This window comes from Dyella lutea, from assembly GCF_024158035.1.
Taxonomy (GTDB): Bacteria; Pseudomonadota; Gammaproteobacteria; order Xanthomonadales; family Rhodanobacteraceae; genus Dyella_A; species Dyella_A lutea.
Window position 1 is genome coordinate 165,158 of sequence record NZ_JAMZEK010000004.1, and the last position, 55,484, is coordinate 220,641.

The 55,484-nt window shown below is 69.8% G+C and carries 53 protein-coding genes (2 of these 53 running past the window's edge); 32 read left to right on the forward strand and 21 right to left on the reverse strand.

Annotated elements, in window-relative coordinates; translation table 11 throughout:
* Nucleotides 1-541, reverse strand: the 5' portion of a protein-coding gene (locus NC595_RS17400) for a LysR family transcriptional regulator (RefSeq protein ID WP_425493168.1). 368 nt of this gene lie to the left of the window's left edge; only the first 541 of its 909 coding nucleotides appear in the window; the start codon lies at nt 539-541; its stop codon lies beyond the left edge, outside the window.
* 115 nt (nt 542-656) lie between these two features.
* Here NC595_RS17400 and NC595_RS17405 point away from each other — a divergent pair, with 115 nt between their 5' ends.
* A complete protein-coding gene (locus tag NC595_RS17405; RefSeq protein WP_253568588.1) occupies nt 657-1,541 on the forward strand; it encodes an aldo/keto reductase family oxidoreductase in 885 nt (294 codons plus the stop codon).
* 524 nt (nt 1,542-2,065) lie between these two features.
* On the opposite strand, the gene NC595_RS17410 is transcribed toward NC595_RS17405, so the two are convergent.
* The gene (locus NC595_RS17410) at nt 2,066-2,812 is read right to left on the reverse strand and encodes a glucose 1-dehydrogenase (RefSeq protein ID WP_253568589.1); all 747 of its coding nucleotides are present in this window, start codon (nt 2,810-2,812) and stop codon (nt 2,066-2,068) included.
* Nucleotides 2,813-2,919: 107 nt separating this feature from the next.
* On the opposite strand from NC595_RS17410, the gene NC595_RS17415 reads away from it, so the two are divergent.
* Both NC595_RS17415 and NC595_RS17420 read left to right on the forward strand, forming a co-directional pair.
* Complete coding sequence (locus tag NC595_RS17415; RefSeq protein WP_253568590.1) at nt 2,920-3,288, forward strand: ArsR/SmtB family transcription factor; 369 nt, start codon at nt 2,920-2,922, stop codon at nt 3,286-3,288.
* Nucleotides 3,289-3,352: 64 nt separating this feature from the next.
* On the forward strand, nt 3,353-3,820 hold the full coding sequence (locus NC595_RS17420; RefSeq protein ID WP_253568591.1) for a YybH family protein: 468 nt from the start codon (nt 3,353-3,355) through the stop codon (nt 3,818-3,820).
* A 543-nt stretch (nt 3,821-4,363) separates the two neighbouring features.
* On the opposite strand, the gene msrA is transcribed toward NC595_RS17420, so the two are convergent.
* From msrA to NC595_RS17440, 4 genes are all read right to left on the reverse strand, one after another.
* Nucleotides 4,364-4,876 carry a peptide-methionine (S)-S-oxide reductase MsrA gene (msrA, locus tag NC595_RS17425; RefSeq protein ID WP_253568592.1) on the reverse strand — a complete coding sequence of 171 codons (513 nt, stop codon included), beginning with the start codon at nt 4,874-4,876 and terminating at the stop codon, nt 4,364-4,366.
* Complete coding sequence (locus tag NC595_RS17430; RefSeq protein ID WP_253568593.1) at nt 4,873-5,310, reverse strand: carboxypeptidase-like regulatory domain-containing protein; 438 nt, start codon at nt 5,308-5,310, stop codon at nt 4,873-4,875. Before NC595_RS17430 ends, msrA begins: the two co-directional genes overlap by 4 nt.
* A 184-nt stretch (nt 5,311-5,494) precedes the next feature.
* A complete protein-coding gene (locus NC595_RS17435; protein WP_253568594.1) occupies nt 5,495-6,442 on the reverse strand; it encodes an alpha/beta hydrolase in 948 nt (315 codons plus the stop codon).
* Between the two features lie 102 nt (nt 6,443-6,544).
* Nucleotides 6,545-7,675 (reverse strand): MBL fold metallo-hydrolase, encoded by a 1,131-nt coding sequence (locus NC595_RS17440; protein ID WP_253568595.1) that lies wholly within the window; start codon nt 7,673-7,675, stop codon nt 6,545-6,547.
* 157 nt (nt 7,676-7,832) lie between these two features.
* Between NC595_RS17440 and NC595_RS17445 the strand changes: the two genes are divergently transcribed.
* Nucleotides 7,833-8,360, forward strand: coding sequence for a nuclear transport factor 2 family protein (locus NC595_RS17445; protein ID WP_253568596.1), 528 nt, complete (start codon nt 7,833-7,835; stop codon nt 8,358-8,360).
* Nucleotides 8,360-8,713, forward strand: coding sequence for a TfoX/Sxy family protein (locus NC595_RS17450; protein WP_253568597.1), 354 nt, complete (start codon nt 8,360-8,362; stop codon nt 8,711-8,713). The genes NC595_RS17445 and NC595_RS17450 overlap by 1 nt, the downstream gene beginning before the upstream one ends.
* A gap of 9 nt (nt 8,714-8,722) precedes the next feature.
* Here NC595_RS17450 and NC595_RS17455 read toward each other — a convergent pair whose 3' ends face one another.
* The 3 genes from NC595_RS17455 to NC595_RS17465 all read right to left on the reverse strand — a co-directional run bounded on the left by NC595_RS17455 (nt 8,723) and on the right by NC595_RS17465 (nt 11,605).
* Entirely contained in the window at nt 8,723-9,790 is a 1,068-nt protein-coding gene (locus tag NC595_RS17455) for an NAD(P)H-dependent flavin oxidoreductase (RefSeq protein ID WP_253568598.1), read from the reverse strand.
* A 63-nt stretch (nt 9,791-9,853) separates the two neighbouring features.
* The gene (locus NC595_RS17460) at nt 9,854-10,435 is read right to left on the reverse strand and encodes a DUF8082 domain-containing protein (protein ID WP_253568599.1); all 582 of its coding nucleotides are present in this window, start codon (nt 10,433-10,435) and stop codon (nt 9,854-9,856) included.
* A 36-nt stretch (nt 10,436-10,471) separates the two neighbouring features.
* The gene (locus NC595_RS17465) at nt 10,472-11,605 is read right to left on the reverse strand and encodes a Cache 3/Cache 2 fusion domain-containing protein (RefSeq protein WP_253568600.1); all 1,134 of its coding nucleotides are present in this window, start codon (nt 11,603-11,605) and stop codon (nt 10,472-10,474) included.
* A 150-nt stretch (nt 11,606-11,755) separates the two neighbouring features.
* Between NC595_RS17465 and NC595_RS17470 the strand changes: the two genes are divergently transcribed.
* The 9 genes from NC595_RS17470 (at nt 11,756) to NC595_RS17510 (ending at nt 23,058) form a co-directional block, all read left to right on the forward strand.
* Entirely contained in the window at nt 11,756-12,394 is a 639-nt protein-coding gene (locus NC595_RS17470; RefSeq protein WP_253568601.1) for a hypothetical protein, read from the forward strand.
* Nucleotides 12,395-12,569: 175 nt separating this feature from the next.
* The gene (locus NC595_RS17475; protein WP_253568602.1) at nt 12,570-15,083 is read left to right on the forward strand and encodes an excinuclease ABC subunit UvrA; all 2,514 of its coding nucleotides are present in this window, start codon (nt 12,570-12,572) and stop codon (nt 15,081-15,083) included.
* 250 nt (nt 15,084-15,333) lie between these two features.
* The gene (locus NC595_RS17480) at nt 15,334-16,002 is read left to right on the forward strand and encodes a hypothetical protein (RefSeq protein ID WP_253568603.1); all 669 of its coding nucleotides are present in this window, start codon (nt 15,334-15,336) and stop codon (nt 16,000-16,002) included.
* 75 nt (nt 16,003-16,077) lie between these two features.
* Nucleotides 16,078-16,773: a glutathione S-transferase N-terminal domain-containing protein gene (locus tag NC595_RS17485; RefSeq protein ID WP_253568604.1), complete on the forward strand. Its 696-nt coding sequence runs from the start codon at nt 16,078-16,080 to the stop codon at nt 16,771-16,773.
* 113 nt (nt 16,774-16,886) lie between these two features.
* A complete protein-coding gene (locus tag NC595_RS17490) occupies nt 16,887-18,302 on the forward strand; it encodes an MBOAT family O-acyltransferase (protein WP_253568606.1) in 1,416 nt (471 codons plus the stop codon).
* A gap of 37 nt (nt 18,303-18,339) precedes the next feature.
* On the forward strand, nt 18,340-19,449 hold the full coding sequence (locus tag NC595_RS17495) for a hypothetical protein (protein WP_253568607.1): 1,110 nt from the start codon (nt 18,340-18,342) through the stop codon (nt 19,447-19,449).
* A 37-nt stretch (nt 19,450-19,486) separates the two neighbouring features.
* Nucleotides 19,487-20,947 (forward strand): amidohydrolase family protein, encoded by a 1,461-nt coding sequence (locus tag NC595_RS17500; RefSeq protein ID WP_253568609.1) that lies wholly within the window; start codon nt 19,487-19,489, stop codon nt 20,945-20,947.
* A gap of 93 nt (nt 20,948-21,040) precedes the next feature.
* Nucleotides 21,041-22,138, forward strand: coding sequence for an acyltransferase family protein (locus NC595_RS17505; RefSeq protein WP_253568610.1), 1,098 nt, complete (start codon nt 21,041-21,043; stop codon nt 22,136-22,138).
* A 113-nt stretch (nt 22,139-22,251) separates the two neighbouring features.
* Nucleotides 22,252-23,058: a hypothetical protein gene (locus NC595_RS17510; RefSeq protein ID WP_253568611.1), complete on the forward strand. Its 807-nt coding sequence runs from the start codon at nt 22,252-22,254 to the stop codon at nt 23,056-23,058.
* Between the two features lie 25 nt (nt 23,059-23,083).
* On the opposite strand, the gene NC595_RS17515 is transcribed toward NC595_RS17510, so the two are convergent.
* A complete protein-coding gene (locus NC595_RS17515) occupies nt 23,084-25,267 on the reverse strand; it encodes a penicillin acylase family protein (protein ID WP_253568612.1) in 2,184 nt (727 codons plus the stop codon).
* 370 nt (nt 25,268-25,637) lie between these two features.
* On the opposite strand from NC595_RS17515, the gene NC595_RS17520 reads away from it, so the two are divergent.
* The 7 genes from NC595_RS17520 (at nt 25,638) to NC595_RS17550 (ending at nt 32,694) form a co-directional block, all read left to right on the forward strand.
* The gene (locus NC595_RS17520; RefSeq protein WP_253568613.1) at nt 25,638-26,558 is read left to right on the forward strand and encodes a ubiquinol oxidase subunit II; all 921 of its coding nucleotides are present in this window, start codon (nt 25,638-25,640) and stop codon (nt 26,556-26,558) included.
* Nucleotides 26,548-28,608, forward strand: a complete 2,061-nt coding sequence (locus NC595_RS17525; protein ID WP_253568614.1) for a cbb3-type cytochrome c oxidase subunit I — start codon at nt 26,548-26,550, stop codon at nt 28,606-28,608. The genes NC595_RS17520 and NC595_RS17525 overlap by 11 nt, the downstream gene beginning before the upstream one ends.
* Nucleotides 28,605-29,231: a cytochrome c oxidase subunit 3 gene (locus NC595_RS17530; protein ID WP_253568615.1), complete on the forward strand. Its 627-nt coding sequence runs from the start codon at nt 28,605-28,607 to the stop codon at nt 29,229-29,231. Before NC595_RS17525 ends, NC595_RS17530 begins: the two co-directional genes overlap by 4 nt.
* Nucleotides 29,231-29,542 carry a cytochrome o ubiquinol oxidase subunit IV gene (locus NC595_RS17535; RefSeq protein WP_253568616.1) on the forward strand — a complete coding sequence of 104 codons (312 nt, stop codon included), beginning with the start codon at nt 29,231-29,233 and terminating at the stop codon, nt 29,540-29,542. The genes NC595_RS17530 and NC595_RS17535 overlap by 1 nt, the downstream gene beginning before the upstream one ends.
* Nucleotides 29,543-29,669: 127 nt before the next feature.
* Entirely contained in the window at nt 29,670-31,949 is a 2,280-nt protein-coding gene (locus NC595_RS17540) for an FdhF/YdeP family oxidoreductase (RefSeq protein ID WP_253568617.1), read from the forward strand.
* Nucleotides 31,950-32,015: 66 nt separating this feature from the next.
* A complete protein-coding gene (locus tag NC595_RS17545) occupies nt 32,016-32,198 on the forward strand; it encodes a hypothetical protein (protein WP_253568618.1) in 183 nt (60 codons plus the stop codon).
* Nucleotides 32,199-32,241: 43 nt separating this feature from the next.
* Complete coding sequence (locus NC595_RS17550; protein ID WP_253568619.1) at nt 32,242-32,694, forward strand: nitroreductase family protein; 453 nt, start codon at nt 32,242-32,244, stop codon at nt 32,692-32,694.
* A 13-nt stretch (nt 32,695-32,707) separates the two neighbouring features.
* Here the strand turns inward: NC595_RS17550 and NC595_RS17555 are convergent, their stop codons facing one another.
* Nucleotides 32,708-33,175, reverse strand: a complete 468-nt coding sequence (locus NC595_RS17555; RefSeq protein ID WP_253568620.1) for a MarR family winged helix-turn-helix transcriptional regulator — start codon at nt 33,173-33,175, stop codon at nt 32,708-32,710.
* A 70-nt stretch (nt 33,176-33,245) separates the two neighbouring features.
* Between NC595_RS17555 and NC595_RS17560 the strand changes: the two genes are divergently transcribed.
* From NC595_RS17560 to NC595_RS17595, 8 genes are all read left to right on the forward strand, one after another.
* On the forward strand, nt 33,246-33,671 hold the full coding sequence (locus NC595_RS17560) for a nuclear transport factor 2 family protein (protein ID WP_253568621.1): 426 nt from the start codon (nt 33,246-33,248) through the stop codon (nt 33,669-33,671).
* Nucleotides 33,672-33,791: 120 nt separating this feature from the next.
* On the forward strand, nt 33,792-34,850 hold the full coding sequence (locus NC595_RS17565; protein ID WP_253568623.1) for a hypothetical protein: 1,059 nt from the start codon (nt 33,792-33,794) through the stop codon (nt 34,848-34,850).
* A gap of 107 nt (nt 34,851-34,957) precedes the next feature.
* Nucleotides 34,958-36,907, forward strand: a complete 1,950-nt coding sequence (gene asnB, locus NC595_RS17570) for an asparagine synthase (glutamine-hydrolyzing) (protein WP_253568625.1) — start codon at nt 34,958-34,960, stop codon at nt 36,905-36,907.
* A 59-nt stretch (nt 36,908-36,966) separates the two neighbouring features.
* The gene (locus tag NC595_RS17575; RefSeq protein WP_253568626.1) at nt 36,967-37,254 is read left to right on the forward strand and encodes a phosphopantetheine-binding protein; all 288 of its coding nucleotides are present in this window, start codon (nt 36,967-36,969) and stop codon (nt 37,252-37,254) included.
* Nucleotides 37,251-38,813, forward strand: coding sequence for a class I adenylate-forming enzyme family protein (locus NC595_RS17580; protein ID WP_253568628.1), 1,563 nt, complete (start codon nt 37,251-37,253; stop codon nt 38,811-38,813). Before NC595_RS17575 ends, NC595_RS17580 begins: the two co-directional genes overlap by 4 nt.
* A gap of 10 nt (nt 38,814-38,823) precedes the next feature.
* Entirely contained in the window at nt 38,824-39,714 is an 891-nt protein-coding gene (locus NC595_RS17585; RefSeq protein ID WP_253568629.1) for a HemK family protein methyltransferase, read from the forward strand.
* A gap of 28 nt (nt 39,715-39,742) precedes the next feature.
* Nucleotides 39,743-40,726 (forward strand): NAD(+) synthase, encoded by a 984-nt coding sequence (nadE, locus tag NC595_RS17590; protein WP_253568630.1) that lies wholly within the window; start codon nt 39,743-39,745, stop codon nt 40,724-40,726.
* Entirely contained in the window at nt 40,723-41,778 is a 1,056-nt protein-coding gene (locus NC595_RS17595; protein WP_253568631.1) for a GNAT family N-acetyltransferase, read from the forward strand. The genes nadE and NC595_RS17595 overlap by 4 nt, the downstream gene beginning before the upstream one ends.
* Before the next feature lie 10 nt (nt 41,779-41,788).
* Here the strand turns inward: NC595_RS17595 and NC595_RS17600 are convergent, their stop codons facing one another.
* Nucleotides 41,789-42,766 (reverse strand): NAD-dependent epimerase/dehydratase family protein, encoded by a 978-nt coding sequence (locus NC595_RS17600; RefSeq protein WP_253568632.1) that lies wholly within the window; start codon nt 42,764-42,766, stop codon nt 41,789-41,791.
* A 166-nt stretch (nt 42,767-42,932) separates the two neighbouring features.
* Here NC595_RS17600 and NC595_RS17605 point away from each other — a divergent pair, with 166 nt between their 5' ends.
* Entirely contained in the window at nt 42,933-44,093 is a 1,161-nt protein-coding gene (locus tag NC595_RS17605) for an AAA family ATPase (RefSeq protein ID WP_253568633.1), read from the forward strand.
* Between the two features lie 137 nt (nt 44,094-44,230).
* On the opposite strand, the gene NC595_RS17610 is transcribed toward NC595_RS17605, so the two are convergent.
* From NC595_RS17610 to yjjG, 4 genes are all read right to left on the reverse strand, one after another.
* Nucleotides 44,231-45,388 carry a hypothetical protein gene (locus NC595_RS17610; RefSeq protein WP_253568634.1) on the reverse strand — a complete coding sequence of 386 codons (1,158 nt, stop codon included), beginning with the start codon at nt 45,386-45,388 and terminating at the stop codon, nt 44,231-44,233.
* A complete protein-coding gene (locus tag NC595_RS17615; protein ID WP_253568635.1) occupies nt 45,385-46,509 on the reverse strand; it encodes a carboxylate-amine ligase in 1,125 nt (374 codons plus the stop codon). Before NC595_RS17615 ends, NC595_RS17610 begins: the two co-directional genes overlap by 4 nt.
* 134 nt (nt 46,510-46,643) lie before the next feature.
* Nucleotides 46,644-48,308 (reverse strand): FAD-dependent oxidoreductase, encoded by a 1,665-nt coding sequence (locus NC595_RS17620; RefSeq protein ID WP_253568636.1) that lies wholly within the window; start codon nt 48,306-48,308, stop codon nt 46,644-46,646.
* An 85-nt stretch (nt 48,309-48,393) separates the two neighbouring features.
* Nucleotides 48,394-49,068, reverse strand: a complete 675-nt coding sequence (yjjG, locus tag NC595_RS17625) for a pyrimidine 5'-nucleotidase (RefSeq protein WP_253568638.1) — start codon at nt 49,066-49,068, stop codon at nt 48,394-48,396.
* Between the two features lie 96 nt (nt 49,069-49,164).
* Between yjjG and NC595_RS17630 the strand changes: the two genes are divergently transcribed.
* Nucleotides 49,165-49,554 (forward strand): MAPEG family protein, encoded by a 390-nt coding sequence (locus NC595_RS17630; RefSeq protein WP_253568639.1) that lies wholly within the window; start codon nt 49,165-49,167, stop codon nt 49,552-49,554.
* Between the two features lie 19 nt (nt 49,555-49,573).
* Here the strand turns inward: NC595_RS17630 and NC595_RS17635 are convergent, their stop codons facing one another.
* The 5 genes from NC595_RS17635 to NC595_RS17655 are packed head-to-tail and all read right to left on the reverse strand — an operon-like array spanning nt 49,574 to nt 53,159.
* Nucleotides 49,574-50,335, reverse strand: a complete 762-nt coding sequence (locus NC595_RS17635) for a hypothetical protein (RefSeq protein ID WP_253568640.1) — start codon at nt 50,333-50,335, stop codon at nt 49,574-49,576.
* A gap of 11 nt (nt 50,336-50,346) precedes the next feature.
* Nucleotides 50,347-51,342, reverse strand: a complete 996-nt coding sequence (locus tag NC595_RS17640; RefSeq protein WP_253568641.1) for a hypothetical protein — start codon at nt 51,340-51,342, stop codon at nt 50,347-50,349.
* A 38-nt stretch (nt 51,343-51,380) separates the two neighbouring features.
* Complete coding sequence (locus NC595_RS17645) at nt 51,381-51,746, reverse strand: zinc ribbon domain-containing protein (protein WP_253568642.1); 366 nt, start codon at nt 51,744-51,746, stop codon at nt 51,381-51,383.
* Nucleotides 51,747-51,787: 41 nt separating this feature from the next.
* Nucleotides 51,788-52,876, reverse strand: coding sequence for a hypothetical protein (locus NC595_RS17650; protein ID WP_253568643.1), 1,089 nt, complete (start codon nt 52,874-52,876; stop codon nt 51,788-51,790).
* A 4-nt stretch (nt 52,877-52,880) separates the two neighbouring features.
* Nucleotides 52,881-53,159 (reverse strand): hypothetical protein, encoded by a 279-nt coding sequence (locus NC595_RS17655; RefSeq protein ID WP_253568645.1) that lies wholly within the window; start codon nt 53,157-53,159, stop codon nt 52,881-52,883.
* A gap of 179 nt (nt 53,160-53,338) precedes the next feature.
* On the opposite strand from NC595_RS17655, the gene NC595_RS17660 reads away from it, so the two are divergent.
* Nucleotides 53,339-55,484, forward strand: the 5' portion of a protein-coding gene (locus NC595_RS17660) for a tetratricopeptide repeat protein (RefSeq protein WP_253568646.1). It continues 596 nt past the right edge of the window; the window shows 2,146 of its 2,742 coding nt (coding positions 1-2,146); its start codon is at nt 53,339-53,341; its stop codon lies beyond the right edge, outside the window.

A 55,484-nucleotide genomic window follows, 5' to 3' on the forward strand; every position in this document is an offset into this window, starting at 1 on the left:
GCAGGCCGCGCCGGTCGAGGTAGGCGGGGGCCGCAGCGGTGGCCATGCGCTGGGTGCGGGGGCCGATCGGGATCGCCACCATGTCCTTTTCCAGCCGCTCGTCGTAGCGCACGCCGGCATCGCAGCCGGCGGCGACCAGGTCGACGAAGCCGTCCTCGACGATCACTTCCAGCCGGATCTCGGGGTAGGTCTGCAGGAACGGCGTCACGATGGAGGGCAGCACCAGCCGCGCCACCGTGGCCGGCACGTTCAGTCGCAGCGTGCCGGCGGGCCGGTCGCGGTAGTGGTTGACCACGTCCAGCGCGGCCTCGACCTCGCCCAGCGCCGGGAACAGCCGTTCGGCCAGCCGTGCGCCGGCCTCGGTCGGCACCACGCTGCGGGTCGTGCGATGCAGCAGCCGGACGCCCATGCGCGACTCCAGCCGCCGCACGCTGTCGCTCAGCCGCGAGGCCGAGTGGCCGCTGGCCCTAGCGCCCTCGCGGAAACCGCCGGCACGTACCACGGCGAGAAAGGCGAACAGATCGCGCAGTTCGGTATCCATTGTCCTGAAATCCGTACGGCCCGTGCCGATTGTGCCGGATTATCGGCACGCTGCCCGGGGCCTAGAGTGTCGGCCCATGCGGCAACCCCGCCGCGATATCCCCAGGAGTCCTCTCATGAGTCTCGCCACGCACGCCGGAACCTTCGCCCTCGGGCATCGCCCCGTCACCCGCATGGGCTACGGCGCCATGCAGCTGGCCGGGCCGGGTGTGTTCGGTCCACCGAAAGATCCCGAGGGCGCCCTCGCCGTACTGCGCGAGGCCGTGGCCAGCGGCGTCGACCACATCGACACCAGCGACTTCTACGGTCCCCATGTCACCAACCGGTTGATCCGCGAAGCGCTGCATCCGTACGTCGATCACCTCACCATCGTCACCAAGGTCGGAGCTTCGCGCGGGGCGGACGCCTCGTGGAACCCGGCGCAGAATCCCGCCGAGCTCGTCTCGGCCGTGCACGACAACCTGCGCAACCTGGGCGTCGACGTGCTGGATGCGGTCAACCTGCGCGTGATGGGCAACGTCCACGCGCCCACCGAGGGCTCGATCGAACCGCAGTTCACGGCGCTGGCCGAACTGCAGCAGCGCGGCCTGATCCGTCACCTGGGCCTGAGCAACGCCACGCTGAACCAGGTGCACGAGGCACGCGGCATCGCCGAGGTGGTGTGCGTGCAGAACCACTACAACCTCGTGCATCGCGCCGACGACGCGCTGATCGACGCACTGGCGGGGCTCGGCATCGCCTACGTGCCGTTCTTCCCGCTGGGCGGTTTCAGCCCGCTGCAATCGGACGCGCTGTCGGCCGTCGCCCGCCGAGTGGATGCCACGCCAATGCAGGTGGCGCTGGCCTGGCTGCTGGCGCGCTCGCCGAACATCCTGCTGATTCCCGGCACCTCGTCGCTCGGCCATCTGCGCGAGAACCTGGCGGCAGCATCGCTTGCACTGGATGCGGCGGTGATGGACGAGCTGGATGCGATCGGTTCTGCCGAGGTGGCGGCGCACTAAAAAAGCATAACGGCCCGCCCGATGAAGGGCGGGCCATCTCCCATACGCGCATTCACGGCAAGGTGCCCGCGACGACGCTTATGGATGCTCTGATTTTGCTCGTCAACCCGGTGGAATCTCGCTGCTGTCCGGCGAGAAAACTACATAGAGCTACCGATCTCTCCAGGCCGTGGGAATGATGGCGGGTAGATCCCTGAGTGTCCGCGAGTGCGACGTGACGGCGGCGAATGCTCCCGCGCGTTGAAGCGCCACGTGCCGTGAAGGCACCGTGCGTCGAGACAGTTGCTCCTTAATAGGGCCACCAAGCGTCCCTTGCTCCAGTACCGGCCGATACTGCCGTCAGGCCGACGATGTCTACAGTCCTCCGCAAACGCCATCTCACCTCGGCGTCATTCCCGCGAAAGCGGAAATCCATTGGCTCTGATGCAAAGATCAAGATGGATTCCCGCTTTCGCGGGAATGACGGCCAGAGGGTTACGGCACTTTTTCCCGCGTGAGCGAAGCGAAGCGGTCGGTCTAGCTCCTTACCGCGCGCCGCCGGCGGCGAACAGGATCTCGCCGTTGAGCCAGTACGAATCGTCCGAGGCCAGGAAAGTGACAATGGACGCGATGTCCTTGGGCTGGCCGATGCGGCCCAGCGGCGTCTTCGCCACGGCGCCCGCCTCGAAGTCCGAACCGATGAAGCCGGCCGAGTGGGTGCCTTCGGTTTCCACCACGCCCGGGTTCACCGCGTTGACGCGGATCTTGCGCGGGCCGAGCTCCTGCGACAGCACGCCGGTGATCGCGTCCACTGCCCCCTTGGTGCCGGTGTAGACGGCGCTGGCCGCCGGCACGATGCGGGTCACCAGTGAGCTGACGTTGACGATGCTGCCGCCTTCGCCCATGTGCCTGGCCGCCGCCTGGGTGACCAGCAGCAGGCCGAGCACGTTGACGTTGAACTGCTTGTGGTAGTGCTCCTCGGTGATCTGCTCCAGCGCGCCGAACTCGTAGACGCCGGAGTTGTTGACGAGGATGTCGAGACGGCCGAAATGCTCGATGGCCGCGTCGGCCAGGGCCTTGGCGTCAGCCGCCTTGGAGACGTCGCCGCGCACGGCGACGGCCTTGCCGCCGGCCTTGGCAATGTCCGCCACCACGGCGTCGGCGCCGGCGCGGCTGGAGGCGTAGTTCACGACGACGGCCGCGCCTTCGGCGGCCAGGGCGCGGGCGATGCCGGCGCCGATGCCCTTGGAGGCACCGGTGACCAGGGCGACTTTTCCGGTGAGCTTGCTCATGACGATGTTCCTTGTGTGTCTGGCAGAGGGTGAACGGGTTCTTAAATGCCGTAGTTCGTAACTTATGAACTTAAGAACAAATAATCAAGGGCTGCTAGAATCGCGCCATGCGGCCCTTGACCCATCCCTCGATCGACGACGTCAGCGTGGAGGCGATCCTCCATGCGCTGTCCGATCCCGTGCGGGTGGCGATCTACGCCGAGCTGGCCGATTCGGGCTGTGCGCAGACCTGCTCGACCTTTCTCACGATCAAGGATCGGGATATCCCGAAGTCGACCCTGTCGCAGCACTTTCGCGTGCTGCGCGAGGCCGGGCTGATCCACAGCGAGCGGCAGGGTGTGGAAATGCGCAACACCTCGCGCTGCGCGGAGATCGAGCAGCGTTTCCCGGGTCTGATCGGCGCCATCATGAACGCCCACAAGGTGCAGTCCGCCGAACGCGCCAAGGCCGCCCGGCGCAGAACATCCTCCCGCTGATCCGGACACGCCGGGCGCAGCACACACGCTAGCATCGGTGGCCAGGCCACCACGGGGAACCGCCATGCACCGTCTCTTTCGCCACGCCGTTGTGGTCCTGCTGCTCGCGGGCACGTTCTTCATGGCCCACGCGGCTGCGTCAGCCGATGACGCATCGGCGATCCGCCGGGTCATGGCCGACCAGCAGGCGGCCTGGAACCGGGGTGACGTCGGTGGCTTCATGCGCGGCTACAAAGACGCACCGGACACCACCTTCGTGGGCAGCTCGGTGCGCAAGGGCTACCGCGAAATCCTCGCCAGCTACCGTGAGCACTATGCGACGAAGGATCAGATGGGGCAGCTCACCTTTTCCGATCTGGACGTCCGCCTGCTGCCCGGTGCGTCCGGCGCCGTGCGTTACGCCGTGGTGACCGGCCACTTCCATCTCGATCGCCAGGCGCATGGCAGCGTCGCGCAGGACGATGGCGTCTATTCACTGCTTTGGGAGAAAACGCCGGACGGCTGGAAGATCATCCTCGACCACACCAGCTGAGCACGACGGCGCGGCGACTCATGACCGCTCGAACCGCAGGGTCAGCGACTCGCCGGCAGCGAGCGGCTCCCAGCGCGCGGTCAACTCGAGCAGACGGCTTCGGATCGCGTCCATGTCGTCCACCCGCACGGGCAGGGGGGGGCGCACGCACGGGCCCGGCAGGTGACCTGGTAGAGATCCAGCATGTCGGCGGGAGGGGTGTTCCAGCCCGACCAGCCATCGGCCTGGAATACCTCGACCAGCCGCTCGACGCCGTCGCTCTCGGCGTCGCCCTGCATCTGGAACGCGACTGGCTCGCCGTCGTGGACCCGGCCGATAAAGCCGCGGCGGTGCAGGCAGGGTGCTCTCCACCGAGTAGTGGACCATGTCGTGCGGGATGATCCCCTGCTTTGGGCAGTCCAGGGTGTCGGCCAGCACACCGGACCTCAGCACGGCCATCCGGTCGTACTTGCCGCTTCCCTTGGTGAATACGAGTTCCATGGTGCTTCCATCCTATGGCGTGCGGTCGTCGCTGGCCGGGCACGGCGTCCCGGTGGTCGCGGCTCAGGCGCGGTCGCGCCGGGGCAGCTTCCAGCCCGGCCGCACGAAGTGGCAGGTGTAGCCGTTCGGATAGCGCTGCAGGTAGTCCTGATGTTCGGGCTCGGCTTCCCAGAAATCGCCGGCAGGGGCCACCTCGGTGACCACCTTCCCGGGCCACAGGCCGGAGGCCTCGACGTCGGCGATGGTGTCTTCGGCGACCGCCTTCTGTTCCGGGCTGGTGTAGTAGATCGCCGAGCGGTAGCTCATGCCGATGTCGTTGCCCTGGCGGTCGCGTGTGGTCGGATCGTGGATCTGGAAAAAGAACTCCAGCAGCGCGCGGTAACTGGTCCGCGCGGGATCGAACAGGATCTCCACGGCCTCGGCATGGGTGCCGTGATTGCGGTAGGTGGCATGGGCCACGTCGCCGCCGGAGTAACCGACCCGCGTGGCGACCACCCCGGGCTGCTGGCGGATCAGTTCCTGCACGCCCCAGAAGCAGCCGCCGGCGAGGATGGCGCGTTCGGTGGATGCGGTCACGGGTTCGTCTCCTTGGAAGGGGGAGCCCCCGATGTAGGGTGGCTCAGCGGGTAATCAACGCCGGCGGACGAGGCACGGGACTGGCCACCTGTCGGCCTCGCGCGGGGTTGTTCATGGCGACGTCGGTGCGCCTGCTTCGCAAGGGGCCCGGGGCAGGCGAAATCGACCTCGGCACCACGACCAACCATCAGCGGGATGTCCCGGCGTGTGTCGGTAACCACTCCGGCCGCGGTCAGGGTCACCGTGTACGTGCCCTTCGGCAGCGCGCGCACGTCATGGCGTCCGTTGTCGCGGACGGTGGTCGAGCGGTGGGCACCGGTGTCGTTGCGCGCCCCGACCTTCGCTCCGGCCGGGCCCTGGCCGAAGATGTGGGCACTGGTGGACTGCGCGAGCGCGGCGGTGGCCGGAGTCGCCACGAGGGTGCGCGAAGCCACGGAACATCATGGGTCTGACTCTCCGTGCCGTGGTTGGATCGGTCGGGGGGCATGGCTGGCACGCTGCCCCCGCCAGGCACCAGGTGAAGGAATGAGTGTGCCTGGCGGGGTTGCCTCGCGCTACCGTCCCGCGGTGCGGGCTCGAGGCACCCACCTGCCGGCGGGGGATCGATCGTGCCGCGGCTCAGCGTGCACGTGGCGGCAGCAGGAACGTCATCGGCCGGGCCAGCCGCGCCGCCCAGGCGGCCTCGGTGTGCGCGGCGCCGGGGAAAACCTGGCTCTGGAAATCCGCCCCGGTGTAGCCACGTGCGCGGAACAGTGGGTCCACCCGTTGCTGGGTCGGTGCGTACATCGCATCCAGCGTGGCCGTGCCATGGTCGAAGTAGATGCGGTGGCCGGCCGGCGCCGGGGCATGCGCCCGCAGGTAGGCGACGAAGGCGTCCGGGCTCGGATTGCCCTCCCGCGGCTTGAGCGCGGTACCTGGCCAGTGCGTGGACAGGCAGCCGGCGGCGCCGAACACCCGCGGGTACTGGCTGATCGCATACATCGCCATCAGGCCACCCATGCTCGAGCCCAGCACCGCGGTGTCGCTGGCATCGCCAGCCACGCGGAAGCGCTCGTCGATGCGCGGCTTCAGCTCTTCCACCAGGAACCGCAGGTAGGCATCGGAATAGGGTTCCACCGGCAGCTTCAGATCCATCGCGCGGGCGCGTTCGCGCTGCGCGCGGGTGAGCGAGCGCCAGACCTTCTGCGGGTAGTACTCGCTCTCGCGCCGGTCACCGGCGTTCCAGATGCCGACGATGATGAACGGGCGCGTGCGGCCTTCGCGGATCAGCGCGGTGGCGGTGTCGGCAGCGCGCCAGGACTGGTGGTTCCAGGTCTGCGTAGCGTCGAACAGCATGTTGCCGTCGAACATGTACAGCACCGCATACGGCGCCTGCGCCGGGTAGCCCGGCGGCAGCCACACGTCCACCGTGTGCGGCGGCACGAAGCGCGAGCTCTCCTGCATCCGCACGATGCGGCCGGCAGTCACGTGCGGCAGCGGCGGTGATCCGGTGGCCATCGCCGGCACGGCGACGGCGGCGATCAGCAGGGCGAGGCGGGCGATCAGGCGGACAGGCGACGTGGGCATCGGAGGGCAGGCGAGGTACGAAGCGTCACGGATAGCAGCAAGCCGGTGCCGCCGGAAGCGCACGGCCGGCTGCATACGTTTGCAGCTGGCCAGGTGTCCCGCTCAGTCCAGCGGCCAGGGCAGCCCGGCATCCTCGCCTTCGCCGACAGGCGGCGCGGGTGGCGCCCCGGTGGCGGCAGCCTTGCCCGCATGCGCCTGTCGCCACCACGGCGAGGCGGGCCGCCGCTCGCCCGGCTCCACCGGCTCGCCCAGCCGCGGCAGCAGCAGGTGCGTGTGCGCCGGGTCGGCCTGCGCCAGCAGGGTTTCCACCGGCTGGTCCCAGGCATGCGTGGACAGTGAGAACGTACCCCAGTGCACCGGCAGCAGTACGCCGCCGCCAAGCATGCGATGGGCCTGGAGCGCGTTCTCCGGACCCAGGTGGATGTCGCCCCAGGACGGGTGGAAGGCGCCGACTTCCAGCATCACCAGGTCGAAGGGGCCGAGCCGGTCGCGGATGACTTCGTACTCGGTGGTCAGGCCGGTATCGCCGCTGAAGAACACGCGGTGCCGCTCGCCGGCCAGCACCAGCGAGGACCACAAGGTCTGGTTGCGATCCTTCAGCCCGCGGCCGGAAAAGTGCTGCGACGGGGCCGCGGTCACGGTCAGGCCGGTCCCGGGGACGCGATGGGTTTCCCACCAGGTCAGTTCGGTGATCCGTTCCGGCGCGATGCCCCAGGCTTCCAGGTGCGCGCCCACACCGAGCGAAGTGACGAATGGCACCTGCGACTTCGCCAGCGCGCGGATGGTCGGGTAGTCCAGGTGGTCGTAGTGGTCGTGCGAGATCACCACCGCGTCCACCTCGGGCAACTGCCGCAGGGTGACCGGCACCGGTTGGAAGCGCTTCGGCCCCATCAGGGTGAACGGCGAGGCACGCTCGCCCCACACCGGATCGGTCAGCACGCGCCAGCCGTCGATCTCCAGCAGCACGGTGGAATGGCCCAGCCAGGTCGCGCGCAGACCGCTGGCAGGCTTGCGCTGCCAGGCGTCGCGCGGATCGTGCGCGGGCAATGGCACCGATGGCCGTCGCTCGGCGTCCTCGCAGAGGAACTCGCGCAGGGTCGGGCGCGGCGTCGCCGGATCGCGCAGGCCGGGCAGCATCGGGTGGATGTTGCGCAGGCGATCGCCGTCCCACAGCGGCAGGTCGCGCAGGCGCTCCAGCCGGGCGCCCTGGGCCAGTTTTCCGAAGGAACGCATGGATACCTCGCGTGGATCGTTGGCGGAAGCCATGTGCATGGGTACGGTGCCCGGCCCGTGCAAGTCACATGTGCCGCAAGGCCTGGATCAGGTCATATGCAAGGCGCGGGCAAACGCGCAATGCTCTGGCCACCTTTTTCCCTCTTCGAGTGCCGCCATGCGCCAGCGCCCCCTGCTTTGTGCCGCAATAATCCCGTTCGCCGCGACGGCTCTGGCCGTCGCCGCACCCGTCTTCGCGGCGGGCACGTCCGCCAGCGGGCGCCAGGCGGTGCTCGCCGTGATCGACCAGACCTTTGCCGCGATGGTCCGGCACGATGCGGCGGCGATGCGGGCCCTGCTCGTGCCGGGGGCGGTGTTCGCGGTACGCAAGCCCGACGGGACGATAAAAATGGAGCGCGATGAGGACTTCCTGCAGGCACTGGCCACCGGCAAGGGCGAGTGGCGCGAGCGCATCTGGTCGCCGAAGGTGCTGCTGGGCGATGGCCTGGCGCAGGTGTGGGCTCCGTACGACTTCCATCTCGACGGCGCCTTTTCGCACTGCGGCATCGACAGCTTCTCGCTGGTGCGCGACGGCAGCGGCCAGTGGCGCATCAGCGGCATCGCCTACAACGTGCAGACGACCGGCTGCCCCACCGGTCCGAAGACCCGCGCCAGGTCGATGGCCACTCCGGGGGCGAAGTCCTGATGGGCTCGGATGTCGATTTCGTCGCCTACGTCTGCGAGCAGGCCGGGCTCGGCGGCGCGCTTTCGTACCGGAAGATGTTCGGCGAGTACGCGCTTTACCTGGACGAGCGCGTGGTCGCGCTGGTCTGCGACAACATGCTTTTCCTCAAGCCGACCACCGCCGGTCGCACGCTGCTCGATACGGTGCAGGAGGCGCCGCCCTATCCGGGGGCGAAGCCGCATTGGCGGATGGATGATGTGCTCGATGACGGCGAGCGGCTCGGCCGTCTGCTCATCGCCACGGCGGCGGCGCTGCCGCTGCCCGGGCCAAGGGCGCCGAAAGCGGCCAAGTCCAGGGCACCGCGCAAGCGCTGACTGCAGCGCTCAGCCCGATGGCGGGAAGGCCTCGATCAGCGCACGGGCGATTGCTTCGGCCGGACCGGTTTGCGCCAGCGGGGCCGCCTCGCCGGCCCACAGGTTGACGAAGTCGTCGATGCCTTCCGGTTCGGTGCGCTGCCGCAGCGGCGCCAGTGCGGTGCCGCCGGACGGAAAGGCGGGCACGTCGTCGCACATCGGCCCGAGCTCGCGCATCAGCCGGTTGACGATGCCACGCGCGGGGCGGCCGGAGAACAGATTGGTCACCGCCGTCTGCGCGGCTCGCGCCGATGCCAGCGCGGCGCGATGCAGCGGTCGGATGCGCGCTTCGTCGCTGAGCAGGAAGGCGGTACCCAGCTGCACGCCCGCGGCCCCGAGCGCGAGTGCCGCGCGGATGCCGCGCACGTCGCCGATGCCGCCGGCGGCGATCACTGGCCGGTCGACCGCATCGACGACCTGCGGCAGCAGGGCGAGCAGGCCCGGCTGCGTCGCGACCGGGGCGTCCAGGAACGAGCCGCGGTGGCCGCCGGCCTCCCAGCCCTGGGCGATGATCGCGTCGCAGCCGTGCGCGGCCAGCCAGCGCGCCTCGTCCACCGTGGTGGCGCTGCCCAGCACCCGCGCGCCGCCGGCCTTCACTCGCGCCAGCAGCTCCGGTGCAGGCAGGCCGAAGTGGAAGCTCACCACTTCCGGGCGCAACGATTCGACCGTGGCGCAGGCCTGTTCGTCGAAGGGGCGTCGCTGCGGGGCCGGGGCCTGCGTGTCGCGGGGGACGCCGAGCGCGTCGTAATAGGGCGCCAGCCGCTCGCGCCAGCGCGCCTCGCGGTCGGCATCCGGCAGCGGCTCGAAGTGACAGAAGAAATTGAGGTTGATCGGCGCCTCGATCGCGGTGCGGAAGCGCGTCACCTGAGTGCGCAGCGTGTCGGCGTCGAGCATGGCGCAGGGCAGGGAGCCCAGTCCGCCGGCCCGGGCCACGGCGACGGCCAGCGCCTCGTCGGCGGCACCGGCCATCGGCGCCAGCAGCAGCGGGTGCTCGATGCCGAGCAGTCGGGCCAGGCGGGGATCGGGACGTGGAGGCATGGCAGGCTCCCGCAGGGTGGGGCTGTCGATTGTCCGCCTCCGGCACGGTGTTGTTCCACCCGGTCAGCGATACAGGCCCAGGGCGCGGCGCGCCTCGGCGAGGAAGCTGTCCTCCTGGTCGCGCGCGGGCAGGTTGGAGGCCAGCTCGACCAGGGCGCGGTCGATGCTGCCGGGGCGGCCCAGCGCCTCCTCGCACAACAGGTCGGCGATCGGGCCGAAGTGGTCCAGCGCGATGCGCTCGATGAGGCTGCGTTGCAGCCCGGTGAGGCACTCCACCCCCGCATGCGCCGATGTGCCGGTTTCCGCTGCCGGCTCCGGCGCCAGCGGTGGCGCCGGAGCCTCCTGTTCGAAGCCGCCGGCGAGCCAGGCCTGCGAGGCGGCCCCCAGGGCGACGGTCACCGGCCCGGAGCGGCCGGGGTCGGCCTGGAACCGGGCGCGGCCGCCCGGCACGCGTGCGAGCAGTTGCACGGCCTCGTCCCCGCGATGGCGGCTGAACACCACGTCCTCCACCTGGCCGTCGTGCAGGCGGATCGTGCAGGAGTGATTGTCCTCGGTGACCACGAAGAAGAAGCCCGATGCCTTCTGCTGCGAAAGCGCCCGGAGGTCGCGGAGGATCTCGATCAGGGGGCGGAGCTCGTTGGCCATGGGGCGACGTGCCTCTGCGTGCTTCGGGGAGTGGCTTCAGCGCTTGCCCAACCGGTCCATCGCCAGGCGGACACTGTTGGCCAGCCGGGTGATCGCCCTGGCCAGCGTACCGATCTCGTCGTGCAGGTCCACCTCGGTGATGGTGTGGCTCCACCGGCCGCGGCTCAGCTCCTCGGCCACGTCCGTCAGGTGCTGCACCGGCTTGAGCACCCGGACCCAGATCAGTGCCGACTGCAGACCCAGCAGCAGGGCGCACACCAGCAGGCCGATCGCGACGATCCACGCCGACTGCCGCACGATCGCGCCGTTCACGTCGCTTGCCGGGTAGGCCGCGACCAGGGTGAAGCCCCAGCCCGGGACCGCCTGGCTGCGGATCACCCAGTCCCCCGGCCGCTCCTTCACGATGCGATCGATGTCGGCCGGGCGCGTGGTGGCGCCGGTTCGCGAATGGAAACGCAGCGTGCCGCGGGCATCGAACAGCGCGACGAAGCCGGAGTCGAGCAGCCGACTGTTGCCGATCACCCGGTCGAGCGCCTCCAGGTCGGTCTTGTAACCGACGTACCAGATGCCGATCGCACGACCGCCCCCGGTCGGAACGATCGGCTCGTAGCCGGTCACGTACGGATTGCCGAGGATGTCGACGACGCCGTAGTAGCTCTCGTTCCGCCGGATTCGTTCGATCACCGGTCCGTGCGGGTCGAGCACGGTGCCGATGGCGCGGCTGCCATCGTCCCTGCGCACGTTGGTGGCGATGCGCACGAACTCGTCGCCGCTGCGCGAGAAGATCGTCGCGGTGCCATCCATGATGGACGTGACGCTGTCCACCAGCGCGACGCGGTCGCCCTGCGGGGTGCTGCCCAGCAGCAGGTCGTTCACCGGTTGCGACTGCCCCGGCAGGGCGATCGGATCGCCGGGACGCGGCGCGCCGAGCGCGGCTCCCTGGCTTTGCAGCAGACGCATGCCGTCGTGTACGCGGTCGAGCATGACGGTGCGGGTGACGGCCAGCAGACTCTGCAGCGCGGCGGTTTCGCGGTCCATGGCGATGATCGCGTCGCGGCGCACGCGCCCGGCTTCGACCGTGGCCAGCACCACGGTGACGGCCACGGTGGCCAGCAGCACGAGCGCCAGGACGGGAAGCAGCAGGCGAACCCGCAGCGAGTGTCGAAGCATGGCGTCCCCCGGGTTGCAGCGCCGGACCGGCTGGCGCAGCATACCTACGACCCGCCCCGGTGCGAAGCGCGCGCGCTGGCCTGGTCCGGCCATACGGCGTAAGGTGCGGGGCCTTGGGCAGGAAGGCCTCGACGACAGGAGTCTCCGCGCATGGCTTCCCACTTCTCTCTGCGGTTCCTCGCGCTTGCGTGTCTCTTGCCTCTGTCGGCGACCGGCCAGACCCGCCTGCCCGGGGTGACGGTCACCGCGCCCTACACGCGCACCCACGGCGGCTACCTCATCTCTGGCAATTTCCGGGTGGATCCACGGATGCCCACCGTGGTGTTCCCGGCCAGGGCGCTGGTGAAGGACGACATACTCAGCGTGCAGCCGGTGCACCTGAACGATGACGAGTACCTGGTGCTGCAGGAGTGCGCCAGTGCGGACTGCCGCACCGCCCACCTGGTGCGGGTGTGGAACGCCGACGGTGCGGTGGGGCCGATCCGGCACAGCGAGTCACGGGTCTGGATACGGCACGAGAACAAGTACTTCATCTGGATGCAGCGGATGCCGGTGATCCAGGGCGGCTGCATGGGCTGTGCCTCGCACTTCGTCGCGTTCAAGCCGTTCAGTCCACCGATGACCCTGGTGCCGGTGGGACTGGAGGTCGCCAACAACCGCGTATCGCTCGAGTCGACGCCACCGCAGGCGGTGCCGGTGGTGAAGGAGGTGCACGAGGGGGCGACGTTCGTCGTGCGTTTCCAGGGCGGCTCCGCAGTGCGCATCAAGCGCATGCACGCAGCCAACTGATTCCGCCGCCCAGGGCGGATCGGACGGGGCGGCGGAGCGGGCGCTTGCGTAGACTGCACGGCTGAACGGAGCGGTCCTCGCCACTCCGGCCCATCCCGTTGCCAGCGAGTTTCTGCATGTCCGCCCAGTTCTACGTCACCCGTCGCCCGGTCTTTCGCCTGTCGAGCCGGAAGGCATGAGGACCGGGACCGGCGGCCCGGCTGACGCCGACAACGGCTGCGTGCGCGTGCGCGGAGCGCGCGAGCACAACCTGAAAGGCGTCGACGTGGATGTGCCGCGCGACGCGCTGGTGGTGTTCACCGGGGTGTCCGGTTCGGGCAAGTCCTCGTTGGCCTTCGGCACGATCTACGCGGAGGCGCAGCGGCGCTATTTCGAGTCGGTGGCGCCGTACGCGCGACGGCTGATCGAGCAGGCCGGCGTGCCGGCAGTGGATCGTATCGACGGGCTGCCGCCGGCGGTCGCCCTGCAGCAGAGCCGCGGTGGTGGCAGCACGCGCTCCACCGTCGGCAGCCTGAGCACGCTCTCCAACGCGCTGCGCATGCTGTACTCGCGCGCCGGCGACTATCCGGCGGGAAAGGCGTTGCTGGAATCGGATGCGTTCTCGCCGAACACGCCGGCCGGCGCGTGTCCGGACTGCCACGGCCTGGGCCGGGTGTTCGACGCCACCGAAGCCTCGATGGTGCCCGACCCGTCGCTGAGCATCCGCGAGCGCGCCATCGCCTGCTGGCCGCAGGGCTGGCAGGGCAAGAACTACAGGGACATCCTCACCACGCTGGGGTACGACGTGGACCGGCCGTGGCGCGAGCTGCCGCGCGAGCAGCGCGACTGGATCCTGTTCACCGACGAGCAGCCGGTGGTGCCGGTCTACCGCGACGTGGCGCCGGACGTGGCGCAGGCCGCCTACGCGCGCGGCGAGCCGGGCAACTACAAGGGCACCTACGTGAGCGCGCGCGCCTACGTGATGCACAGCTTTGCGCAGAGCGAGAGCGCGGCGATCAAGCAGCGGGTGGCGCGCTACATGGTGGCGCGCCCGTGCCCGGCCTGCGGGGGCCGTCGCCTGCGGCCCGAGGCGCTGTCGGTCGCCTTCGGCGGACACGACATCGCCCACGCCTCCGGCCTGCCGCTGCGTGAGCTGGCGCGGCACCTGCGCGCCACACTGGACGGTATGGCGGCAGGCGACGACGGGCATCCGGAAAAGCGGCTGGTCGCCGCGCGTATCGTCGCCGACGTCGGCGCGCGCATCGACACCCTGGTCGAGCTCGGCCTCGGCTATCTCTCGCTGGAACGCAGCACGCCCACGCTGTCACCGGGCGAGTTGCAGCGGCTGCGGCTGGCCACCCAGCTGCAGGCGCAGCTGTTCGGCGTGGTCTACGTGCTGGACGAGCCCTCCGCCGGCCTGCACCCGGCCGACACCGAAGCGCTGCTGCGCGCATTGGCGCGGCTGAAGGCCGGCGGCAATTCGGTGTTCGTGGTGGAGCACGAACTGGACGTGATCCGCGCGGCGGATTGGGTGATCGACATCGGTCCCGGTGCGGGCAGCCAGGGCGGCGAGGTGCTGTACGCAGGCCCATTGGACGGACTCGCCCGGTGCGCAGACTCCGCCACGCGCCGCTACGTGTTCGCTGACGCGAAGCCGGTGGCGCATGCGCCACGCACACCGTCTGGCTGGCTGCGCTTCGAAGGAGTTACCCGCAACAAAGTCGCCGGGCTGGACGTGGCGTTCCCGTTGGGCGCGATGACCGCCGTCACCGGCGTCTCCGGTGCGGGCAAGTCCAGCCTGGTGAGTCAGGCGCTGGTGGAGTTGGTGGGCCGCGCACTGGGTGTGGCTGCGGCCAGCGAGGACGAGGGTGACGAACTGCCGGGCGAGGCGATGGCGCCGGCCGGCGGCCGCATCGTCGAAGGCATGGTCACGATCACCCGGCTGGTCACCGTCGACCAGCGCCCGATCGGCCGCACGCCGCGCTCCAACCTGGCCACCTACACCGGCCTGTTCGACCATGTGCGCAAGCTGTTCGCCGCCACGCCGGAAGCGCGCAGGCGCGGGTTCGACGCCGGCCGCTTCTCCTTCAACGTGGCCAACGGGCGCTGCGCTAGCTGCGAGGGCGAGGGCTTCGTCTCGGTTGGCCTGCTGTTCCTGCCGTCGGTCTACGCGCCGTGCCCGACCTGCCATGGTACGCGCTACAACGAAGACACGCTGGCTGTCCGCTGGAACGGCCACCACATCGCTGAGGTGCTGGCACTGACCGTGGACGATGCGGTGGCGTTCTTCGGCGATGCCGTGCCGGCGCTGGCGCGCTCGCTCGCCACGTTGCGCGACGTCGGCCTGGGCTATCTGCGGCTCGGCCAGCCGGCGACGGAACTCTCCGGCGGCGAGGCGCAGCGCATCAAGCTGGCCACCGAGCTGCAGCGTCAGGCGCGCGGCCACACGCTGTACGTGCTGGACGAACCCACCGCTGGCCTGCACCCGGCCGACGTCGACCGACTGATGGCGCAGCTGCACGGACTGGTCGAGGCCGGCCACAGCGTGATCGTGGTCGAGCACGACGGCCGCGTGATCGGCGCCTGCGACTGGATGATCGATCTGGGCCCCGGTGCGGGCGACGAGGGCGGGCTCATCGTGGCGCAGGGCACGCCGGCCGCGGTGGTGGCCGCGGGCATCGGCGTCACTGTGCGACATCTCGCCGGCTGACGCGCGGCGTTTTCGCTCCACCGGCACCCGGGTTCGTCGCCGATGCGGCGTGTCCGTCGCGCGGCGCTCGCGCCGGGCGCCTGGCGTGCGCAGGATCAGCCTCGTGCCCTGCGCCGGCGTTGCCGGACCGGCACAGGACCCGTCGCTTCCTCGCCGGGTGATTCATGACGTCATCCACGCATGCCCGCAGGCGCGGGCGTGACGGGCGCCTGCATGCCATGCGCGGATGGCCGAGCGGAAGGAACGAGCCATGTGGGACATGCGTCGGTTGATCAAGGTGGGCGTGCTGGTGTGGGCGGTGCTGCTGCCCTGGCAGGTGCGGGCGGAAGCGCCGGTGGTAGTGGCCCATGCCACGGTGCATGGACACGACGTGCCGGTGTACCGGATCGGTGAACTGCGCGCGCCGGACACGCCGGCCGGTATGGATGGCTTCGCCGTGCGCGTCGCCTACGTGCTGCGCGCGTGGACGCGCAAGCACGGCGTGGAGGCGATCGGCAACCTCTGCCGCACGCCCGACGGCTCCGCATGGGGCACGGTGCTGCTGACCGTCGGGGCGCACGTCGCCAGCCCGGTGACCAATGCCTGCCCGGTCGGCATGCTCGCCACCGGCGTGGATATCCACAGCCACCCGCAGCACCAGCACTACCGTGCCAATGCGGTGGACCAGATCTTCCTCGGACGCCTGCCGTGCCGTGAGGTGACGACGCAGCCGGACAGCTTCGGTCCGGACGACTATGGGCGTCCCGGTTACATGGTCGGCCGCCTCGGCCTGCACTTCCAGCACGGCCTGGGCCGGGTGCGCCTGGTGCGCGACATGCGCCTGCCGCCGCCTGCCACGCCGTCCGACGACCTGCGTCGCATCGCCGCCGTGGCATCGCCCGCTGCGCTGCCCGGCAAGGGATCGCACCCGGGTTCCTGACCGGAGCGGGTTCCGCACGCGCCACGACGGTGGCAGTTCTGGCAGGCTGTCGACTCCCTTCCCCCGGAGTGCCCCATGTCGCGCCTTGCCGATTTCCCGATCACCCGACGTTGGCCCGCGCAGCATCCGGACCGCCTGCAGCTGTATTCGCTGGCCACGCCGAACGGGGTAAAGGTGTCGATCATGCTGGAGGAGACCGGTCTGCCCTATGAGGCTCACCGGATCGACATCATGAAGAGCGAGAGCCAGCTGCCGGAGTACCTCGCACTCAACCCGAACGGCAAGATCCCGGCGATCCTCGATCCGGACGGTCCCGGCGGCGAACCGCTGGCGTTGTTCGAGTCCGGTGCGATCCTCATGTACCTGGCCGAGAAGACCGGCCGCTTCCTGCCGGCCGATCCGGCGTGCCGCTGGGAAACGATCCAGTGGGTGTTCTTCCAGATGGCGGCGATCGGTCCGATGTTCGGCCAGGTGGGGTTCTTCCACAAATTCGCCGGGCGCGAATACGAGGACAAGCGGCCGCTCGAGCGCTACGTGGCTGAGTCGCAGCGCCTGCTCGGCGTGCTCGACGGGCGGCTGGACGACCGCACCTGGCTGATGGGCGATGACTACACCGTCGCCGACATCGCCACGGCGGGCTGGGTGCGCAACCTGATCGGTTTCTACGAGGCGCGCGAGCTGGTGCAGTTCCACCGCTACGGCCACGTCGCCGCCTGGCTGGACCGGGTGCTGGCGCGCCCGGCGGTGCAGCGCGGGCTGGCCATCCCCTGAGCCACACCGCGAGGCGGCGCAGGGCCCGGCATCACGGGACTTGCGCCGCCGGCCTGCGGCAGGAGTAGGATCCGCAGCAGTCGCTGGGGGGCGACAGGGCCGGGGGGCTCGACATGGTCTTCAATTCGCTCGCCTTCGTGGCGTTCTTCGCGATCGTGCTCGCGTTCATGGCGATGCCTTTCGCCTGGACCACCCGCAAGATCATCCTGCTGGTCGCCAGCTACCTGTTCTACATGGCGTGGAACCCGCCGTTCGTGATCCTGCTGTGGATCTCCACGGTGGTGGACTGGTACGCCGCGCAGAAACTGGTGCACGCCGAACGCGAGGTGGTGCGGCGGGCGTGGATGCTGCTGTCGGTGGTGGCCAACCTGGGCATGCTCAGCTACTTCAAGTACGGCCACTTCCTGCTGCAGAACTTCAGCGAGCTGGTGTCGGTGTACGGCGTGCACTACGTGCCGCCGACCTGGGACATCGTGCTGCCGGTGGGCATCTCGTTCTACACCTTCGCCACGCTGTCCTACACGCTGGACGTGTACCTCAGACGCGCGCTGCCGGCGCGACGCTTCCTCGACTACGCGCTGTTCGTGACGTTCTTCCCGCACCTGGTGGCCGGGCCGATCATGCGGCCGACCGAGCTGGTGCCGCAGTTCGAGATCGAGCGCCGCGCCACGCGGCGGCAGCTGCAGTTCGGGCTGGTGCTGGTGTTGCTGGGGCTGTTCCAGAAGGTGGTGCTGGCCGACACCTTCCTGTCGAAGGCGGCCGAGGCGGTCTTCGACACCGGCCAGCCGACCGGCGCGCTCGACGCGTGGATCGGCACGCTGGCCTTCAGCGGGCAGATCTTCTGTGACTTCGCCGGCTACTCGACCATCGCCATCGGCGTGGCGATGTGCCTTGGCTTCGCCATGCCGGACAACTTCCGCTTCCCGTATGCAGCGGTGGGGTTCTCCGACTTCTGGCGGCGCTGGCACATCACGCTGTCCTCGTGGCTGCGCGATTACCTCTACATCCCGCTGGGCGGCAACCGGCACGGTCCGGCGCGCACCTACCTGGCGCTGATGGGCACCATGCTGCTGGGCGGCCTCTGGCATGGCGCGAGCTGGACCTTCGTGGTGTGGGGCGGGCTGCACGGCATCTACCTGTCGGTGGAGCGCTTCCTGCGCGGACGCTTCGGCGGCTTCCGGCCGGGCCCGCTGGCGCTGTTCGCGCTGGGCCTGCTGACCTGGATGCTGGTCAACGTGACCTGGGTGTTCTTCCGGGCCAGGACCTTCGGCAAGGCGTGGGACGTGCTGGCCGGCATGGTCGGCGCCAATGGTGATGCGGCGCCGATCCTCTCCAGCATGCTGGTCGCTACCACGCTGTTGATCGTCACCGGCATCGTCGCCGCGCACTGGTGGATGCGGCGACGCACGCTGGAATCGGCGCTGCTGCAGGTGCCGGCGGTGCCGCTGGCGATGGGCATGGGACTGATGACGTTTCTGGTGATCATCGCGCAGGGGGAAGGCAGTGCATTCATCTACTTCCAGTTCTGATCTGCGCGCCGAACCGGCGGCCACGCGCCCCGGGTTCGTGCGCCAGACCGCCTCGGACCGTCCCGGCGTGGCCCAGCCGGTGCCCGAGCGCGACATCCCCGATCGCCCGTGGGGACGCATCTGGTTCGGTGCGCTGGCGCTGGCGTTGCTGCTGACCGCCGGCTGGGAGTGGCACTGGCGCGCGTTCGGCGTCACCCCCAGCTACCGCAACAGCAACGGCCAGTGGGCGCAGCAGCGGCGGCGCATCGACGCGGGCGAGGGCGACGCGCTGGTGTTCATCGGTTCCTCGCGCACGCTGTTCGACATGCAGCTGCCGGTGTGGAAGCGGGTGACCGGCGAGCAGCCGATCCAGCTCTCGCTGGAAGGCACCTCCGCGCTGCCCGCGCTGGAGGACCTGGCTGCCGACCCGGCTTTCCACGGGCGGGTGATGGTGGGGGTCACCAGCTCGCTCTTCTTCTCCGGCTTCGCCTATCGCGGCGACGCGATCCGCGACTGGCGCAAGGAATCGCCGTCCGCGCGCATCGGCACCTGGCTGTCGATGCACTTCGTCGAGCCGTACGTGGCGTTCTACGATCCGGACTACGCGCTGGAAACCGTGCTGGCGCGGCAGCCGTGGCCGGTGCGTCCGGGTACGCACCCGCACATGAGCGTGCGGAAGCTGTCGTTGTCCGGCGAGGACCGCAACACCTACCTGTGGCCGAAGGTGGCCGAGGACGTGCCGTATCGCGACCTGGCCCGCCGGATCTGGGCACAGTCCTGGCAGTTGCCGCCCCCGCCGATGCTCGACACCCCCGCCAAGGTGCGCGCGGTGGCCGACGCGCAGATCGCCCGGGCGGTGGCGGCGGTGAAGCAGTTGCGGGCGCACGGTGCGCGGGTGGTGTTCGTGCGCCAGCCAGTGGCCGGGCCGTACCTTGCGTTCGAGGATCGGGTCGAGCCGCCTGCACTGACCTGGCAGGTGCTGCTCCAGCGTACGGGTGCGCCGGGCATCAGTTTCGCCGATCATGCCGAGCTTCAGGGGTTCGAGCCGCCGGAGTGGTCGCACCTGTCGCGTCCCGACGCCGAGCGGTACACGGCCCGGCTGGCGCCGATGGTGGAACGTGCCTTCGCCGGCGAGCCGTCGGTGCAGGCACTCGCCGCGCAGCCCTGAGCCTGCTGCCGTCCAACCCCAGGGGAGATCTCCGCCGATGAACCTCGCACCAGCGATCCGCCACCGTGCTTGCTGCCTTGCCGTCGCCGTGAGCCTGTTGGCCGCGGGAGTCGCGCATGGCGTCGAGCTGGGCCCGATGACGCGCGCCTATGTGTCGTACGACGCGCCAGTGATCGCCATCGAACACGTGCGGGTGATCGACGGCACCGGGGCGCCTGCGCGCGAGGACCAGGTCGTGCTGTTGCGCGACGGGAGCATCGTCGCCGTGGGCACGGACGTGGACGTGCCGGCCGGCGCCACGGTCATCGACGGCCGCGGCAAGAGCCTGTTGCCCGGCCTGGTCGGCATGCACGACCACATGTTCTACCCGGCGCCGAAGGTGAACCCGGCGGCTAAGGACGCGCTGTATCCCGAGCAGGGCTCGAGCTTTCCCAAGTTCTACCTGGCCGGCGGCGTCACCACCATCCGCACCACCGGCAGTACCGAGCCGTACACCGACCTGGAGCTGAAGAAGGCGATCGACGCCGGCCTGATACCGGGGCCGAAGATGCACACCACCGGGCCGTACCTGGAAGGCAAGGGCAGCTTCACCCCGCAGATGCACGAGCTCACCGGCGCCGACGATGCACGCGCCACGGTGGAGTACTGGATGGACGAGGGCGCCACCTCGTTCAAGGCCTACATGCACATCACCCGCGCCGAGCTGTCGGCGGCGATCGCCGCAGCGCACGCGCGGCACATCATCGTCACCGGTCACCTGTGCTCGATCGGTTTCACCGAGGCGGCGGACCTGGGCATCGACGACCTCGAACACGGGCTGGTGGTGGACACCGAGTTCACCCCGGGCAAGCAGCCCGACGTGTGCCCCGACACCCGCAAGGCCACGGCGAACCTGGCAACCATGCGGATCGGCGATGCGAGGATCCAGGCGCTGATTCGTCACCTGGTCGCGAAGCACGTGGCGGTGACTTCCACCCTGCCGGTGTTCGAGACCTTCGTGCCCGGGCGTGCTCCGGTGGATACCCGCGTGCTCGACGCGATGCTGCCGCAGACCCGGGTGGAATACCTGAAGACCCGCGAGCGCATCGCTGCGCAGAAGGACTCGCCGTGGCCGGCGCTGTTCGCGCTGGAGATGCAGTTCGAGCGCGCCTTCGTGAAGGCCGGCGGCACCCTGCTGGCCGGACTGGATCCGACCGGCTTCGGCGGCGTGATCGCCGGCTATGGCGACCAGCGCGAGGTGGAGCTGCTGGTCGAGGCTGGGTTCACTCCGGTGGAGGCGATCCGCATCGCTACGCTCAACGGCGCGCGCTACCTCGGCGAGGGCGACCGCATCGGTTCGATCGAGCCGGGCAAGGTCGCCGACCTGGTGCTGGTCAACGGCAACCCGGCCGCCGACATCAAGGCGATCGAGAACGTGGTGACGGTGTTCAAGGACGGCGTCGGCTACGATCCGGCCAGGCTGGTGAAGGCGGCCAACGGCACGGTGGGCGTGCGCTGAACGCGATGCCCTGATTGCGCCTTCCGCCGGTCATGGTTTTGCCATGGCCAGCCGCGGCATGCTGGCGCCTTTGCCCACACGGAAAGGACGCCCATGCCACGACTCCCTGGCCTGGACACGCTGCGCGCGCTGGCCATCATCCTGGTGATGGTCTTCCACTCCTGGGTGGTCGGCGGCATGGGGCCACGGTTCGACCCGCTGGTGCGCTACGGCTGGGTTGGCGTGGACATCTTCTTCGTGCTCAGCGGCTTCCTGATCGGCAGCCAGGTGCTGGCGCCGCTGGCGCGCGGCGAGCGACTCGCGCTGGGCGCGTTCTACCGGCGCCGGGCCTATCGCATCCTGCCCGCGTTCGCCGTGGTGCTGGCGCTGTACCAATGTGTGCCGTCGTTGCGCGAACTGCCCGGCATCGCGCCGTGGTGGCAGTTCGCCACCTTCACCATGAACCTGCTGATCGACTACGCCAGCCAGCCGGCGTTCTCGCACGCCTGGTCGCTGTGCGTGGAAGAGCATTTCTACCTGCTGTTCCCACTGCTGGCGATCGGCCTGGCGCGGTGGCGTTCGGGCCGGGCGGTGGCCGCGGTCGCGCTGATGGTGGTGCTCGGCGGCATCGCGCTGCGCGCTGCCGTGTGGTGGCACGACACCGCCGTGCAGCCGGACCGCAACTGGTACATCGAGGATCTCTATTTCCCGACCTGGTGCCGGCTGGACGGGTTGTTCGTCGGGGTGATGCTCGCCGCGTTGAAGACCGTCCGGTTGAAGCTCTGGATCCGCGCGCAGGCCCATGCACCGGTGGCGATGTGGCTGGGTCTGCTGGTGACCGGTGGTGCGTTGCTGCTGTTCCGCGATCGGGCCGGCCTTGTCGCCAACGCGATCGGCTGGCCGCTGCTTTCCGCGGGCCTCGGCCTGCTGGTGTTTGCCGCGGCCGGCCAGAACAGCGCGCTCGGCCGCTGGCGCGTGCCCGGCGCCAGCTGGCTGGCCGGGATCTCCTACAGCCTGTATCTCAGCCACAAGATCGCCTATCACCTGGTGCAGGTGACTTTGGGCGAACGCCTGCACGGGGTGGCGATCTTCGTGGTCTACGCCGCCGCGGCGCTGGCTCTGGGCAGCGTGCTGCACCTGGCGGTGGAGCGGCCGTTCCTGCGGCTGCGCGAGCGGCGCGCAGTGCCGGTGATGCAGCCCGCGACGGGTTGAGCGGAATGGCGCGTCCTTCGAGGAGCGGCTCACCCGGGCGCGGGCGTATCCGGTCTGAGCTAGTCTGCACCCGCCGCACCGGCCGGTGCCCGAGGGGGAAAGCGATGAAAGCCATGAAAGCCATGATCCACGGCGTATGGCTGATGCTGGCCGTCCTGCTGCCGGGACCGCTGCACGCGGCCACCGCCGATGCGCCGGCGCAGGTCCAGGTGCTCGACACCTGGCCGCAGGGAGACGACGTCGCGCTCGGCCCCAGTGCGCACTTCTACCTGCGGCTGGCCTATCGCAGCGACCATCCGGTAGGCATCTGGGTGCAGGGCTATTTCCGCGGCAAGCCGGCGCCGGTCGGCACCAGCCCGTCGATCCGCTACGACGGCGAGGGCGAGGCGCTGGGCTGGCTGTTCTTCCTGAAACCGGACGCGCAGGTGGACGAGATCCGCATCACCGCCGGTGATGGCAGCCTGGACGGCACTCCGGTGGTGGCGACGCTGCCGGTGCACCTGTACGCCGGCGCCGATGCGGCTGACGACGGGGCCGGCACGCCGGCCTGGGTGGACGAGCTGCTGGCCAGGCAGCGCGATGCGCAGCGTGCCGCCGCGGCGCGGAACGCCGCCACGCCGATGGGCGCCGGCGAGACGGTGCTGTTCAGCGGCTTCATGCTGCTGATGTTCGCCATCGCGATCGGCGGCCTGGCGCTGCCGGCCTGGGCGTGCTGGCGCTGGCGCGGCGGCTGGCGCCTGGCTGCCGCGGTGCCGGCGGCGCTGATGGTGCTGGTGGTGGGGCGGATCGTGACGGGGGTGGCCGCCGATCCCACCTCGCACAACCTGTGGCCGTTCGAACTGCTGCAGGCCGGCGTGCCGGCCATGCTGGCGATCGGCGTGATGGCGCTGCTGCGCCGTTCGCGCGGGACGCGCGGCTAGGCGTCGTCCCGCGTGCTGCCGGTGCTCACTGGCCCGGGTGGTAGACGCGCTCGATGTGGCCCTTCAGCTGCTCGGGCCAGAAATACACCTCGCGCAAGTTGCCGGTGGTGTAGCGCTCGGCCTCGTCGTTGAAGTGCTTCGACTCGGGATGGCCGCTCTCGCCGCCGGCAGTGATCGCGCGGGCGCTCACCTTCGGTCCGAACTCCACCACCGCCACGAAGCTGTTGCCGCTGGTGCCGTAGTAGCGCTTCGTGCCCGGCCAGCGGTGCGCGCCGAACGAGGCCAGCGAACCCCAGCGCGAGGAGGTGAACGGCACCGGGATGCTCGGCTTGCTGTCGTCGAACGGCTGCTGGATGGCGCCGTTGATGCGCTGGAAGCGGTTGACCTCGCCCCACGGCACGCCCCAGTGGCCGAAGTCGTGCTGCAGCCGGTCCACCGCCTCGGTCAGCGCGTGCAGGCGCTCCTTTGATCCGGCCTTCTCGGCCATCACGTCGTAGATCGACAGGCCTTCGGCGGTGTCCGCCTTGCTCACCTCGTCCCACAGCGTGTCGCCCCAGAACACCGCCAGCGTGGTCGGCATCGAGGCGATGCCCCAGCGGTAGTCCCACGTGCGCAGCAGGGCGATCGGGCCGCGCAGCTTGTTCTTGAGCGGATCGCTGGCGGGCAGCGCGTCGTAGTCGTGGATCAGCACCGGCAACTGGCGCGCGAACGCCGGGAGATACGAGTCGAAAGCCATGGTGATCAGCGAGGCGCGGGTGACGTCCTTCGCGCCGGTGAGCAGGCGCGTGGCGTGCAGGCCGCGCGGGTTCTCGCCGAAGGTGTCCATGTAGCGCGGGAAGTCGGCCTGCTTCGGGCTGTAGGGGCCGGCGGCGGAGTACGGCCAGTCGTTGGTGTTGAAGGCCCAGCCGTTCGGTGGGTTCACCACCTGCGGCAGCTGGTCGAGCGGGGTGAGGCCGTGCCAGTCGGTGGCCGGGTTGGCGCCGTCCACCGGTTTGGTGTAGTCGAAGCGGTTGTCACGCTTCGGCACGAACTGCGGCATCAGGAAGGCGATCTCACCCTTGTCGTCGGCGAACAGCGTGTTGTTGGACGAGTTGGCCTTCAGCTCGGCCACTTTCATGTAGCTGGCGTAGTCGTGCGTTTTCGTGCGCAGCCAGCTCTGCTCCAGCGCCGGGACCGGCGTGTTCATCAGAGCCTCGGCGATCCACTTGTCGCCATCCTTGCGCACGACCGGGCCGTGGTGGGTGAAGTACGCGGTGAAGGTGCGGCTGGCCATCGTGCCGTCGGGGCGGCGGTAGGGAATGGTGATCTGGCGCGAGGTCACCGGTCGCAGCGCCTTGCCGTAGCGGTAGTAGAGCTTGCCATCCTTGCGCACGATCGTCTCGGCGAACTCGTCCACCGCGTCGACGCCGGTGGAGGTGTGCATCCAGCCGACGTGCCGGTTGAAGCCCTGGTAGATGAAGAACTGGCCCCAGGTCACCGCGCCGTAGGCGTCCAGCCCCTGGTCGCTGGTCATCTGCAATTCGGAGCGGAAGAAGAACGAGGTGTGCGGGTTGATCAGCAGCAGTGCGTGTCCGTCGGCGGTGAGCTTCGGCGCGAGCGCGATGCCGTTGGAGCCGGTCGGCTCGACCCAGCTCGGGCGCATCTCGACCGTCGCCAGTGGCGCGTCGCCGGGCTCGCCGTAGAAGGCCTTCAGCTGCTCGAGGTCGACCCGTTCGATGTCGCCGCCGATGCTGCCCTCGGTGAAGGACAGCGCCATCCACGGTTCGAAATGGGTGATCACCTCCGGGTGCACGTCCGGGTGCGTGGCGAGGTAGTAGTTCAGGCCGTCCGCCCAGGCGTCCATCAGCTGGCGCAGCCAGCCCGGGCTCTGCGAGTAGAGCTGCTTGAGCTTCACCGGGTCGATGAACAGCTTCTGCCGCAGGTCCAGCCAGATCGACGATTCGCCCTTGGCCTCGGCCAGGCGGCCGAGCGAGAGCAGGTAGTTGGTCTCCACGCGGTGGAAGTCGTCCTCGGCCTGCGCGTAGGCCATGCCGAACACCGCATCGGCGTCGGTGGTGCCATGCACGTGGGCGATGCCCCAGTCGTCGCGGGTGATCGTCACCGCCTGCGCCTCGCGCTCGAGACGTGGCGGGAGGTTGGTCGTCGACGCCGCGACGGGTGCGGCCAGTCCCGGCAGGAGCAGGGCGGATACGGCAAGCGACTTGAGCATGTTCCTGGCCTCGATGCGGCGGTGACGATGGGCGGTCTGGCGCACCACGCCCCGTGCAACGCTGGCCCCGGTGCCGACTCGTCGGCCAGCATAGCGGCTCCGGCGATGGCGTCGGCGTGCGCTGCGGAAATCGTCAGGGCCGGCAGCGGATGCCTTCGCAGCCGCCGGGCCGATCACGGCCACGAGCATCGGGCCGGCCGGCGAGGGGCCGCGTGGCGTGTCGTCCGGGCACGCGGGCTTCGCGGGCGCTTCACGCGACTTTGCGCGGCGTCTGCCTAGGGTCGTGCGGCGATGCCGCGCCTTGCCGCGGTTTCGGCAAGGCGACCTTCGGCGGCGGCTCGACTCGCCGTCGATCCAGCGAGGAGCTCAGGTGCAGCACACAGCGACGGAAGGCCACGCGAAGCGCAGCGCGTCGCGCGTCGGGCTGGCGGCGATGCCGGTCCGGGCAGCGATCTTCGCGGTCGCTGCCGGGCCCGTCGCCGCCGCCGAACGGCAGCTGCTGGTCCAGGCAGCCGTGTTGATGCTCTTCGTGGTCGTCCCGGTGATCGTGCTCACGCCCTGGGTCGCCTGGCGGTTCCGTCGCCGCAACCGGCGCAGTGCCTATCGACCCGGCTGGGATTTTTCACGGACGCTGGAAGTGCTGATCTGGGGCGTGCCCGCGCTGCTGGTGGCTTTCCTGGCGGTGCGGGTCTGGACGCAGTCGCGCGCGCTCGACCCGTATCGGGCGATCGACGCCGGGCAGGCCTCGGCCGCCGCGCCGCTGGACGTGCAGGTGGTGGGCCTGGACTGGAAATGGCTCTTCATCTATCCCGACCAGCACATCGCCACGCTGAACACGCTGGTGCTGCCGGTGGGAAGGGCGGTGCACCTGCACCTGACCAGCGACACGGTGATGGAGTCGCTGCTGGTGCCGCGCCTCGCCGGACAGATCTACGCGATGCCCGGGATGATCACGCAACTGTGGCTGCGTGCCGATCGACCGGGAGACTTCGTCGGGGAGAACACCCAGTACAACGGCAGCGGCTTCGCGCACCAGAAGTTCGTGGTGCACGCGGTCGACGCCGGCGACTTCAGCCGCTGGGTCGGCAAGGTGCGTGCAGACGGGGACGTGCTCGATGCGCGTCGTTACCGGGAGCTCGCACGGCGCGGTGTGCCGGCCGCGCCCGAACGCTTCGGGCAGGTCGACGCCGACCTGTTCGGACGCATCGTGGCGAAGTACCACGCATCGGCACAGCTGCGCGCGTCCACCATGGCCTCACGCGCCACCGGGAGGACGAACGATGCGCATTGAGGCGCTCGCGGGGCCGTGGCTGGGCCGGCTGAGCCTGTCGGCGCTGCCGACCGACAGCCCGGTGGCCATGGGCGCTGCACTGGTTGCGGTTTTCGGCGCGCTCGGCGTCGCCGGCTACATCACCGGCAAGGGCAAGTGGCGCTACCTGTGGCGGGAGTGGTTCACCAGCGTGGACCACAAGCGCATCGGCATCATGTACGTGGTGCTGGCGCTGGTGATGCTGGCCCGCGCCGTGATCGAGGCGCTGGTGATGCGGCTGCAGCAGGCCGATGCGGTGAACCGGTCCGGCTTCATTTCCGCCGAGCACTTCGGCCAGCTGTTCTCCACCCACGGCAGCATCATGATCTTCTTCATGGCGATGCCGTTCCTCACCGGGGTGATCAACTACGTGATGCCGCTGCAGATCGGTGCGCGCGACGTGTCGTTTCCGGTGCTCAACTCGATCAGCCTGATGCTGACTGCCGCCGGCGCCGCGCTGGTGATGATCTCGCTGGTGCTGGCGCCGTTCTCCACCGGAGGCTGGTCCGGCTACGCACCGTTCACCGAGCTGCGCTTCAGTCCCGGCGTCGGTGTGGACTACTGGATCTGGGCGGTGACGCTGAGCTCGATCGGCTCCACCCTCACCGGCATCAACTTCGCGGTGACGATCTACAAGAAGCGCGCACCAGGCATGCACCTGTTCCGCATGCCGCTGTTCTGCTGGACGGCGTTGTGCACCAGCATCCTGATGATCTTTGCGATGCCGGCGCTCACCGTGGCGACGGCCCTGCTGGCGCTGGACCGCTACCTGGGCATGCATTTCTTCACCAGCGGCGGTGGCGGCAACATGATGGTCTACGCCAACCTGTTCTGGCTGTTCGGCCACCCCGAGGTGTACATCGTGGTGCTGCCCTCGTTCGGCGTGTTCTCGGAGCTGTTCTCCACCTTCTCGGCGAAAAAGCTGTACGGCTACACCTCGCTGGTGCTCGCGACCATGACGATCGCGGTGCTGTCGTTCACCGTATGGCTGCACCACTTCTTCACCATGGGGCAATCGGCGCACATCAACGCGGCGTTCGGCATCGCCACCATGCTGATCGGCATTCCCACCGGCGTGAAGGTGTACGACTGGATCCTCACCATGTTCCGCGGCCGCGTGCGCTTCACCACGCCGCTGCTGTGGGGGCTGGCGTTCCTGGTCACCTTCGTGATCGGCGGCTTGTCCGGCATCCTGCTGGCGATCCCGCCGGTGGATTTCCTGGTCCACAACACCACGTTCCTGGTGGCGCACTTCCACAACATGCTGATCCCCGGCACGTTGTTCGGCATGATCGCGGCGTACCAGTTCTGGTTTCCGAAGGCGTTCGGCTTCCGGCTGGAAGAGCGCTGGGGACGCGTGGCGTTCGGATGCTGGGTGATCGGTTTCTATCTCGCCTTCATGCCGCTGTACGTGCTCGGCCTGGAGGGCATGCCGCGGCGTAGTGCCGAGGTGTTCGACGAGGCGTTCCGGCCCTGGCTGCTGGTGGCTGCCGGCGGCGCGGTGCTGATCGTGCTGGGGATGGCCGCGCTGGCGCTGCAGCTGGCCATGAGCATCCGGCACCGCGACCGCAACCGGGTGCGGGCGGGCGACCCATGGGATGGCCGCAGCCTGGAGTGGTCGACTTCCTCGCCGCCGCCGGAATACAACTTCGCGAAGCTGCCGGAGGTTCAGGGGCGCGACGCGTTCTGGACGATGAAACGGTCCGGTCGCGCCTACCCGCCGCTGGAGCGCTATGCGCCGATAATGCTGCCGGAGAACAGCGCGATCGGTCCGCTGCTGGGGGCGCTCGGCCTGGCCACTGCGTTCGGCCTGGTCTGGCGCATCGGCTGGATGGCCGGGCTGGGCACGGCCGGCGCGCTGGTCGCGGTGATCGGCTGGAGTTTCGTGCGCCGGCCGGGTCGCACCGTCGACGAACGACAGGTCGAGCGCACGGAGACGCGCTGGCACGCGGTGCTGGTCGCCGCCGTGCCGGTATCGCGCGAGCATGAATGCGATCCACGCAATCGCGGCTTGGCGGACGTGGCGGCATGAGCGCCGGATCGGCCAGCGAAAGACGCCGGCACCCCGGGCTCAACCTGCACGAGTCCGATGCGCATCCCTCCGACGGCGAGGTGGTGTTCGGCTTCTGGGTCTTCATGATGAGCGACGCAGTGCTGTTCGCGCTGCTGTTCGCCGTCTACGCCAGTCTGGGTGCCAACACCGCGGGCGGCCCCGGGCCGCGCGACGTGTTCGAGCTGGACCCGGCGGCGATGGAAACGCTGCTGCTGCTGAGCAGCTTCACCTTCGGCATCGCCTCGCTGGCGATGAAATACCGGCGGGGGATGGCCTTGCTGCAGGGCATGCTGGCGACGACCCTGCTGCTGGGGCTGGGTTTCCTTGGGCTGGAGGTGCACGACTTCGTCGGCATGGAGGACACGGGCGCGCTGCCGCAGGTCAGCGCGTTTCTCTCGGCGTTCTACGTACTGGTGCCGACCCATTTCCTGCACGTATCGCTGGGTTGCGTGTGGATCGTGGTGATGATGGTGCAGCTGCGCATGTCCGGCCTGGACCGCATCACCCGCACGCGGCTGCTGCGGCTGGGCCTGTTCTGGCATTTCCTGGACATCGTGTGGGTGATGATCTTTTCCTTCGTCTTTCTGCGGGGACTGCTGTGATGGGCGGCGATGGCGGCTTCCGTCGCGAGCTTCGCGACTACGTGGTGGGCCTGGTGCTGGCACTCGGACTGAGTGGTGCGGCGTTCGCGCTGGTCGCCTGGGCACCGTGGTCCGCCCGCACCACGCTCGGCGTGGTTGCGGCGCTGGCGGTGCTGCAGTTGGTGGCGCATTTCCGATGCTTCCTGCATATCGACCTGAAGCAGTCGCATCGCGACGACCTGCAGCTGATCCTGTTCACGGCGGCGATCATCGGCCTGATGGTCGCCGGGTCGCTGTGGATCATCCTCAACCAGAACCGGCGCATGATGTGACCGCCCCGGTGGTGCAGGAATCTGCGTTGCGCGGTGCGGACTCTTCACGCGACGGCGCGATCGACTCTCCTAGGCTGCATGGTCGAGGCAGATGCCGGACCCAACCCGCAGATCCCGGAGGCACGTGATGACTGACCAGCGCGACGAATCGATCCAGCATGAAGGTCCGGCCGGTGGCTGGGGATCGCTCAAGGGCATCGGGGAGGTATTCGCCCGCGAGTTGTCCACGCCCGCCGTGCTCGAGACGCTGATGCGCCAGAACAAGGCCGGCGGCTACATGTGCAGCTCCTGCGCGTGGGGCAAGCCGACCCATCCGCATACGTTCGAGTTCTGCGAGAACGGCGCCAAGGCGACGTTGTGGGATCTCACCCGCGATCGCTGCACGCCGGAGTTCTTTGCCCGGCACACCGTCACCGAGCTGCTCGGCTGGCCCGATTACGAGCTGGAAATGCAGGGGCGGCTTACCGCGCCCATGCGCTACGACTCGGCCACCGATTGCTACGTGGCCTGCAGCTGGGAGGAGGCGTTCACCGGCATCGCCCGCGAGCTCAATGTGCTCGACCCCAGGTCGGTGGTGTTCTACGCCTCCGGCAAGGCCTCGCTGGAAACCTCCTACCTGTACGCGCTGCTCGCGCGGATGTACGGGTGCAACAATCTTCCCGACAGCTCCAACATGTGCCACGAGACGACCTCGGTCGGCCTGAAGAAGGTGATCGGCTCGCCGGTCGGCACCTGCGTGATGGAGGACTTCGAGCACTGCGACGCGATCTTCTATTTCGGCCAGAACCCCGGCACCAACAGCCCGCGCTTCCTGCATCCGTTGCAGGAGGCGGTGAAGCGCGGCTGCAGGATCATCGTGTTCAACCCGGTGCGCGAGCAGGGGCTGGTGCGTTTCATCAACCCGCAGAACCCGCTGCAGATGCTGACCGGCGACGCCACCGAGCTGGCGCACATGTACCTGCAGGTGAAGCCCGGTGGCGACATCGCCGCGCTGACCGGTCTGGCCAAGCGCGTGCTGGAGGCCGACGACACGGCGCGCGCAGCGGGCAAGGCCGATGTGCTGGACCGTGACTTCATCGAGCAGCACACCCACGGTTTCGAGGCCTTCGTCGAGACGGCACGCAACACCGGTTGGGACGAGATCGAGCGCGTCAGCGGCCTGGCGCGCGCTGACCTGGAGGCGGCCGCCGACGTCTACGTGGAAGCGAAGAACGTGATCGGCGTGTACGGCATGGGGCTGACCCAGCACGTGCACGGCTCGCAGAGCATCGGCATGCTGGTGAACCTTATGCTGATGCGCGGCAACATCGGCCGGCAGGGCGCCGGCATGTCGCCGGTGCGCGGCCACTCCAACGTGCAGGGCCAGCGCACGGTCGGTATCTCCGAGAAGCCCGAGCTGGTCCCGCTGGACAAGCTCGCGGCGATGTTCGATTTCGAGCCGCCGCGCGACAAGGGTCTCACCACCGTCGATGCCTGCGAGGGCATCTGCGACGGCACGGTCAAGGGTTTCGTTAGCCTGGGTGGCAACTTCGTGCGGGCGATTCCCGATCGCGACGTGATGGAGCCGGCCTGGCGCGAGCAGGCGCTCACCGTCTACATCGCCACCAGGCTCAACCGCAGCCACCTCGTGCACGGCAAGGCGTCATACTTGCTGCCGTGCCTGGTGCGGGCGGAGGAAGACATGCAGGCGAGTGGGCCGCAGGCGGTGTCGATCGAGGACAGCTTCAGCCACATCTACGGCTCGGTCGGCAAGCGCAAGCCGGCCGACGAGCACCTGCTTTCCGAGCTGGCGATCGTCACCGGCATCGCCAAGGCGACCCTGCCGGCCCACCCGAAATGGCGCTGGGACGAGTGGACCGCCGACTACGGCATCGTGCGCGACCTGATTGCCGAGACCTACCCGCACGACTTCCACGACTTCAACGCGCGCATGTTCCAGCCGGGCGGCTTCTACCGCGGCAATCCCGCCCACGAGCGGATCTGGAAAACCGACAGCGGCAAGGCCGAGTTCACCAACCCCTCGGTGATGTCGGCGCTCGGCATCGGCGATGCGCCGGGTCGCTATCATCTGATCACCATGCGTTCGAACGACCAGTTCAACACCACCATCTACGGCCACAGCGATCGCCTGCGCGGGCTGGAGGGCTCGCGCGAGATCCTGCTGATCAATCCTGCCGAGATGGAGCGCGCCGGGCTGAAGGAGGGCGACGTGGTCAGCCTGGTGGGCGATGCTGGCGACGGCGTGGTGCGCGAAGTGAAGGGGCTCAAGGTTACCCCGTTCAACCTGCCCGATGGCTGCCTGGGCGGCTACTACCCGGAAATGAACGCGCTGGTGCCGCTGTGGTACCACGACGAGGCGTCGAAGACGCCGGCATCCAAGGGGGTGCCGGTGCGCATCCGCAGATAGTCCGGCGGGCCGATGGGCACGAGCGGCTAGGATGACGCGACTCCCGATGCCCATGGACCACTGCCGATGCCGCCTACCGTCGCCATGCCGCTGCCGCCGCGTCCCGCCTGCACCGACGCGCAGCGTATCGCCGCAGCCACGGCATTCGCGCAGGACATGGCCAGCCGCCGCACGGTGCGCGACTTCGCCGATACGCCGGTGCCGCGCGCGGTGATCGAGCAGGCGCGGCGCGCGGCGGGCAGCGGGTAGCGCGCCCAGTGAAGCCAACCAGCAGCCCTGGCGGTTCGTTGCGGTGGGGAAGGGAGCGCTGCGTTGGTGCATCCGTGAGGCGGCCGAGGCGGAGGAGCGCGAGTTCTACGAGCGGCGTGCACCGGACGAATGGCTGGAGGCGCTCGCGCCGCTGGGCACCGACGCGGATAAGCCGTTCCTGGAGACCGCGCCCTGGCTGATCGGGATCTTCTACGGACGCTTAGGCTTCGATGCGCAGGGTCGGAAGCACAAGCGCTATTACCCGCAGGAGTCGGTCGGCATCGCCGCCGGGCCGCTGATCGCCGCGCTGCATCGCGCGGGACTGGCCACGCTGATCCACACGCCGAGCCCGATGGGTTTCCTCAACGAGCTGCTGGGGCGTCCGCGCAACGAGATGCCGTTCCTGCTGCTGGTGGTCGGGCATCCGGCCGAGGGCTGCACGGTGCCGGCGATCGATCGGCAGCCGCTGGAGGCCTACGCCAGTTTCGTCGCCTGAGCGCGGGCCGGGTTCAGGTTGCGTTCGCGCCGTCCGGCGCGATTTCGACCACGTCCGCCAAAGCCTCCAGCAAGGTGCGCAGCCGGGCCATCCGGGCCGTCCCGAGCCGTTCGGCGAGCCGGTGCTCGAAGTCGGCGCTGAGCTCAAGCAGGGCGGTCATCGCCTGATCGCCGCGGCGGGTCAGCAGTACGCGCCGGGCGCGGCCGTCTTGGGGATCGGCCGCGGCGGTCAGGTAGCCGGCCTGCGCCAGCGCGTCCACCAGATAGGCCATGCTCTGCTTGGTCATGCCGGCGCGCTCGGCCAGCACGGTCAGGCGTGTGCCGTCGGCGTCGATGTGGCGGAACACCGCGCTGTGCGCGGCGCGGATGTCGTCGAAGCCGCGTTCGGCCAGGGCGCCATACACGGCTGACTGCAGGGCCTGGTAGGGCAGCCGGAGCAGGCTGCCGAGCGTACGCTGGCGGTCGGGAAAGGTCTTAGCCATGAGTCATGTTGACGCATAGTCAGATTGTCTGTCCAATTTAGTCAGCAAGACTGACTAACTGGAGATGTCCATGAACGCCCAGCTTCACCCCGTTTCCGACCCGGTCGCCCGCAACCTGGAGGTGGTCGACCGCCACATGCGCGACGAGGCCCGCGACCCGGACGGCGTGCTCGCGCTGTATACCGAGGACGCCGTGCTGGAGATCCCGGGCCGCGGCCAGCGCTTCGATACGCTCGAAGCGATCCGCGACAACTACGTGCGCATGTTCGCCTCGATGGCCGAGATCGAGATCCATCCGATGGACCGTTTCGCCACCGCCAACCGGGTGGTGGACGAGTGCCTGGTGCGCCTGCGCATTACCGGCGACGGCCTGGTCAACGTGCCGGTGCCGATCGGTGCGCGCGCCGAGCTGCGCCTGCTGCACGTGTTCCACATGCGCGACGGCCGCATCGCGCGCGAGGAAGTCTTCGAGGGCTGGCGCCGCCTCGACGGCTGACCGGGCGGCGCCGGGCATGCCGCCGGCGGCCGGTTTGTGCGACAGTCGCCCCCTGCCGTCCGAACGGCAAGTCGGCGGCGCCGGCTGCCCGGTGCCGGCGCCAAGTGACAGGGGACGCTGATGGTCGAGCTGGAAGTGCAGATCCTTGCCCTCGAACGCGAGGGTCTGCTGTTGGATATCGGTCGGATCGTTGCCGCGAACGGGTTCGTGTTGCATCGGCATCGGCTGGTCGACGACCGCAATGGCGTGCTGCTCTCCCTGATGGTGCGCGGGCATCGGCGTTCCCGGCGGGCGCTCGATGCGGCTCTGGGCAAGCTCGAGCGCGTGGTGAGTTTCACGATCGAGCCCGCTGACGGCGAGGACATGCGCCCCCATTTCGCCGCCGCGCGCCGGTTCGACTACGTGCCGCCGCCACCTCCGGCCCCGCCACCCGTGCCGGGCAAGCGCTCGCTGACCGGGCCGCCGATGCCGCCACCGCCGCGCGTGTCCGACACCGAGGCGATGGCGTTCTTCGACCGGGCCCCCGAGCGCACCACTCATGCCGCGGCGATCGAGCCGCTGCCCGTGCTGGACATCGACGCCGATCCTCCGTGGGCGGCCTGGCCAGCCGAGATGACCCGAATCCCGTCGACGCGCGAAGGGCGCAAGGAAGCCGCGCCGCCGCCGGCGCCGCCCGCACCCACGCCCGCACCGGTCCCCGCGCCAGCGCCGATGTCCGGCGAGGCTACGCCGCTGGATGCCGATCCGGTCGCGGTGGAGCGCCTGATGCGGGCGCTGCCCGGGGCTTATCCGGCGATGCTGCCGCTGGTCCGGGCGATGGAACAGGCGGTTGTTCCGGGGGCCCGGTTGGCATCGCTGGAGCTGGCCGGCACCCGCGTGGGGCGCTGGATCGCCGCCCGGCAGGGAACCCGTGGTCTGCCCCTGAGTCCGGACGAGGCATTGGCCAGGCGTGGCCTGCCCGCATTGGGCGAGCTGCTCGATGCGAAGCTGCAGGGCGGGCAGGTGCATCTCGGAGCCAGCCCGTTGTGCGGCAAGACCGACCAATCCGGCTGCACCTTCTTCGCTGGCCTGCTGCAGGGCGCCATGGAGCCGATGACCGGAGACGGTTCCGCGCACGTGATCGGCCTGTGTTGCCGGGCCCTCGGGGCCGACGAGTGCGTGCTGATGGTGGTCGACTGAGCCGGTCGCCCCGGCGCAGCGGCTATGCTTCGTGTCCCGCCGGGACGACGCGCGCCGCCGGGCTGGCGAACTAGCGCGTTCGGGCCGGGCAGGGGGAGCCCCATCGCATGTGCGGGATAGCGGGATTCGTCGGAGGGCAGGACACGCCGGAAGTCACGCGCGGGACGCTGGGGCGGATGATCCGGACCCTGCGCCATCGCGGTCCGGACGGGTTCGGCTATCACCTGGGCGAGGGCGTCGGGCTGGCCCACGCGCGACTGGCGATCATCGACCTGGCGACCGGGCAGCAGCCGATCCGCAACGAGCGCGGCACCGTGTGGACGGTGCTCAACGGCGAGATCTTCAACTACCGTGAGCTGCGCCGGACGCTGGAGGCGCAGGGGCATGCGTTCTACACGCATTCCGACACCGAGGTCATCGTCCACCTGTACGAGCAGTACGGGGACGACTTCGTCGATCACCTCAACGGCCAGTTCGCCATCGCGCTGTGGGACACCGAGCGCCGCCGCCTGTTGCTGGCGCGCGACCGTACCGGCATCCGCCCGCTGTTCCACGCCAGCGCGGGTGGCCGCTTGTGGTTCGGCTCGGAGGTGAAGGCGCTGCTGGCGGTGCAGCCGAAACTGGGCGTGCTCGACCCGCACGGGGTGGCGCAGGCGCTGACCTACTGGGGAACGATCGATCCCGGTACGGTGTTCCGCGACGTGGCGAGCGTGCCGCCGGGGCATGTGCTGGCGCTGGAGGCCGACGGTCGCCGTTCGCTGCGGCGCTACTGGGACTGGGAGTTTCCCGAGCTCCAGGATGGCCGCCAGCAGCGGCCGTTCGGCTCCATCGACGAGGCCGCCGGCGCGCTGCGCGAACTGCTGGTGGATGCCGTGCGGCTGCAACTGCGGGCCGACGTGCCGGTCGGCGCCTATCTAAGTGGCGGGCTGGATTCCTCCGGCGTGGTCGCCCTGATCCGCCACTACACGAACAACCCACTGCGCACCTTCTCGGTGGCCTTCGAGGACGCCGAGTTCGACGAGAGCGATTTCCAGGCGCGGATGGTCGCCCATCTGGGCACCGAGCACACCACGCTGCGCTGCACCCGGCGCGACATCGGCGAAGCGTTCCCGCAGCTGATCGAGCACACCGAGGCGCCGGTGTTGCGCACCGCGGGCGTGCCGCTGATGCTGCTGGCCGGCGACGTGCAGCGGCATGGCTTCCGGGTGGTGCTGACCGGCGAGGGTGCCGACGAGGTATTCGGCGGCTACGACCTGTTCAAGGAGGCCAAGGTGCGCCGGTTCTGGGCGCGCCAGCCCGGGTCGACCTGGCGCCCGCGCCTGTTCGAGCGTCTGTACGGCTATCTGGCGCACTCGCCGGTGGCGAATGCGGCGATGGCCCAGTCGTTCTTCGGTCGCGGCATGGAACATCGCGATCGGGCGGTGTTCGCTCATCTGCCGCGCTGGACCACCTCGCAGCGCGCGCTGGCCTTTTTTTCGGCGGAGTGGCGCGCCCAGGTGGAAGGCTGGGATCCGCTGGCCACCTTCGAGGCCACGCTGCCGCCGGCGATCGGGCGCTGGAGCCCGCTCGCCCGCGACCAGTACGTGGAGGCGCATTCGCTGCTGGCGTCCTACCTTTTGCCGATGCAGGGCGACCGGCCGGCCATGGCGCACTCGGTCGAGGGGCGCTACCCGTTCCTCGACCATCGCGTGGTGGAGTTCGGCAACCGCCTGCCCGACCACTGGAAGATCCGCGGCCTGACCGAAAAAGATGTGCTGCGCCGTGCCCTGGCCGGCCTGCTGCCGGAGCAGATCCGCCAGCGCACCAAGCAGCCGTACCGGGCGCCGGACCAAGGCAGCTTCTTCTTCGACGGCGAGCCGCTGGACTATGTGGCCGATGTGTTGAGCGGCGACAGCCTGCGCGAGGCCGGCTATTTCCACCCGGACCGGGTCGGGCGGCTGTTCGACAAGTGCCGCCGTGGCCAGGCGATCGGTTTCGCCGACAACCAGGCCTTCGTCGGCATCCTGTCGACCATGCTGGTGCATCGCCAACGGGTCAGGCACGGATCGGGGGTCTGACCGCCGGTCGAGCAGATAACCCGAAAATGTGATGCAATTCACAAAACAGGGGGTGGTGAGTGAGTGCAGAACTGGCGCGGATTACGGCCGACATCCGGACGTACATCCTGGAGAACCTGATGTTCAGCGATGACGGCTCCGTCCTCGCCAACGACGCGTCGCTGCTCGAGAAGGGCGTGATCGATTCCACCGGCGTGCTGGAGCTGGCGATGTTCCTGGAGACGCAGTTCGGCATCTCGGTGAAGGCGGACGACCTGCTGCCGCAGAACTTCGACTCGGTGGACAGCATGGCCGGATTCGTCCATCGCGCCATCAACAGCGAGGTCGCGGCTGCGGCCGCGGTATGACGGCGCGCGAGATCCGTCGGCTGCACGACAGCCTGCTGCAGCACGCCGGCGACCCGGCCACGGCGGACAAGCCGGTGGTGATCGCCGAAGGCCAGCGATACACCTACCGCGAGCTGCTCGAGGCGGCACGGCACCTCGCCGGAACGCTGCAGGCGCGCGGTGTCCGCCGCGGCGACCGGGTGGCGATCTACCTCGACAACGGCTGGCCTGCGGTGGTGGCGATCTACGCGGTGCTGATCGCCGGTGGCGTGTTCCTGGTCGTCAACCCGCAGACCAAGTCGGACAAGCTCGCCTTCATCCTCGATGACTGCAGCGCGCGAGTGCTGGTTACCGACGCGCACATCGGCGAGCAGTTCCTGCCGCTGCTGGACGGCTCGCGTCTGCCTGGCGGGGTGATCTGCTCCGGCGAATGCCCGGAGCATCGCGCGATATCGTCCTTCGATGCGGCCACCTGCGACGCCGCGCCGGAGCCGGTGGAGCCGACCGTGATCGGCCCGGACCTGGCCGCACTGATCTACACCTCGGGCAGCACCGGCACGCCCAAGGGCGTGATGCAGTCGCACCAGTCGATGGTGTTCGCCGGCGGCAGCCTGGTCGAATACCTGCGGCTGTCGTCCGACGATCGCATCCTGTGCGCGCTGCCGCTGGCCTTCGACTACGGCCTATACCAGTTGCTGATGACCGTCAGGCTGGGTGCCACGCTGGTGCTGGAGCGCTCGTTCACCTTCCCTGCGCAGGTCTTCGCGCGGATGCAGGCCGAGGGCGTCACGGTGTTTCCGGGCGTGCCGACGATGTTCGCCATGCTGCTGGCCACGCACCGCAAGTCGCCGCTGCGCTTCGACGGCGTGACGCGGGTGACCAATACCGCGGCGGCGCTGTCCGACGACAGCGCCGCGCGCCTGCGCGAGATCTTTCCGCGGGCGCTGATCTACAAGATGTACGGCCTGACCGAGTGCAAGCGGGTCAGCTACCTCGAGCCGGAGCTGGTCGACCAGCGTCCCGGCTCGGTCGGCAAGGCGATCCCAGGAACCGAGGTGTACCTGCTCTCGCCCTCCGGCGAACCGACCCCGGCGGGCGAGATCGGCGTGCTGCACGTGCGCGGTCCGCACGTGATGCTCGGCTACTGGAACCGTCCGGACCTGTCCGAGCACATGCTGCGTCCGGGGCGGCTGCCGGGCGAGCGGGTGCTGTGCACGCACGACCTGTTCCGCATGGACGAGGATGGCTTTCTCTACTTCGTCGGTCGCAGCGACGACATCATCAAGACCCGCGGCGAGAAGGTCAGCCCGGTCGAGGTGGAGAACGCGATGAGCGCCATCGACGGTATCCGCGAAGTGGCGGTGGTCGGTGTCGAGGACGAGCTGCTCGGCCAGGCGATCCGCGCCTACGTGGTGCTGCAGGACGATGCCTGCCTCAGCACCGGGCAGATCCGTGCGCTTTGCCTGCGGCGACTGGAGAGCTTCATGGTGCCGCAGCAAGTGGTTTTCGTGCAGGAGTTGCCGCGCACGCCTTCGGGCAAGGTCAGCAAGCGCGCACTGCTGGAGTCGCTCGCATCGTGAGGTCGCATCGATGAGTGTGTTGTTCGAGGGCATGCTGTCCCGTCTCACCGATGGCCTGCAGGTGTTGCCCGACAAGCCGGAGGAAACGCCCGAGAGCGCCCTGCGCGCGCTGTGGCATACCGCGGCGGGGCGTCCGTGTTCCGCACACGTGGCGATGCGCCGGCCGCTACCGGCGATCGAGGCCAGTCCGGCCGCGGTCACCGTGCTGGAGCGACTGGTACAGCGGCGCCTGCTCGGCGAGCCGCTGGCCTATATCACCGGGCGGCAGAACTTCATGGGGCTGGAGATGCTCAGTGCGCCGGGTGCGCTGATTCCCCGCGCGGAAACCGAGTTGATGGCGCGGGCGGCCGTCGATCTGCTCGACGGTGTGCGCGGCGAACCGCTGGCGCTGGATGTCTGTACCGGTTCGGGCAACGTGGCCTATGCGATGGCCTGGGGTGTGCCGCGGGCGCGCGTGATGGGTGGCGACATCAGCGAGGAGGCGCTGGCGCTGGCCGGGGAGAACGGGCGCCTGCTCGGCATGCAGGACCGGCTGGAGTTCCGCCGCGGCGACCTGCTGGCGCCATTCGACGAGCCGGGCCTGACCGGCCGGATCGACCTGATCACCTCCGCGCCGCCGTACATCCAGAGCGGCAAGGTGGACGTGATGGCCCCGGAGATCGCCAGCCACGAACCGCGCGAAGCCTTCGATGGCGGTCCGCTCGGGGTGACCCTGCTGATGCGCTTGGTGGAGGAGTCCCCGCGCATGCTGCGGTCCGGCGGCTGGCTGGCATTCGAGGTCGGCAAGGGGCAGGGGCCGGCGATGTCGCGCCGACTGCAGCGCGACACGAACTACGCTGAGGTGCGCGAACTGCCCGATGCCGAGGGCGTGGTGCGCGCGCTGCTGGCGCGCCGGGCGTGAACGGGCGGATGGCGGGGGAGGCGACGGCATGACGGCCGCGCTGGACTGGAACGTGCTGGACATCGATCCGGCCGCCGAGGTGGAGCGCATCGTCGCGTGGATACGCGCCACGCTGGCGCAGACGCTGCATCGGCGCGGGCTGGTGGTGGCCATCTCCGGGGGCGTGGACAGCTCGGTCTGTGCCGCGCTGGCAGTGCGCGCGGTGGGGGCATCGCGGGTTTACTCGCTGATCCTGCCCGAGCGGGATTCATCCGGACGCAGCGCACGCGATGCCGGAGCGCTGGCCGAGTTCCTCGGTATCCGCGTGCAGACGCAGGACATTGCCCCGGCGCTGGAGGCGATCGGTTGCTACCGCTCGCGTGACGAAGCGGTGCGCCGCGTGTTGCCGGACTATCGCGAGGACTGGCGCATCAAGGTGGTGATCGCCGGCGGCCGCGAGGGTGGCATCAACCATTTCCGGCTGGTCGCCGAGGCGCCGGACGGACGCCGCTTCGACGCGCCGATGGCGTTGCCGGAATACCTGCAGATCGTCGCCGCCACGAACTACAAGCAGCGCCTGCGCAAGACCATCGAATACCACCACGCCGACCGCCTGAACTACGCCGTGGTCGGCACGCCGAACCGGCTGGAATACGACCAGGGCTTCTTCGTGAAGAACGGTGACGGCTCGGCCGACCTCAAGCCGATCGCGCACCTGTACAAGTCGCAGGTCTATGCGTTGGCGCGTTACCTGGAACTGCCCGAGTGCGTGGCCACGGCCGAGCCGACCACCGACACCTACAGCCTGGCGCAGGGGCAGGACGAGTTCTATTTCGCCTTGCCGTGGCGCTCGATGGACCTGGCGCTGTGGGCGCTCGAACATGACTTGCCGCCGGCCGCGCTGTGCGGGCCACTGGGCCTGGCGCCCGAAGCCGCCGAAGCGGTCTACGCCGATATCCGCGCCAAGCGGCGCAGCACGCGCTATCTTCACCTGCCCCCGTTGAGCCTGACCTCGCCCCCCGCCATGCCATGAGCAGCGCGCCGTCCTCCCCCGCGTACACGATCGAACCGGCGCGGTTGCCGGACGATGTGGCGGACATCGTCGGGATCTGGGATGTCAGCCGCCTGGGCCGGCCCGAGGCGCACCGTCCGAAGATCGACTGGTTCTACCGGCAATGCCCGTTCGGCGAGCCGACGGTGTGCCTGCTGCGCGACCGGGCCAGCGGTGAGCGGGTCGGGGTCAGTTCGGCCGGGCCTCGACGCATGGTGACCAGCGGGCGGGTGCTTGAAGCCGGCGTGCTGGTGGATTTCGCGGTACATCCGAAACACCGCAGCCTCGGGCCGGCGATGATCCTGCAGGCGGCCCTGATGGAGGCATCCGCCGAGCGGTTCGATCTGCTGTACGGCGTGCCCAATCCGAAGTCGCTCGCCGTGGTGAAGCGGCTCGGCTACGCGGTGCTCGGCGAGATGCGCCGGCACGCGCGGGTGTTGCGCAGCCGTCGCTATCTCGCGCGGCGCATGCCCGGCTGGCTGGCGGCGCTCGCCGCGCTGCCGGTCGATACCGCCGTCGCGTTGACGCTGTTCGCGCGCGGTGCGTGGGCCCGGTCGCTCACTGCCGAATGGAGCGACCGGGTCGATCCCCGCATGGATGCCCTGTGGCAGCGATCCCGACTGGGCGATACGGCCCTGGCCGCGCGCGACAGTGTCTTCCTGCGATGGCGTTTCGACGCGTGGCCGATGGTGGCGACGCGCTACCTGTTGGTATCCGCCCGCGACGGCACGCTGCACGCATGGTTCGCCTGCCAGGCCGAGGGCGGCGTCCTGCACGTGCGCGACTTCTGGTCGGCCGGCGCGATCGACGGCGTGCCGCGCGCCTGTCTGGACCTGCTGCTCCACGCGGCGTGGCGCGAGGGCCTGGGCGCGGTCTCGGTGGAGTGCATGGCCACCGCGGCCTGCCATGCGGCCTGGCAGCAGGCCGGGTTTCGCGAACGCGGCCGCCGTCCGGTCATCGGTCGCTGGCAGCGGGGCTTCGCGGCAGGGACCCCGCCGGCGCTGCACCTGACTGCCGCCGACGAAGACCAGTAGCCGGAACGGCTCAACGCGCGGCCAGCATGCCTTCGCTGCGCATCCATGCCAGCGTGTCGCCGAGCAGCGAATCCAGCGGCGTCTCCACGTAGTCCAGCTCGCGAATGGCCCTGGACGAATCCACCCGCAGGTGATGCGAGGTCAGCGCCGCGCCTTCCGGTGTCACGTCCGGCTCGCGCCCGCTGAACCGGGCGATCGTGTCCAGCACGCGGGCGTAGGCCATCAGTGCCCAGGCCGGCGTGGCGCCCCGCGGCGTGCGGCGTCCGAGGGCGGCGCCGACGCGGTGCACGAAGTCGACGAAACTGGCCTGCTCGCCGCCGAGCAGGTAGCACTGGCCGTAACGCTGTCGCTGCCATGCCCGCAGCTGTGCACGTGCGATCTCGCGCACGTCGGCGAAGGCACCGATGCCGGGCGGGATGCCGGGGAGTTTCTGCGCATCGACCAGGCGAATCAGTCGCGACCAGTTGTGCCGGTCGCCGGGCCCGAGGATGTGCGAGGGATTGAACACGATCCACGGCAGTGCGCTGTCGCGTACCGCCTGCTCGGCGAGGTATTTGCTGCGCTCGTAGTTGATCCAGCTGTCGCCGCCGCGCTGCGGCGTGGCCTCGGTGATCATGCCACGCACCAGGTGCGAGTACGCCGACACCGAGGAGGTGTGCAGGAAGGCGCCGACGCGGGCGCGTTTCGCAGCCGCCAGCAGCTGCCGCGTGCCGTCGACATTGGTGGCGGTCTGTCGTGCGGCGTTGCGCTTCCACATGCTGGTGTCGGCGGCAGCGTGGAATACCGCTTCGCAGCCAGTCAGTGCAGCGGCGAGCGAGTCGGTGTCGTCCAGCCTGGCCCGCACAGGTTGTCCGCCCTGCGCGGCGATGGCCGTGTCCGACGCCTCGCTGCGCGACAGCGCGCGCACCGTGTGGCCGGCGCCGGCCAGCTCGTGCAGCAGGTGGCCGCCGAGGAAGCCGCTGGCACCGGTGAGGAAGACCGTGCTCATGCGTGCACCGGACGAGGGTCTTGGGATGGCATCATCGTCGAACCGCTCCTGGGTTCATTCGCTGCGGAAAGGGACTGCGTCGCACCCGTTGCGACGTTCGCGCTCCAGCATGCCGAAGACGGCAGGGCGCCGCCACGGACACGACGGCCAACGGAGGCATCCTCTCATGCTCGGCACGCTGGCGATCGCCAATTACCGCTCGCTGCGCTCGCTGGTGCTGCCACTGGGGACGCTGACCCTGGTGACCGGCGCCAACGGCAGCGGCAAGTCCAACCTCTATCGCGCGCTGCGCCTGCTAGCCGATACGGCACAGGGGCGCGTGGTCAACGCACTGGCTCGCGAGGGCGGGCTAGGTTCCACGCTGTGGGCCGGTCCGGAGGAAATCACCCGGGCGATGCGCAAGGGCGAGGTACCGGTGCAGGGCGGGCCGCGACGCGAGGTGGTGGCGCTGCGCATGGGCTTCGCCGGAGACGAATTCGGTTATGCGATCGACCTCGGGCTGCCCGAGCCGTCCTCGTCACGGTTCGCCTCCGATCCGCAGATCAAGACCGAGGCGATCTGGGCCGGTCCGTTCCTGCGCCCGGCCAACCTGCTGGTGTCGCGCCGCGGCGCGCTGGCGCGCATCCGCGAGGGGCGCAGCTGGCGGGTGCTGGCCGACGACCTCGACCCGTTCGACAGCCTGTTCACCCAGGTCGCCGATCCCGAGCGCGCGCCGGAGGTGCTGCGCCTTCGAGAGACGGTGCGCGGCTGGCGCTTCTACGACCATTTCCGTTCCGATGCCGAAGCGCCGGCACGCTGGCCGCAACTCGGTACCCGCACGCCGGTGCTGAGCCATGACGGGCATGACCTGGCCGCGGCCTGGCAGACGATCCACGAGATCGGCGATCCGCGCGCACTGGATGCCGCGGTCGAGGATGCCTTTCCCGGCGCCAGCGTCGAGGTGACCGCGAGCGCCGGGCGCTTCGGTCTGGCGTTCCGCCAGCACGGCTTGCTGCGTCCGTTGTCGGCCGCCGAGCTGTCCGACGGCACGCTGCGCTACCTGCTTTGGATCGCCGCCCTGCATACGCCGCGACCGCCGCCGCTGATGGTGCTCAACGAACCGGAGACCAGCCTGCATCCCGACCTGCTGCCGGCGCTGGCGCGACTGATCGTGCAGGCCTCCGCGCGCAGCCAGGTGTGGGTGGTCTCGCATGCTGCCCGGCTGATCGCCGCGCTGGAGCAGGCGCCCGCCTGCCACACGCTGCGACTGGAAAAGGAACTGAGCCAGACGCGGTTGGTCGGCCAGCGCATGTTGGATGAGCCGGCCTGGCATTGGCCGGAGCGATGACCGGGACAGGAGGGAAAGCCCGTGCATCCGCGACTGGCGCAGTATTTCGCGCACAGGGTGCGCTCCTACAGAATGGATGCCTGTAGGAGCCCACCTTGTGGGCGACGGAGGGTGGGGAAAGCTGCGCACGGGATGGTTCATGCCTCGCTCCTGTCGAAGTACAGCATCGTCATGCCTTCGCCCGGTACGGTCTGCCGGCCGGTCAGCGTGGCGATGCCGTTGGTGGACAGGCGCAGGATCCACGCCATCACCCACGGCGGCCGGTCGTCGGCCAGACCGAGCATGCAACGCACTTCGCCGAACAGCGGCTGGCCGGTGTCCGGGTGCGCACCGATCGGCGTCTGGCGGAAGCGGTTCTGCACGATCCACTGGCGCGGCGTGGGCAGGGCGGCGAGCTGCTCGGCGGTCGGTGCCAGCAGCAGGCCGCTGCCGGAATGGCCGCCGACCGCCTTGGCCACCCATCGGTCGGCGGCCTGCCAGCCGTTGGTGCACAGCGGGCTGGCTTCCACCCAATGACAAGCCTCGTGCTCGGCCAGCGCCACGTCGGCCAGGCTGCCCTTGTGGATGCCTTCGTACCAGGCCGGATGGCTGTGCCAGCTGACCCGGTCCGCCGCCATCAACGTGCCCTCGGCGCGGCGTTGGTCGAAACGGTCCAGGTCGGACAGGATCAGCCGGTTCCAGACATGGCCGAAGTGGCGCGCGGTGCCCGGGTGATAGAGCAGTCCGTGCGCGGGCAGCAGCTCGCTCCAGTCGTGCACGGCGATCTGCCACCAGTGGCGCGCGGCATCGAGGTCGGGCCAGGTGGGGCGCTGCCGTGGGCGATCCTCGATCAACACCGTCGCCGGCTTCGGCGCGACCCAGCGGCGCAGATGTCCGACCCAGTCGCTGCCGTGGGGTACCGGGTCGTGCGGCAGCCAGTGGCGGTCCAGCCCGTGCAGGCGGCGCTGCGCCTGGTGCAGGGTGTGGAAAGTCGGCAGCATCGAGGTAAAGGCCTGGATCTCCACCCAGGCCAGCTCGAACGGCTGCTGCGGATGCTCGACGAAGGCCAGGTCCAGCGCCAGCACGTCCGCCTTCGCGCCATGCCAGTGCGGACGCGGCGCGCGCAGTTGCGGGTCGAGCGCTTCGACCAGGTGGGACACCTTGGCCTGCAGCGCGTCGTGCAGGGCGCGGTTGCCGGTCGCGTAGTGGTCGGACATCTGGCTCTGCGGCAGGTGGGGCGCACGCACGTCGGCCAGCGCCTGGCGCAGCGGTTCGGCACCCATCGGGTGCAGGGCGATCCGGGGATGCTCGCTCATGACCAGCCCTCCGCGCGGGCCAGCAGCATCTCGTCGTCCTCGCCCTGGGCGATCATCCAGGCCAGCGTGCTGGACCAGCGTTCGTCGTGCTCGGCACGCTGGCGCACGCGGTCGGCGAAGCTGCCTTCGGCCAGTGCGTCGGCCAGCTCGCGTTCCCAGTAGTGCCGCTCGGCTGCGTGCGCCGCGCGCGGGGCGATGCGCGACCACCAGCGTTCGAAACGGGTGGGCGTGTCGATCACCTCGTCGCGGTCCCAGTCGATCCAGCGGGCGGCCATGCCGTGGCGGCGGGCGCGCCACTTGTTCTCGTCGACGCACGCGCGTTCCCACGGTGGCCCGGCGCGGCCGTGGCGCAGTTCGATCTGCAGAGTCTCGGCCTCCCACTTGAGCAGGGTGGCGATCAGCCCGATGCGCGCCAGGTCCGGATGGGTGTCCATGATGCGCACTTCCAGCGTGCCGTAGCGGTGGTGCAGGCGCAGGTCCTGCCACAGGCCCTGCTCGGGGCCGATGCAACCGGTGCGGCGCAGCCGCTGCACGTGCGCGGTGTAGTCGTCCTCGCTGGCCCATACGTCGGGCGTGCCCATGCGCGGGTAGCGGTCGAGCAGGCTGTGCCGCCACGACTGCAGGCCGGTGTCGCGGCCTTCGAAGAACGGCGAACTGGCCGACAGCGCCAGCGCTTCGGGCAGCACGTGGCGCAGCCGGTTCATGATCGCCATGCGTGGCGCGTCCGGTTCGAATCCCAGGTGCAGGTGCATGCCGAAGCTGAAGGCGCTGCGGGCGATGTCCTGGTACTCGTCGACCAACGAGGTGTAGTGCGGGAACGCCGGCCCCAGGTGCATGGCCTGATCCTGCCAGCGCGCGGTGGGATGCACCCCGGCGATCAGGATCTGCTGGCCCTGCAGCGCGGCGCGATGGCGGGCCTGTCCGCGCAGCGTGGCCAGGGCGGCGACCAGGTCCGGCACGCTGTGGCAGATCCGGGTTTTCAACTCGATCACGCAGCGATGGATCTCCCGGTCCATCGCCCCGTCGCTGCTTGTCGCCAGCTCCCCGTTGAAGTCGTGCGGCACCAGCTGGCCGCGCGCATCCACCACCTGTACTTCCTCTTCCAGACCCAAAGTGATCATGGCGCTTCTCCTGTGTTGGGAAAGCGCATCAGACACCTTTGCAGGGGCCGGCGTCGCGGTCTCCGTCATGCGGCGCCGCGGAGATCCTGGCGGACGGATCGGTGTTGGCCGTCTGGACGGCCGCTCCTGGCCGGTCAGGCCGTGGCGGTGGCTTCCATGGTGTCGCGCGAGGCAAGCCAGGTATGGATCTGCGCCACCACGGTGGCGCCCTCGCCGATGGCTCCGCCCACGCGCTTGACCGATCCGGCGCGCACGTCGCCGATGGCGAACACGCCCGGCCGGCTGGTGGCCAACGGATAGGCGGGGTCGCCGCCGCATGCCACGAAACCGTTGCGGTCGGTGTCCAGCCTGCAACTGTGCAGCCACCCGGTGGCCGGTTCGGCACCGATGAAAAGGAACACGTGGCGGATCGGAGCCTCGCCTTCGGCCTGGTCCGCGCGCTGGCGCCAACGCACCGATTGCAGGCCACGGGCGTCGCCTTCCAGCGCCACCAGCTCGGTGCCGGTCATCAGCTCGATCGCGGGGTTCGCCTCGATGCGGTCGATCAGGTAGCGCGACATGGTGGCCGCCAGGCCGGGGCCGCGCACCATCATCCGCACCCGGCAGCCCTGACCGGCCAGGTACACCGCAGCCTGCCCGGCCGAGTTGCCGCCGCCGACCAGCGCCACCTCCTGCCCCTGGCACAGCTGGACTTCCATCGGCGAAGCCCAGTACCACACACCGCGGCCTTCGAAACGGTCGAGGTGCTCCAGCGGCGGCCGTCGGTAGCGGGCGCCGCTGGCGATCACCACGGTGCGTGCGCACCAGCTGCGGCCGTCTTCGGTGCGCAACCGGTGGATGCCGTCGGCGGCCTCGCAGTCGAGCGATTCCACGCAGGCCGGAATCGCGATTTCCGCACCGAACTTTTGCGCCTGCACGAAGCCGCGCGCGGTCAGTGCCTGGCCGGTGATGCCGGTGGGGAAGCCGAAGTAGTTCTCGATGCGCGCGCTGGCGCCGGCCTGGCCACCGAAGCCGCGCGCGTCCAGCACCAGCACGCTCAGGCCTTCGGAAGCGGCGTAGACGGCGGCGGACAGCCCGGCCGGTCCGGCACCGACCACGGCCACGTCGTAGACGCGGTCGGAGGCGGTCTCGCCGATCATGCCCAGCGCGTGTGCCACGTCGGTGTCGCTGGGATTGCGCAGCAGACGGCCGTCTGCCAGCAGCAGCAACGGCCAGCTGTTCGGGCATTCGCGGTAGGCGGCAACCATCTCGGCCACGGCGGGGTCTTCGGTCGGGGTGAGGGCGCGGAACGGGAAGCCGTTGCGGCGCAGGAAATTGCCGATCCGCGCGCGGCCGCTGTCGTCCGCCTCGGCGATCAGCAGCGGGCCGGCCGCGCACGATTCGATCAGGCTCGCCCGGCGCAGGATCAGCGCGCGCATCAGGCGCTCGCCGAGGTCCGCCTCGGCCACAATCAGCTGGCGCAGCTGCGCCGGCGAGAGGAACGCCGCCTCGACGTCTTCCGCGGCGACGCCGTCCACCAGCGCGGGCTTGCCGCTGAGGCCGCTCACCTCGCCGATGAACTGGCCCGGACCGTGGTGGGCCACGCTCACCACGTGGCCGGTACCGTCGTGCTGGTGGATGTCCACCGCGCCAGACAGCACCAGGATCAGCCCGATGTCGCGCTCGCCGGTGCGGAACAGCGCCTCGCCGGCGGCGTAATGGCGGGGCTCGCCGAATTGGCTCACGCGTGCGATGTCCGCCGGTGCCAGCACCGGGAACATCTGGTCGGCGCGGTTCCGCGCCGTGTTGCTGCTGCCCATGGCGATGTCTCCCCGATGCAATGCGGCCACAGGCGATCCTCGCACTGCCGGGGGCATCGCTGCCACCGCGCCGCGACCGGTCGGCTCAGTCCAGTAGCAGCCGGTGCAGGGCGTCCAGCGACGGCACTTCGTGATGTGGTGCGATCCCCTCGGGCGCGGCGTGGCCGTGGGCGTTGACCCAGCAGGTGACCAGACCCGCGGCGAGGCCTCCGCGGATGTCCGAGTGGGGGTTGTCGCCGACCATCAGCACCTGCTCGCGCGGCGGCTGGCCCATGCGCTCCAGCGCGTGTTCGAAGATGCGCACGTCCGGCTTGGCCACGCCAACCTCCTCGGAAATCACCAGCAGTTCGAAATGGTCCGCCAGTCCGGTGCGCTGCAGTCGCGCCCGCTGCAGCGCGGTGAAGCCGTTGGTGATCACGCCCATGCGCACGTGTCCGGCCAGCGCATCGACCAGCGCGCGGGCGCCGGGCAGCAGGGTGCAGATCTCGGCCATGGCAAGCAGGAAGGCATCGTTGAGCTCGGCTGCCGGCACGCCGATCCGGCGCGACCAGCCGTCGAAGCGGGTGGTCTGCAGCTCGGTCGCGCCGATGCGCCCCTCCTGGTAGGCCACCCACAGCGGCTTGTTGAGTTCCTGGTATTGCGCGTAGTCGGCCTCGGTGAAGTCCACCGCGTGGGCGGCGAACATCCTCCGCAGGCCCTGGAAGGCGTCGAAGTGGAACAGCGTGTCGTCGGCGTCGAAGAGGATCCAGCGGTAGTTCACGGGCGTATGCGTCGGGGAAGGGGCGGTAGACGATACCCGGCCTCGTCCCGGCGTGCTGCGGCCGCCCGTTTCGCCTGACTTGGGGAGTGCGGTGGCATGACGATCGAGTTGACGATGCTGGTGTGGTCGATGGTGCTGGGACTGATCCACGTGGCGGTCGCCGCCACGCTGTCGACGGCACGGCGTGGCCTACGCTGGAACGCCGGCAACCGCGACGGCGAAGTGGCCGCGCTGACCGGGGCGGCGGCCCGCGCCGCGCGGGCCAGCACCAATTTCCAGGAAACCTTTCCGTTCTTCGCCGCCGCGGTGCTGGCGGTCCTGGTCGCCCAGCGGGCCGACGCCCACACCGCGCTCGGTGCGCAGCTCTACTTCTGGGCGCGGCTGGCCTACCTGCCGGTCTACGTGGTGGGCATTCCCTACCTGCGCACGGTGGTCTGGGCGGTGTCACTGGTGGGGTTGCTGATGGTGCTCGGCGGCCTGCTCTGAGCGGGTCGCCGCCACGGGCTCAACGGGCAGGCACGTCGACCCTTGCCAGCAGGGTGTTGCCGTTGCTCTCGCGCAGGTCGTAGTGCAGCACGCGGGCGACGATGCTGCCGCCGCCGGGACCGGGCAGCACCTTGTCGATCTTCACCGTGAGATCCAGCTGCACGCCGCGCCGGCTGATCCGGTCGCGGATGCCCTGGGCATCCGCCGCCGGCACGTGCCAGCTCTGTGCGTCGAGCGCGTTGTCGAAGCTCAGCTCGACCTTCTGCCGGAACGCTTCGAACTCCACCTGCGAGCTGGGTGACAGCGCGCGGATGGTGAACTCGTTGTAGCTGGGGTCGTAGTCGCTCAGGTTGGCCTGCATGGTCAGGTGCAGCACGCCGACGTTCCTCACCGCGCGAAGGCCGGCAAGCAGTTCGGCGCGGACCTCGGCGCGGCGCGCAGCCTTGTCGGGGCCGGCCGCGCTGTCCACCCGCGTGTCCTGCTCGACCCATGCGTCCAGCGGCGGCGGCAGCCCGGCCAGATCGTAGTAGAGGAACACCATGGTGGGGTTGTCCGGGTTGTCCAGCTCGCCGGTGTGCGCGGCGAAATCGCCGGGTTCGGTCGTGTCGGCAGGGGCTCGGGCAGCGGCATCTGCCGGCGCCATCGCGGCGGCGGACCGATGCCGCTCGGGGGCAGGCGACGAAGCGTCGGCCTCGTGGGCGCTGCCGCTGCAGCCGCCGAGCAGAGCGGCGGCGAATGCGATAGCGAAGGCGTGCGTGCCGCGAGGGCGTGGCGAGGTCATGGCATGTGCTCCTACAGGCTCGGTGCCTGGGCGTTCTTGCTGGCGTCCTGGACCTGCCGGGCCCGGCGTTGTGCATCCAGTGCGGCCAGGCCCCGTTCGGTGGTGTCGACCGCGGCGTAGCCGCCGGCCTGGTCGACCACGCCGACCTGCATGCGCTGCGCCAGCGCGAGGTTGTCGCGCAGGCCGTACAGGTAGGCCTGGATCACCACGCCGCAATCGGGGGAGAGGTTCACCGATCCATCGGGGTCGGCGATGCCGCTGCACTGGTTGTAGAGCGGCGAGGTCTCGCTGGCCCGCCGGCCGCGCGGATCGAAGATCCACACCAGTCGACGGTAGTTGCCGCTGCCGTCCTGCTTGCTGAGCGGGCCGTACTTGCCGACCAGTGCCTGCTGCACGCTGTCCATGGTCGGGTTGCGGCCGGCGTCGAACCATTCCTCGCGGGCCACCGCGATCACCCTCTCCTGCCCCGGCATGCCCATGGTGGAAACGAACCACTTGGACTGCCCCGGCTTCAGGTCGTGGCGCACGGCGTTCATGCCGCGCGCGGTGGTGTCGCGCTCCATCTCCTGGATGATCTGCCGCGAGGTCTTCTGCACGCGTGGTTCGGCGAAGCGGGCGGTGAACGCCTGGCGCAGCTTCTGGCCATAGGTGGGAAAGTTGAAGCCGCGGTCGTTTTCCTCGCTGATCACCAGCAGCGGGTTGGCGCACAGCACGAGGTGCGCCGCCTGCTCGTAGGTGAGGCCGGGGCGAACGCCGAGCAAGTCGTCGACCGGCGTCCCGGCCGGAGCGGCGGGCTTGTCGGCGGGACAGTCGACGTCGCCGCGCTGCTCGGCGGCCACCTCTTCGGCACTGGCATTGCCGGTGGGCGAGCGGGCGGGGGTGTGGTCAGCGCTCGGGCTGCTGCCGGTCGGCGTCGGTGTATGGCCCGAGCCGCAGCCGGCGAGCAGGATCGACAGCGCGAGCGCAGTGGTGCGGAACGGTGTGCGGAGATCATCGTGCAAGCTCATGACAGGCTCCTGGCCGGGAAGTAAGGAGGTGAACCGGATCAGCCGCCGACACGGGTGGTCTGGTACCAGACCGGTCCGCGCTTGAGCCGCCAGGCACAGAACAGCGCAACCGGCACCAGCAGCAGGCCGGCCGGGGGAAACGCCGCGGTGATCAGCAGCGGCAGCACGAGGCCGAAGGCGATCACCGAGCCCTTGCCCATCACGCCGTAGGCGTTGGTCGCGTAGCCCTTGCGGGCGCGGCAGCCGGGACAGATCGAGGCCTGCGCGTCGACCACGCTCATGCACCAGGGGCATTGCTCCTGGCCCTGCTTGAGGGTGACCGGGACCGGTGCGCCACAGCGCGGGCAGGCAGCAGCTGCGTCGGAGATGTCGCTGTGGCAATCGGTGCATTGGATCAGGGCCATGACGGGACTCCTGCGGGATCGCGTGGGAAGGAGGGCGACGCTCAGCCGGCGCCCGGGGGCTCGTCGCGGTGGGCGGTGGCATCGGGCGCGGGCGGCTGGGCGCGTGCCGCGCTCTCGCGGGCGAGCCGGACGGCCTTGTCCTGGGCGGCACGAGCCCCCTGGCGGGCGCGCTCGGCCTGGGCGCGCAGACTGGATTCCAGCGCGCGCGGGTCGAGGTCGTGTGCGGTCTCCTCGAAGATCACCACCCAGCCGGCCGCCAGCACCACCAGGCCCAGGCTGATCGCCAGGAAGTACAGCACCGAGGCGGAGGCAGCCACGTCGCGCAGGCTGGCGGTCATCGCCATCAGTCCGGCGACAGGGCCAGCGGCGAAGCCCGCCCCGCCCATGTCGTCGTCGCCATAACCACCGTAGTGGCCGGCGTAGGCCGGTGCGGCATGGCCGATGTGCACCGCATGCTGCATCCCGGCGGCAGACAGTACGCCGGTGGTGACGATGCCGGCTGCCAGCGCCACCACGGCCAGCGCGACCAGGTTCAGCAGCATGCCGCGAAGTGCGGTGTCGAACAGTCGCCGGCGCACCACCAGCAGTACGGTGGCGACGATGCCGGTGATCGAGCGCCCGTCGCAGGCCGCCACGGTGGCCAGCGGCGCGGCGATGAAGCCCAGTGCATACAGCGCGACACCCATCACCACCGCCACCAGCGGAAACACGAGGTGGTCCAGCGCCGGTCCGATGCCCGGGATCTGCGTGAGCAGGAACAGCAGGCAGGCGGCGACCACGATCACCAGCAGGGCCGCGAACAGCAGGAGCAGGGCCAACAGCACCTTCACGGCCACCGCGAGACCGCCGGTCACGGCGGCGACCAGTCCTGGCGCCGCGCCACCGTGGCGGCGTTGCCACTGACGCAGCGAGACGGCGCAGTAGGCCGTGGTGCCGACCAGCCAGGCCAGTAGCAGGGCGATCAGCACGGTCAGCCGGCCGCCATGCACGGCGCTACCGGCGGCCATGGCCATGAGCAGGCCGGCGGCGGCGCCACCGACGGCCATCAGCAGCAGGTTGCCGGGGCCGCGCAGGGCGTCGAGCGCGCCGAGCAGGGAGGTGGGAGCGGCGGGCGTATCGGAGGCGTTCATGGCTTCACCTGGGCGGGTTGGGCGCCGGGCCGCGACAGCCGACCTGGAGCGTGTGGTGGTGGCAGCGCATGTCGTCCGCGTTGGCCGGTGCGCCGTTGAGCGCACAGACCGCGGCCATCCGCTGCACCGTGTCGGGGTCGTGGTTCATCACTTGCACCGAGGCATCGCTGCAGCCGGTCGCGTCCACGTCCACCCATACGGTGCGGGTGCAGCCGCCGACAGCGGCAGTCAATGCGACGGCCAGGCACAGACGAGCGAGACGATGGCGGCAAGGCAGGTCCATCGATGATCCCCGAAGCCCCCGGCGGGAGGCGTGGCCGGATTGCGCCATGGCGCGGGGCGGGAAGTCCTCTCGCCGGTCTAACGGATCGCTAACGGCGGCACCGCGGCGCGCCGCGTCCACTCGCCGCGACTCGCGCCGGGCCGGGCGGTGGCGCATAGTCGGGTGCGGGGGAGGCATGCATGGATACGGGCACACCCAGCGACGAACCACCGCTGTACTGCTACGGTTTTGGCAACGCGCAGTTCGACGAGGCGCGCGCCGAGTTGCGCGTGGGAGGCCTGGCCGTGGATCTCGAGCAGCGCCCGCTGCAGGTGCTGGCGCTGTTGCTGCGCCATGCCGACGAGGTGGTGACCCGCGAGGAACTGTTCGACACCGTCTGGGCCGGTCGGCCCACCGTGGACAACGTGCTGGCCAATGCGGTGGCCAAGCTGCGCAAGGCGCTGGGGCCGGGCGAGGCCGGGCGGGTCGTCAACGTGCCGCGGGTCGGTTACCGGCTGGTCGGCCCGATCCAGCGCACGGTGGCCGGACGTCGCCTGCGCAGCCAGCTGGCCCTGCGGGCCGGCGAGCCGGTGCCCGGGGGCAGCCACTTCCGCCTGCGCGAACAGCTGGCCCCGGCCCACGGCAGCGAAGTCTGGCTGGCCCGCCACGACAAGACCGGCGAAGCACGCGTCTACAAGTTCGCCACCGCCGGTGACCGGTTGGCGGCGCTCAAGCGCGAGGCCACGCTGTATCGCGTGCTGCACGAGGGGCTCGGCGACCGGGACGACTTCGTGCGGGTGATCGACTGGAATTTCGAGGACGCGCCGTTCTTTCTCGAGTGCGCCTGGGCCGGTGTCAGCCTGGCGCACTGGGCCGAGGACCCGGCCGGCCTGCCGGCGTTGGAGGGGGCGGCCCGGCTAGCGATCTTCCTGCAGATCGCCGACGCGGTGGCCGCGGCGCATCGGGTCGGCGTGCTGCACAAGGATCTCAAGCCTTCCAACGTGCTGGTGATGCCCGAAGGCGCGGGCTGGCGCCTGCGTGTGGGCGACTTCGGCAGTGGCCGCCTGATGGAGCCCGAGCGCCTCGACCAGCTCGGCATCACCGCGCTGGGCCTGACCGTGACCCAGGTGCTCGCCGACGACGCCAGCGGCACGCCGTTGTATCTGGCGCCGGAACTGCTGGGAGGGCAGGCGCCGACGGTGCAGAGCGACGTCTACGCGCTCGGCCTGATCCTCTACCAGATCTGGGTCGGCGACCTGCGCCGGCCGCTGGCGCCGGGCTGGGAGTCCGCGGTCGACGACGAGTTGTTGCGCGAGGACATTGCCGCGGCCACGGCCGGCGACCCGGCGCAGCGTCTGGCCAGCGTGGCCGAGCTGGCCGACCGCCTGCGTCGGCGCGACATGCGCCGGCTGGAGCGCGAGCGGCTGCGCGAGACCGAGGCCCGTGCGATGCGCGCGGAGCGGCGGCTCGAGCGCAGCCGCGCGCGGCGTCCCTGGATCGTCGCGGCGGTGCTGCTGTTGATGCTCGGCCTGGGTGTGAGCCTGTGGCAGTACCGCCGGGCCGGACTGGCGCGCGACGAGGCGCAACGTCAGGCGGCCATCGCCAACGCCACCAACCGGTTCCTCAACGAGGATCTGCTCGGTGCCGGCATCGGTGGCGATTCCCCGGCCTGGTACGAGAAGAACCCCAGCCTGCGCGAGATCCTCGATGCGGCCGCCCAGCGGCTCGACGCCCGCTACCGCAAGGCCCCGCTGCTGGCGGCGAGCCTGCACCAGACCTTGGGGCGCGCCTACCGGGCCACCGGCGATTTCGCCAGCGCCAGCACCCAGCTCGGCAAGGCGGCCGAACTGATGCAGGGGGCGCTCGGCCCCGACGACGACCGCGTGCTGCTGGCGCGCTACGAACTGGCGGTGATGCAGGCACACCTGTCGCACTTCGACCAGGCCACCAGCGAACTGGACCGCGCCGACCGCGATGCCGGCGTGCGGCGGCAGTCGGTGTCGGAGATCGGGCTGCGCTCGCACCTCGCGCGCGGCGACGTCGAGTACCAGCGCATGCAGGTGAAGGCGGCCTACGACAACTACCTGGCCGCACAGACCATCCAGCGCATCCTGCATCCGGACGACGTGCCGATGGCGGCACACATCCTGCTCAGCCTGGCTGGCTGCGACCTGCGCCTGGGACGCGCGGCCGACGCCGAGCGGATTGCCCGCCAGGTGCTGGGCGGCGCCCCGTTCACGCGCGAGCGGATCGGCCGGGCGGTGCTAGGGATGGCCCGCTCGCGGCTGGGCGATGCGCTGCGAGCGCAAGGTCGCTACGCCGAGGCGCTTCCGGTGGTCAGCGCGG

Excerpts from the sequence above, each read along its gene's own strand:
- NC595_RS17405 (WP_253568588.1), top strand. The coding sequence starts at position 657 with ATGAGTCTCGCCACGCACGCCGGAACCTTCGCCCTCGGGCATCGCCCC.
- NC595_RS17410 (WP_253568589.1), bottom strand. The coding sequence starts at position 2,812 with ATGAGCAAGCTCACCGGAAAAGTCGCCCTGGTCACCGGTGCCTCCAAG.
- NC595_RS17415 (WP_253568590.1), top strand. The coding sequence starts at position 2,920 with ATGCGGCCCTTGACCCATCCCTCGATCGACGACGTCAGCGTGGAGGCG.
- NC595_RS17420 (WP_253568591.1), top strand. The coding sequence starts at position 3,353 with ATGCACCGTCTCTTTCGCCACGCCGTTGTGGTCCTGCTGCTCGCGGGC.
- NC595_RS17435 (WP_253568594.1), bottom strand. The coding sequence starts at position 6,442 with ATGCCCACGTCGCCTGTCCGCCTGATCGCCCGCCTCGCCCTGCTGATC.
- NC595_RS17440 (WP_253568595.1), bottom strand. The coding sequence starts at position 7,675 with ATGCGTTCCTTCGGAAAACTGGCCCAGGGCGCCCGGCTGGAGCGCCTG.
- NC595_RS17445 (WP_253568596.1), top strand. The coding sequence starts at position 7,833 with ATGCGCCAGCGCCCCCTGCTTTGTGCCGCAATAATCCCGTTCGCCGCG.
- NC595_RS17450 (WP_253568597.1), top strand. The coding sequence starts at position 8,360 with ATGGGCTCGGATGTCGATTTCGTCGCCTACGTCTGCGAGCAGGCCGGG.
- NC595_RS17455 (WP_253568598.1), bottom strand. The coding sequence starts at position 9,790 with ATGCCTCCACGTCCCGATCCCCGCCTGGCCCGACTGCTCGGCATCGAG.
- NC595_RS17460 (WP_253568599.1), bottom strand. The coding sequence starts at position 10,435 with ATGGCCAACGAGCTCCGCCCCCTGATCGAGATCCTCCGCGACCTCCGG.
- NC595_RS17465 (WP_253568600.1), bottom strand. The coding sequence starts at position 11,605 with ATGCTTCGACACTCGCTGCGGGTTCGCCTGCTGCTTCCCGTCCTGGCG.
- NC595_RS17470 (WP_253568601.1), top strand. The coding sequence starts at position 11,756 with ATGGCTTCCCACTTCTCTCTGCGGTTCCTCGCGCTTGCGTGTCTCTTG.
- NC595_RS17475 (WP_253568602.1), top strand. The coding sequence starts at position 12,570 with ATGAGGACCGGGACCGGCGGCCCGGCTGACGCCGACAACGGCTGCGTG.
- NC595_RS17480 (WP_253568603.1), top strand. The coding sequence starts at position 15,334 with ATGTGGGACATGCGTCGGTTGATCAAGGTGGGCGTGCTGGTGTGGGCG.
- NC595_RS17485 (WP_253568604.1), top strand. The coding sequence starts at position 16,078 with ATGTCGCGCCTTGCCGATTTCCCGATCACCCGACGTTGGCCCGCGCAG.
- NC595_RS17490 (WP_253568606.1), top strand. The coding sequence starts at position 16,887 with ATGGTCTTCAATTCGCTCGCCTTCGTGGCGTTCTTCGCGATCGTGCTC.
- NC595_RS17500 (WP_253568609.1), top strand. The coding sequence starts at position 19,487 with ATGAACCTCGCACCAGCGATCCGCCACCGTGCTTGCTGCCTTGCCGTC.
- NC595_RS17505 (WP_253568610.1), top strand. The coding sequence starts at position 21,041 with ATGCCACGACTCCCTGGCCTGGACACGCTGCGCGCGCTGGCCATCATC.
- NC595_RS17510 (WP_253568611.1), top strand. The coding sequence starts at position 22,252 with ATGAAAGCCATGATCCACGGCGTATGGCTGATGCTGGCCGTCCTGCTG.
- NC595_RS17515 (WP_253568612.1), bottom strand. The coding sequence starts at position 25,267 with ATGCTCAAGTCGCTTGCCGTATCCGCCCTGCTCCTGCCGGGACTGGCC.
- NC595_RS17525 (WP_253568614.1), top strand. The coding sequence starts at position 26,548 with ATGCGCATTGAGGCGCTCGCGGGGCCGTGGCTGGGCCGGCTGAGCCTG.
- NC595_RS17530 (WP_253568615.1), top strand. The coding sequence starts at position 28,605 with ATGAGCGCCGGATCGGCCAGCGAAAGACGCCGGCACCCCGGGCTCAAC.
- NC595_RS17535 (WP_253568616.1), top strand. The coding sequence starts at position 29,231 with ATGGGCGGCGATGGCGGCTTCCGTCGCGAGCTTCGCGACTACGTGGTG.
- NC595_RS17540 (WP_253568617.1), top strand. The coding sequence starts at position 29,670 with ATGACTGACCAGCGCGACGAATCGATCCAGCATGAAGGTCCGGCCGGT.
- NC595_RS17545 (WP_253568618.1), top strand. The coding sequence starts at position 32,016 with ATGCCGCCTACCGTCGCCATGCCGCTGCCGCCGCGTCCCGCCTGCACC.
- NC595_RS17555 (WP_253568620.1), bottom strand. The coding sequence starts at position 33,175 with ATGGCTAAGACCTTTCCCGACCGCCAGCGTACGCTCGGCAGCCTGCTC.
- NC595_RS17560 (WP_253568621.1), top strand. The coding sequence starts at position 33,246 with ATGAACGCCCAGCTTCACCCCGTTTCCGACCCGGTCGCCCGCAACCTG.
- NC595_RS17565 (WP_253568623.1), top strand. The coding sequence starts at position 33,792 with ATGGTCGAGCTGGAAGTGCAGATCCTTGCCCTCGAACGCGAGGGTCTG.
- asnB (WP_253568625.1), top strand. The coding sequence starts at position 34,958 with ATGTGCGGGATAGCGGGATTCGTCGGAGGGCAGGACACGCCGGAAGTC.
- NC595_RS17580 (WP_253568628.1), top strand. The coding sequence starts at position 37,251 with ATGACGGCGCGCGAGATCCGTCGGCTGCACGACAGCCTGCTGCAGCAC.
- NC595_RS17585 (WP_253568629.1), top strand. The coding sequence starts at position 38,824 with ATGAGTGTGTTGTTCGAGGGCATGCTGTCCCGTCTCACCGATGGCCTG.
- nadE (WP_253568630.1), top strand. The coding sequence starts at position 39,743 with ATGACGGCCGCGCTGGACTGGAACGTGCTGGACATCGATCCGGCCGCC.
- NC595_RS17595 (WP_253568631.1), top strand. The coding sequence starts at position 40,723 with ATGAGCAGCGCGCCGTCCTCCCCCGCGTACACGATCGAACCGGCGCGG.
- NC595_RS17600 (WP_253568632.1), bottom strand. The coding sequence starts at position 42,766 with ATGAGCACGGTCTTCCTCACCGGTGCCAGCGGCTTCCTCGGCGGCCAC.
- NC595_RS17605 (WP_253568633.1), top strand. The coding sequence starts at position 42,933 with ATGCTCGGCACGCTGGCGATCGCCAATTACCGCTCGCTGCGCTCGCTG.
- NC595_RS17610 (WP_253568634.1), bottom strand. The coding sequence starts at position 45,388 with ATGAGCGAGCATCCCCGGATCGCCCTGCACCCGATGGGTGCCGAACCG.
- NC595_RS17615 (WP_253568635.1), bottom strand. The coding sequence starts at position 46,509 with ATGATCACTTTGGGTCTGGAAGAGGAAGTACAGGTGGTGGATGCGCGC.
- NC595_RS17620 (WP_253568636.1), bottom strand. The coding sequence starts at position 48,308 with ATGGGCAGCAGCAACACGGCGCGGAACCGCGCCGACCAGATGTTCCCG.
- NC595_RS17630 (WP_253568639.1), top strand. The coding sequence starts at position 49,165 with ATGACGATCGAGTTGACGATGCTGGTGTGGTCGATGGTGCTGGGACTG.
- NC595_RS17635 (WP_253568640.1), bottom strand. The coding sequence starts at position 50,335 with ATGACCTCGCCACGCCCTCGCGGCACGCACGCCTTCGCTATCGCATTC.
- NC595_RS17640 (WP_253568641.1), bottom strand. The coding sequence starts at position 51,342 with ATGAGCTTGCACGATGATCTCCGCACACCGTTCCGCACCACTGCGCTC.
- NC595_RS17645 (WP_253568642.1), bottom strand. The coding sequence starts at position 51,746 with ATGGCCCTGATCCAATGCACCGATTGCCACAGCGACATCTCCGACGCA.
- NC595_RS17650 (WP_253568643.1), bottom strand. The coding sequence starts at position 52,876 with ATGAACGCCTCCGATACGCCCGCCGCTCCCACCTCCCTGCTCGGCGCG.
- NC595_RS17655 (WP_253568645.1), bottom strand. The coding sequence starts at position 53,159 with ATGGACCTGCCTTGCCGCCATCGTCTCGCTCGTCTGTGCCTGGCCGTC.